The sequence below is a fragment of the Paenibacillus sp. BC26 genome (genome assembly GCF_900116125.1).
Lineage (GTDB): Bacteria > Bacillota > Bacilli > Paenibacillales > Paenibacillaceae > Paenibacillus_Z > Paenibacillus_Z lignilyticus.
Genome location: NZ_FPAD01000004.1, coordinates 173,015 through 230,685, shown reverse-complemented (window position 1 = coordinate 230,685; position 57,671 = coordinate 173,015). Strand labels below are relative to the sequence as shown.

The 57,671-nt window shown below is 54.5% G+C and carries 52 protein-coding genes, 1 tRNA gene and 1 pseudogene (2 of these 54 running past the window's edge); 34 read left to right on the top strand and 20 right to left on the bottom strand.

Annotation, left to right across the window (positions count from 1 at the left end; all coding sequences use genetic code 11):
• The 3 genes from BM412_RS24625 to BM412_RS24615 form a co-directional block, all read left to right on the top strand.
• Positions 1 to 702, top strand: partial view of a sensor histidine kinase gene (locus BM412_RS24625; RefSeq protein WP_091224186.1) — the 3' portion only. Its footprint begins 816 nt before the window's first position; 702 of the gene's 1,518 nt are visible here — the last part of the coding sequence; the start codon falls outside the window, past its left edge; it ends in the stop codon at positions 700 to 702.
• A 418-nt stretch (positions 703 to 1,120) separates the two neighbouring features.
• Positions 1,121 to 1,195 (top strand) — tRNA-Thr (locus BM412_RS24620).
• Between the two features lie 282 nt (positions 1,196 to 1,477).
• Positions 1,478 to 1,891, top strand: a complete 414-nt coding sequence (locus BM412_RS24615) for a hypothetical protein (protein WP_091224184.1) — start codon at positions 1,478 to 1,480, stop codon at positions 1,889 to 1,891.
• Positions 1,892 to 2,641: 750 nt separating this feature from the next.
• Here BM412_RS24615 and BM412_RS24610 read toward each other — a convergent pair.
• Positions 2,642 to 3,295 (bottom strand): NUDIX hydrolase, encoded by a 654-nt coding sequence (locus BM412_RS24610; RefSeq protein ID WP_091224182.1) that lies wholly within the window; start codon positions 3,293 to 3,295, stop codon positions 2,642 to 2,644.
• A 4-nt stretch (positions 3,296 to 3,299) separates the two neighbouring features.
• A complete protein-coding gene (gene mscL / locus BM412_RS24605; protein WP_091224180.1) occupies positions 3,300 to 3,758 on the bottom strand; it encodes a large conductance mechanosensitive channel protein MscL in 459 nt (152 codons plus the stop codon).
• Positions 3,759 to 3,935: 177 nt separating this feature from the next.
• Between mscL and BM412_RS24600 the strand changes: the two genes are divergently transcribed.
• Complete coding sequence (locus tag BM412_RS24600) at positions 3,936 to 5,741, top strand: ATP-binding protein (protein WP_091224178.1); 1,806 nt, start codon at positions 3,936 to 3,938, stop codon at positions 5,739 to 5,741.
• A gap of 46 nt (positions 5,742 to 5,787) precedes the next feature.
• On the opposite strand, the gene BM412_RS24595 is transcribed toward BM412_RS24600, so the two are convergent.
• Positions 5,788 to 6,798, bottom strand: a complete 1,011-nt coding sequence (locus tag BM412_RS24595) for a diacylglycerol/lipid kinase family protein (RefSeq protein ID WP_091224176.1) — start codon at positions 6,796 to 6,798, stop codon at positions 5,788 to 5,790.
• Positions 6,799 to 6,948: 150 nt separating this feature from the next.
• Between BM412_RS24595 and BM412_RS24590 the strand changes: the two genes are divergently transcribed.
• Positions 6,949 to 8,088 (top strand): DNA alkylation repair protein, encoded by a 1,140-nt coding sequence (locus tag BM412_RS24590; protein ID WP_091224174.1) that lies wholly within the window; start codon positions 6,949 to 6,951, stop codon positions 8,086 to 8,088.
• Positions 8,085 to 9,104 (top strand): FUSC family protein, encoded by a 1,020-nt coding sequence (locus BM412_RS24585; RefSeq protein ID WP_091224172.1) that lies wholly within the window; start codon positions 8,085 to 8,087, stop codon positions 9,102 to 9,104. Before BM412_RS24590 ends, BM412_RS24585 begins: the two co-directional genes overlap by 4 nt.
• Positions 9,105 to 9,166: 62 nt before the next feature.
• On the opposite strand, the gene BM412_RS24580 is transcribed toward BM412_RS24585, so the two are convergent.
• The 7 genes from BM412_RS24580 to BM412_RS32240 all read right to left on the bottom strand — a co-directional run bounded on the left by BM412_RS24580 (position 9,167) and on the right by BM412_RS32240 (position 13,703).
• The gene (locus BM412_RS24580) at positions 9,167 to 9,460 is read right to left on the bottom strand and encodes a transposase (protein ID WP_091224170.1); all 294 of its coding nucleotides are present in this window, start codon (positions 9,458 to 9,460) and stop codon (positions 9,167 to 9,169) included.
• A 24-nt stretch (positions 9,461 to 9,484) separates the two neighbouring features.
• A complete protein-coding gene (locus BM412_RS32245) occupies positions 9,485 to 9,628 on the bottom strand; it encodes a hypothetical protein (protein WP_177246070.1) in 144 nt (47 codons plus the stop codon).
• A gap of 111 nt (positions 9,629 to 9,739) precedes the next feature.
• Positions 9,740 to 10,051, bottom strand: coding sequence for a hypothetical protein (locus tag BM412_RS24575; RefSeq protein ID WP_091224168.1), 312 nt, complete (start codon positions 10,049 to 10,051; stop codon positions 9,740 to 9,742).
• 21 nt (positions 10,052 to 10,072) lie between these two features.
• Positions 10,073 to 10,678, bottom strand: coding sequence for a TVP38/TMEM64 family protein (locus BM412_RS24570; RefSeq protein WP_091224166.1), 606 nt, complete (start codon positions 10,676 to 10,678; stop codon positions 10,073 to 10,075).
• Positions 10,679 to 10,701: 23 nt separating this feature from the next.
• Positions 10,702 to 11,856, bottom strand: a complete 1,155-nt coding sequence (locus BM412_RS24565; RefSeq protein WP_371264857.1) for an MFS transporter — start codon at positions 11,854 to 11,856, stop codon at positions 10,702 to 10,704.
• 249 nt (positions 11,857 to 12,105) lie between these two features.
• Positions 12,106 to 13,380: a threonine ammonia-lyase IlvA gene (gene ilvA, locus BM412_RS24560; protein ID WP_091224165.1), complete on the bottom strand. Its 1,275-nt coding sequence runs from the start codon at positions 13,378 to 13,380 to the stop codon at positions 12,106 to 12,108.
• A 137-nt stretch (positions 13,381 to 13,517) separates the two neighbouring features.
• Complete coding sequence (locus BM412_RS32240; protein ID WP_218163181.1) at positions 13,518 to 13,703, bottom strand: hypothetical protein; 186 nt, start codon at positions 13,701 to 13,703, stop codon at positions 13,518 to 13,520.
• 131 nt (positions 13,704 to 13,834) lie between these two features.
• On the opposite strand from BM412_RS32240, the gene BM412_RS24555 reads away from it, so the two are divergent.
• The 6 genes from BM412_RS24555 (at position 13,835) to BM412_RS24530 (ending at position 16,891) form a co-directional block, all read left to right on the top strand.
• On the top strand, positions 13,835 to 14,443 hold the full coding sequence (locus tag BM412_RS24555) for a DUF2238 domain-containing protein (RefSeq protein ID WP_177246068.1): 609 nt from the start codon (positions 13,835 to 13,837) through the stop codon (positions 14,441 to 14,443).
• 200 nt (positions 14,444 to 14,643) lie between these two features.
• Entirely contained in the window at positions 14,644 to 15,213 is a 570-nt protein-coding gene (locus BM412_RS24550; RefSeq protein ID WP_091224163.1) for a histidine phosphatase family protein, read from the top strand.
• A complete protein-coding gene (locus BM412_RS24545; RefSeq protein ID WP_091224162.1) occupies positions 15,204 to 15,626 on the top strand; it encodes a GNAT family N-acetyltransferase in 423 nt (140 codons plus the stop codon). Before BM412_RS24550 ends, BM412_RS24545 begins: the two co-directional genes overlap by 10 nt.
• 117 nt (positions 15,627 to 15,743) lie before the next feature.
• The gene (locus BM412_RS24540) at positions 15,744 to 16,049 is read left to right on the top strand and encodes a Dabb family protein (RefSeq protein ID WP_091224161.1); all 306 of its coding nucleotides are present in this window, start codon (positions 15,744 to 15,746) and stop codon (positions 16,047 to 16,049) included.
• A 58-nt stretch (positions 16,050 to 16,107) separates the two neighbouring features.
• Positions 16,108 to 16,356, top strand: coding sequence for a hypothetical protein (locus BM412_RS24535; protein WP_091224160.1), 249 nt, complete (start codon positions 16,108 to 16,110; stop codon positions 16,354 to 16,356).
• Positions 16,357 to 16,393: 37 nt separating this feature from the next.
• Entirely contained in the window at positions 16,394 to 16,891 is a 498-nt protein-coding gene (locus BM412_RS24530; RefSeq protein ID WP_091224159.1) for a GNAT family N-acetyltransferase, read from the top strand.
• A 546-nt stretch (positions 16,892 to 17,437) separates the two neighbouring features.
• On the opposite strand, the gene BM412_RS24525 is transcribed toward BM412_RS24530, so the two are convergent.
• Both BM412_RS24525 and BM412_RS24520 read right to left on the bottom strand, forming a co-directional pair.
• Entirely contained in the window at positions 17,438 to 18,451 is a 1,014-nt protein-coding gene (locus BM412_RS24525; RefSeq protein WP_091224629.1) for an electron transfer flavoprotein subunit alpha/FixB family protein, read from the bottom strand.
• A 135-nt stretch (positions 18,452 to 18,586) separates the two neighbouring features.
• Complete coding sequence (locus BM412_RS24520; protein WP_091224158.1) at positions 18,587 to 19,405, bottom strand: electron transfer flavoprotein subunit beta/FixA family protein; 819 nt, start codon at positions 19,403 to 19,405, stop codon at positions 18,587 to 18,589.
• A 284-nt stretch (positions 19,406 to 19,689) separates the two neighbouring features.
• Here BM412_RS24520 and BM412_RS24515 point away from each other — a divergent pair, with 284 nt between their 5' ends.
• The 9 genes from BM412_RS24515 (at position 19,690) to map (ending at position 31,814) form a co-directional block, all read left to right on the top strand.
• Positions 19,690 to 22,038, top strand: coding sequence for a (Fe-S)-binding protein (locus tag BM412_RS24515; protein WP_371264860.1), 2,349 nt, complete (start codon positions 19,690 to 19,692; stop codon positions 22,036 to 22,038).
• Between the two features lie 14 nt (positions 22,039 to 22,052).
• Positions 22,053 to 24,476 (top strand): 3-hydroxyacyl-CoA dehydrogenase/enoyl-CoA hydratase family protein, encoded by a 2,424-nt coding sequence (locus tag BM412_RS24510; protein WP_256256571.1) that lies wholly within the window; start codon positions 22,053 to 22,055, stop codon positions 24,474 to 24,476.
• 38 nt (positions 24,477 to 24,514) lie between these two features.
• The gene (locus BM412_RS24505; protein ID WP_091224157.1) at positions 24,515 to 25,717 is read left to right on the top strand and encodes an acetyl-CoA C-acyltransferase; all 1,203 of its coding nucleotides are present in this window, start codon (positions 24,515 to 24,517) and stop codon (positions 25,715 to 25,717) included.
• A 472-nt stretch (positions 25,718 to 26,189) separates the two neighbouring features.
• Entirely contained in the window at positions 26,190 to 27,989 is a 1,800-nt protein-coding gene (locus tag BM412_RS24500) for an acyl-CoA dehydrogenase family protein (protein WP_091224156.1), read from the top strand.
• A 16-nt stretch (positions 27,990 to 28,005) separates the two neighbouring features.
• Positions 28,006 to 29,742, top strand: coding sequence for a long-chain-fatty-acid--CoA ligase (locus BM412_RS24495; RefSeq protein ID WP_091224155.1), 1,737 nt, complete (start codon positions 28,006 to 28,008; stop codon positions 29,740 to 29,742).
• A complete protein-coding gene (locus BM412_RS24490) occupies positions 29,699 to 30,142 on the top strand; it encodes a PaaI family thioesterase (RefSeq protein ID WP_091224154.1) in 444 nt (147 codons plus the stop codon). The genes BM412_RS24495 and BM412_RS24490 overlap by 44 nt, the downstream gene beginning before the upstream one ends.
• A gap of 126 nt (positions 30,143 to 30,268) precedes the next feature.
• Entirely contained in the window at positions 30,269 to 30,472 is a 204-nt protein-coding gene (locus BM412_RS24485; RefSeq protein WP_143111692.1) for a hypothetical protein, read from the top strand.
• Positions 30,473 to 30,764: 292 nt separating this feature from the next.
• Positions 30,765 to 30,953, top strand: a complete 189-nt coding sequence (locus tag BM412_RS24480; protein WP_090978737.1) for a hypothetical protein — start codon at positions 30,765 to 30,767, stop codon at positions 30,951 to 30,953.
• Between the two features lie 117 nt (positions 30,954 to 31,070).
• Complete coding sequence (map, locus tag BM412_RS24475; RefSeq protein WP_091224152.1) at positions 31,071 to 31,814, top strand: type I methionyl aminopeptidase; 744 nt, start codon at positions 31,071 to 31,073, stop codon at positions 31,812 to 31,814.
• 84 nt (positions 31,815 to 31,898) lie between these two features.
• On the opposite strand, the gene BM412_RS24470 is transcribed toward map, so the two are convergent.
• Positions 31,899 to 32,858, bottom strand: coding sequence for a helix-turn-helix domain-containing protein (locus BM412_RS24470; protein WP_177246066.1), 960 nt, complete (start codon positions 32,856 to 32,858; stop codon positions 31,899 to 31,901).
• Positions 32,859 to 32,947: 89 nt separating this feature from the next.
• Between BM412_RS24470 and BM412_RS24465 the strand changes: the two genes are divergently transcribed.
• Complete coding sequence (locus BM412_RS24465; RefSeq protein WP_177246065.1) at positions 32,948 to 33,604, top strand: SOS response-associated peptidase; 657 nt, start codon at positions 32,948 to 32,950, stop codon at positions 33,602 to 33,604.
• A 486-nt stretch (positions 33,605 to 34,090) separates the two neighbouring features.
• Here the strand turns inward: BM412_RS24465 and BM412_RS24460 are convergent, their stop codons facing one another.
• A complete protein-coding gene (locus tag BM412_RS24460; protein ID WP_091224149.1) occupies positions 34,091 to 34,879 on the bottom strand; it encodes an AraC family transcriptional regulator in 789 nt (262 codons plus the stop codon).
• 129 nt (positions 34,880 to 35,008) lie between these two features.
• On the opposite strand from BM412_RS24460, the pseudogene pyk reads away from it, so the two are divergent.
• Both pyk and BM412_RS24450 read left to right on the top strand, forming a co-directional pair.
• Positions 35,009 to 36,013 (top strand): annotated as a pseudogene (gene pyk, locus BM412_RS24455) (pyruvate kinase); the annotation flags it as partial.
• Between the two features lie 150 nt (positions 36,014 to 36,163).
• On the top strand, positions 36,164 to 38,113 hold the full coding sequence (locus BM412_RS24450; RefSeq protein ID WP_091224147.1) for an ABC-F family ATP-binding cassette domain-containing protein: 1,950 nt from the start codon (positions 36,164 to 36,166) through the stop codon (positions 38,111 to 38,113).
• Between the two features lie 178 nt (positions 38,114 to 38,291).
• On the opposite strand, the gene BM412_RS24445 is transcribed toward BM412_RS24450, so the two are convergent.
• Positions 38,292 to 38,750: a Dps family protein gene (locus BM412_RS24445; protein ID WP_091224146.1), complete on the bottom strand. Its 459-nt coding sequence runs from the start codon at positions 38,748 to 38,750 to the stop codon at positions 38,292 to 38,294.
• A gap of 40 nt (positions 38,751 to 38,790) precedes the next feature.
• Positions 38,791 to 39,753, bottom strand: a complete 963-nt coding sequence (trxB, locus tag BM412_RS24440; protein WP_091224145.1) for a thioredoxin-disulfide reductase — start codon at positions 39,751 to 39,753, stop codon at positions 38,791 to 38,793.
• 138 nt (positions 39,754 to 39,891) lie between these two features.
• Between trxB and BM412_RS24435 the strand changes: the two genes are divergently transcribed.
• The 4 genes from BM412_RS24435 to BM412_RS24420 all read left to right on the top strand — a co-directional run bounded on the left by BM412_RS24435 (position 39,892) and on the right by BM412_RS24420 (position 45,947).
• On the top strand, positions 39,892 to 40,521 hold the full coding sequence (locus BM412_RS24435; RefSeq protein ID WP_177246064.1) for an NAD(P)-dependent oxidoreductase: 630 nt from the start codon (positions 39,892 to 39,894) through the stop codon (positions 40,519 to 40,521).
• Between the two features lie 81 nt (positions 40,522 to 40,602).
• The gene (locus tag BM412_RS24430; RefSeq protein ID WP_143111691.1) at positions 40,603 to 41,430 is read left to right on the top strand and encodes a hypothetical protein; all 828 of its coding nucleotides are present in this window, start codon (positions 40,603 to 40,605) and stop codon (positions 41,428 to 41,430) included.
• Between the two features lie 212 nt (positions 41,431 to 41,642).
• Positions 41,643 to 44,486: a response regulator gene (locus BM412_RS24425; protein ID WP_371264856.1), complete on the top strand. Its 2,844-nt coding sequence runs from the start codon at positions 41,643 to 41,645 to the stop codon at positions 44,484 to 44,486.
• A gap of 279 nt (positions 44,487 to 44,765) precedes the next feature.
• Positions 44,766 to 45,947 (top strand): GAF domain-containing sensor histidine kinase, encoded by a 1,182-nt coding sequence (locus BM412_RS24420; protein WP_177246063.1) that lies wholly within the window; start codon positions 44,766 to 44,768, stop codon positions 45,945 to 45,947.
• A 51-nt stretch (positions 45,948 to 45,998) separates the two neighbouring features.
• On the opposite strand, the gene BM412_RS24415 is transcribed toward BM412_RS24420, so the two are convergent.
• Positions 45,999 to 46,385, bottom strand: coding sequence for a DUF6220 domain-containing protein (locus BM412_RS24415; RefSeq protein ID WP_091224140.1), 387 nt, complete (start codon positions 46,383 to 46,385; stop codon positions 45,999 to 46,001).
• Positions 46,386 to 46,589: 204 nt separating this feature from the next.
• On the opposite strand from BM412_RS24415, the gene BM412_RS24410 reads away from it, so the two are divergent.
• The 3 genes from BM412_RS24410 to BM412_RS24400 all read left to right on the top strand — a co-directional run bounded on the left by BM412_RS24410 (position 46,590) and on the right by BM412_RS24400 (position 50,236).
• A complete protein-coding gene (locus tag BM412_RS24410) occupies positions 46,590 to 47,714 on the top strand; it encodes a GntR family transcriptional regulator (RefSeq protein WP_091224139.1) in 1,125 nt (374 codons plus the stop codon).
• A gap of 76 nt (positions 47,715 to 47,790) precedes the next feature.
• Entirely contained in the window at positions 47,791 to 48,486 is a 696-nt protein-coding gene (gene araD, locus BM412_RS24405) for an L-ribulose-5-phosphate 4-epimerase (protein ID WP_091224138.1), read from the top strand.
• Positions 48,487 to 48,556: 70 nt separating this feature from the next.
• Entirely contained in the window at positions 48,557 to 50,236 is a 1,680-nt protein-coding gene (locus BM412_RS24400; RefSeq protein WP_091224137.1) for a ribulokinase, read from the top strand.
• Between the two features lie 696 nt (positions 50,237 to 50,932).
• Here the strand turns inward: BM412_RS24400 and BM412_RS32235 are convergent.
• A complete protein-coding gene (locus tag BM412_RS32235; RefSeq protein ID WP_177246062.1) occupies positions 50,933 to 51,937 on the bottom strand; it encodes a hypothetical protein in 1,005 nt (334 codons plus the stop codon).
• A 155-nt stretch (positions 51,938 to 52,092) separates the two neighbouring features.
• Here BM412_RS32235 and BM412_RS24390 point away from each other — a divergent pair, with 155 nt between their 5' ends.
• The gene (locus BM412_RS24390) at positions 52,093 to 52,929 is read left to right on the top strand and encodes an alpha/beta fold hydrolase (protein ID WP_091224136.1); all 837 of its coding nucleotides are present in this window, start codon (positions 52,093 to 52,095) and stop codon (positions 52,927 to 52,929) included.
• Between the two features lie 78 nt (positions 52,930 to 53,007).
• Here BM412_RS24390 and BM412_RS24385 read toward each other — a convergent pair whose 3' ends face one another.
• Both BM412_RS24385 and BM412_RS24380 read right to left on the bottom strand, forming a co-directional pair.
• A complete protein-coding gene (locus BM412_RS24385) occupies positions 53,008 to 55,230 on the bottom strand; it encodes a methyl-accepting chemotaxis protein (RefSeq protein WP_091224135.1) in 2,223 nt (740 codons plus the stop codon).
• A 191-nt stretch (positions 55,231 to 55,421) separates the two neighbouring features.
• The gene (locus tag BM412_RS24380) at positions 55,422 to 56,033 is read right to left on the bottom strand and encodes a superoxide dismutase (RefSeq protein WP_091224134.1); all 612 of its coding nucleotides are present in this window, start codon (positions 56,031 to 56,033) and stop codon (positions 55,422 to 55,424) included.
• Positions 56,034 to 56,326: 293 nt separating this feature from the next.
• Between BM412_RS24380 and rfbC the strand changes: the two genes are divergently transcribed.
• Both rfbC and rfbB read left to right on the top strand, forming a co-directional pair.
• Positions 56,327 to 56,884 (top strand): dTDP-4-dehydrorhamnose 3,5-epimerase, encoded by a 558-nt coding sequence (gene rfbC / locus BM412_RS24375; protein WP_091224133.1) that lies wholly within the window; start codon positions 56,327 to 56,329, stop codon positions 56,882 to 56,884.
• An 8-nt stretch (positions 56,885 to 56,892) separates the two neighbouring features.
• Positions 56,893 to 57,671, top strand: partial view of a dTDP-glucose 4,6-dehydratase gene (gene rfbB / locus BM412_RS24370; RefSeq protein WP_091224132.1) — the 5' portion only. Its footprint extends 211 nt past the window's final position; only the first 779 of its 990 coding nucleotides appear in the window; it begins with the start codon at positions 56,893 to 56,895; its stop codon lies beyond the right edge, outside the window.

Sequence of the window (57,671 nt, the reverse complement as noted above, 5' to 3'; positions counted from 1 at the left end):
GCCGAGGATGTTCGGTACGCGGAGCTGATCAATGGGGCAGGGAACGATCTGCTGCAGCTGATCAATGACATTCTTGATCTCTCCAAGGTGGAAGCCGGGAAGATGGATATTAACTTCGAGCCGTTATCGATCGAAGAGCTTGTCCAAACGCTGCATCAGCAGTTTCTCCCGGTTGCGGGACAGAAGAAGCTTCTCTTCGAAACCGAAATTTCTCCGGCTGTGCCGGAGGCTATGCAATCCGATGCGCTGCGGGTCAATCAGATCTTGCGGAACCTGTTGGTGAATGCCTTCAAATTTACGGAATCGGGCTCTGTTAAGCTCGTTGTCAAAGTAGAGGGAGGCGTGCCGATCGAGCCGTCTGCGCTGAAGAAACGAACGCTCCGGAATTGGAATCCGGTGTCGTGGGGCCGCCCGGCGGTGCGAGTGGTGCCTCCGCAACGCATTTTGTTCTCCATTATCGATTCCGGCATCGGGATCGAAGCGGAGAAGCAGCAGCTGATCTTCGAGGCGTTCCAGCAGGAAGACGGCTCCATCAACCGCAACTATGGCGGGACGGGGCTTGGCCTGTCGATCAGCTTGCAATTGGCCCGGCTGCTTGGCGGAACATTGTCGCTCGAGAGCCGTAAGGGCGAAGGCAGCAAGTTCACGCTGCGGCTTCCGGTTACGCCGTATGGCGGCGTGCCGATGGTAACGCAGGAGTAGGAGCGGAGGCCGTGCCGCTGTGCGCGCAGTTTGCGCCGGTAGACTGCGGCATATGATGCATCTAAAATGAAGTGTTGCATATTGTGTGCAGCTTAGATGCCACATTCGCTCCGTTTTCCCCGAAATAAGGCTCTCACGATTCGTTAGAATCGAGAAGGGGCTGTTTGCAGACAAGGCTCCTACAATTCGTTAGCGCATAACAGCGCTGGCTGCAAAAGGTCAGATTTTCAAATCCAAAAGTTCCGCTTGAAAAAGGGCTCACCGCTGTACGTTAACCCCGTGTTTGATCACGGGGGATTCTTGCTCCATAGGGGGCTCGCAGCGGTGCGGGATGAATGCCGGAAAGAGGATTGACGGTGAGAAATGGTTGCAGTATATTGAAAAAAGCAGCAGTTCTATGGAGCAATTGCAGTCACATGCTGGTGTAGCTCAGGGGCAGAGCAACGCACTCGTAATGCGTAGGCCGGGGGTTCAATTCCCTTCACCAGCACCATATCCGGCTATCAATGGCGCGGCTTCCGAAGTTTCGGAGGTCGTGCCTTTTTGCGATTCCCATATGGCTGAAATCGTGACCCGCGAGTGCAGATGAAACAGCGGCTATTATACCGTCATGACACGAAATCGGCTATAAGAGGTAGGCTGATGGAGGGGAAGGCGATCGACTACGCGGAAACAGCGGCTTTCAGGTTATGCGATAGCCACGGGAGTCTTGTCTTATACTAGAACACCTCTCCTTTCATAGTGTATTGTAGTTCGTTTGAAAGGAGGAAATCAGGTGTCAATTAAATTGAAAGTGAAGAGTGTTCAGAAGGTTTCTGCAAAATCGAAATCTCGGAAATCCAGCAGCGCGCGTGTTTCCAACGAGCAAGTGATGGGAAGCAGAAGCGGCAGCCATTGTTGTAACCAACGTGATGGCGCTGTAGAAGGTATCCAAGAGGCAGGTGCAGATCTTTCCGATTTGTTCTGTCAGCTTCGTTCGCCGGTTGTAGCTGCTAAGCTTGTTCGTGCGATCCGCTGCAGAAACCGTAAAGTAGTTGAAGAATTGATCGGCTCCAACTGTAATGTTGTCTGTTTCTTCCACCAAGGCCGGATGGCTTGTGTACGCATTTCATGTGTGTTTGGTAACTGCTGCGACGTCCGCATTACATTCGACATTTGCGTATCGATGGGAAATTGTAACAACTTCTAAATTTGATTGGCGAACCGTCTTCCTCTGTAAGGGCTGTCATCACTTCGGTGAGGCAGCCCTTATTTTATGATGAACCTCTCCCATGACACAGGCATAGACTAACTGGAAATGGACGTTTGGCATAGGAGGGGACAGGTATGCCGTTTATTCCGAATTTTCCGTCAGCGCTTCTGCAGGAGCATGTGCAATGGCACCATGCCAATCATCACGATGATCCGTCGCAGCTGCCGGCGGGCTATGGCGCGAAGTTCATGCAATTCCATCGTTATTTTATCAATAAAGCGCTGCAGTGGTACTCTCAACAAGGGTATGATCCGCAGCTGGTCGCGCCGTGGCAAAGCGTGCCGGAGGCGATCCGCAACACCCGCTGTTATAACAAATCGGCCGAAGCGCGCCTTTTGAATAACTTACAGTCTTTCAGCTCGCTCGATCAGCTCGGACTGTTTATCGAGGGCTCGAATTTACATGGATGCATTCATCAAGAGGCGTCTAGAATTTTTGGCGAAGACTTTCTGAATGATTTCGATTTAGCGCCTCAGAGCACGTATTTCTATCAAATCCATGGCATGCTTGATCAGTTTTATAAGAGGTGGGAGCAGTTGGCGGGGCAGAACGGCTTCGTAGGAGGCGGCAGAGGGGCAAGCTTGACCCGGAAGTCAGCATCCACGGGAAACCGGGGGCGAGTCAGTTTAAATTCAGCTGGGAGTCAGACCGGTAGAGGCCCAAAAAGGCGGAGTTCCGGCCTGCTGCTCACAAATGGAGCAGCAAAGCACGGAATACGCCTGAATAATAGCTTGAAGGCCGCGTTACGAAGTCAGAGGCCTTCACTTGCACCGTCGAAGGGAGCTGCTGACGATCGGGGCCAAGCCGGAAACCGGCCGCCGCTGCAAGATCCAGCTCTCCATCAAACAGGGCAATCATCTCTTCGAGGTCGGCTTCGTACACCCCGGCCACTTCTTCGGCTTGCAGGGTCAGCGACCCGAGCGGCGCGTCATAAACGAAACCGTACACCTCGCTGACCTCGCGGTCAACAAACGCTGTACCCTTGGCGAAGCCCGCAGCTTCTTTGCGCGCTTCGCCAAGCGGAATAAGCGCTTCGAACGGAACGGAAGCGCCGAGCTCCTCTTCAATTTCGCGCGCAGCATCGCGCATCGACTCGCCGGCCGTCAGATGACCGGCCGCCGTAATGTCGTAGAAGCCCGGGTACGTATCCTTGTCCGAGCTTCGCTGTTGAAACAGCACCAGCTTGCGATCGCCGTCGCGCCGCGCCAGCCAGCAGTGAATGGAACGATGCCATAGTCCTCGCGCATGTACTTCACTGCGAGGAGCCGTTCCGAGCCATGCGCCGGCTTCGTCGTAAATGTCGAAGTGCTCCTCTTCGGAAGCGTGCCCAAGCGCTGCCATCGGACTAGGACAAGCCTTCTTGAAGCTCGGCCGGCTCATCATTCAGATGAGAGGTACAATGGCCGCAGCGAGTAGCTTTGATAGGGATCTTGGACAAGCAGTAAGGGCATGTCTTATCCGTTGGCTCGGCCGGCTTCTCTTCCGTCTCTTTGGCATTGAGGCGGCGAAGGGTATTGGCCCCCTTAACAATCAGGAAGATACAGAAGGCGACAATCGTAAAATCAAGAATGACGTTAAGAAAATTACCGTAAGCGATTTTCACGGAATCATCATCGGACAGAGGGATAAATTTATCAGTCAGGTTGACGTTGCCAAGCAGCTTGCTGATCGGCGGCATAATGATGTCGTTGACCATGGAGGTTACAATTTTGCCGAAGGCGCCGCCGATGATTACGCCGACTGCCAAATCCAGCACGTTGCCGCGGACGGCAAATTCGCGAAACTCTTTTAAAATTTTAACCATAAGTTCACTCCTTTACTTGCAATATTATAGCGCACCTCCCACCTCAGGAACAGTCCGGATGTCATAGGAAGGGTATTCCTGCACTTTCCTGGCGAAGAAAAAAGGATAATTTGGGAAAATGTCGAATTCCACAGCAAGCAGACTTCCACAAAAATCTATCGTTATCGGAGAATCATAATGAGTGAACTAATGATTGGCGATAAGTGGATGCCGTTGATGCTGGCACTCACCATCAATTTATTTGCCTCCATCACGATGTACAGCATGATCGGTCACCTCCAAATACTCCGTGTCATGCGGCAATATTGGCTGCTTAGCGGTGCGCTTGTTTATGGACTCGGTTTGTGGGTAAGCCATTTCATCATTTTACTGACATCAGACACCATGATTCTTATAGACTGGACCATCATTGTTAAACTGTTCACCATAATGGCGAGCGCTTACGGTTCCTTCCGGCTGCTGGGCTCAGGGTTACCGCATACGATTCGTTTGCTGGGCTGCAGTTTACTGATGGCACTCGGAACGAGCTCTTTGATTTATTCCACGCTGCTAAGCGTGCAGGTGGAAGGCTACAGCATCCATTACCAATTAGCATCTTTTTCGTTTCTGTTTAGCTTCCTAGGGACAGCGTGCTCTTTCTATATCTTCGAGCGGAAGAACGGTTCCATGCTGCTCGCAGGCTTACTGCTCGGTTTCACGGGCATTATTATGCAGCTGTTAGGGCTGGAAACGGTCACCGTAATCTATTCGGTCGTGCTTACCGCAGATCGACTGAACGATTACATGCAGCTGCTCTCCATTGTGCTTGGTCTGGCTACGTTGGTCATCTTCGTATTCAGCCTGGTAGCCCGTTATGTAGATCGTCGTTATACCTCTATGAATGAGCGCTATAAGCTGCTGGTGGAAACCTCCATCGATATGATCGCGATCATTCATGATGAGAAATGGGAATATATTAACCGGTCCGGACTCCAAATGTTTGCGGCGGACAGCGAGGCTGATATGCTCGGCAAGCCGGTCTACCAGTTTCTGCAGCCCAAATTTCATACGGTTCTCAAAAGAATGCTTCAAGTGACGAAACAGCGGGTTCGGCAGAGCCCGATCGAGCTGGATTGGTTCACGGTGCAAGGGAAGCCGCTGCATACGGAGGTCATTGAGACCAGCACGAAGCTGTCGGGCAAGCAGGTGTTTCAAATCATTATCCGAGACATCTCGGAGCGCAAGAAGAACGAGGAGCTGCTCATTAATTCCGAGAAGCTCTACGTGGCCGGCCAGCTGGCGGCAGGGATCGCGCATGAAATCCGCAACCCGCTCACTTCCTTGAAGGGTTTCCTGCAGCTTATCGCATCCGGGCGCAATAACAGCAAGAACTATTACGACATTATGAAGTCGGAATTGAATCGGATCGAATCGATCGTGAGCGAGCTGCTGATGCTCTCCAAGCCGCAAATTTACGAGCTGGCTTACAAGGACATCCGGTCCATTATGGCGGATACGATTACGCTGCTGGAAGCACAGGCGATTCTGCACAATATTGAGATAGAATCGAATTTGGGCGAGGAAGCGCTGTGGGTGCGGGGCGTCGAGAATCAGCTCAAGCAAGTGTTTATCAATGTGCTCAAGAACGCGATTGAGGTCATGATGGACGGCGGGAAAATTACCGTTACTTGCTTGCGTGAAGGCAATCGCATTATCGCGCGCATCGCGGATCGGGGACCCGGTATTCCGCAGAACCAGCTTGCGAAGATCGGTCAGCCGTTCTATACGACGAAGGAGAAGGGCACGGGCCTGGGGCTGATGGTGACTTACAAAATCGTAGACAATCACCAAGGCAGCATCGAAGTGAAAAGCCTTGTAGGGGATGGAACGACATTTGATATCATCTTGCCCTTTCAGATTCCGGCAGAGGTTACGGATGTTGAGGTTTGGAATAAGGTGACGCCGATTCATCGGCTGCGCCAAGAAGACGAAAGCGCATCATGAGCGTATCATGATGCGCTTTCGTCTTAAGCTGCATAGAGGCAGCCGGTTACCGCAGCAAGCTAATGCGGTTGCCGGCTGCTTCTGCGTATAAGGGAGTGGCGCCGGCTGGCTCGCCGTCACCGTAGATTCCTATCGGCTCTGCACCCGACCTCTGCTGAGCCTCGACAGAAACGACCTTGCCGCGGAGCATCTTTACATAGGGAAGGTGAACATGCGCGCCGCTAAGCAGCGTAGGGAACACGCGCAGCATTTGCAGCGGAGTGCAGGTGTGGATCACGCACACGTCCAGCAAGCCGTCGGTTGGCGAAGCATCGGGGCAGATCCGCAAGCCGCCGCCATAAGCCGGAACGCTGCATACGGCCGCCATCCAGCCGCGCTCGAAGTCGTGTGAGGTCCCGTCTACCGTCACCGTAATCGGACGGGGGCGATAGGACATCAGCATCTGGAAGAGGCCGATGACATAGGCAAAGGAGCCAGCCCCGAACAGGTTGCAAATTTTCTTATAGGCGGAGCGATTGACGGCTGCGGCAATTGCGGCGTCGAAGCCGACGGCGAGTGCGGTAAGTACGGGACGCATCGTCGGCTGTCCGTCTGCTGAAGCGCTGCGCAGCCGGATGAGATCTATGGGTAAAGCGCTTTCGCAACTGAGGATGCGATTGAGTGCCTCGATCGGCTCCGCAGGAATATGAAAGGCGCGCGCAGTGTCGTTGCCTGATCCGGAAGGGATGATGCCAAGCGGCACGCCGCTCTCATATAAGGCAGGCAATATGCTGTGGATCGTACCGTCTCCGCCGATAACAACGACAGCGCGAACTGCCGAACGCGCTGCAAGGTTGCCGGGCGATCCGCCGCCGGCAGGCATATCAGCTGCACCGTCCGTGCTGCCCCCTGAGTATAACGCGAGCTGCTTGCGAATTTCTGCGCATGCTTCCTCAGGCGATTGAGCCAAGATCGCTCGGTACGGGAGCTTGCGGCGCTGCAGCTCAGCTTCTGCGAGCTTCCATACTTTCTTGCCTCGGCCCCCGCCGGACTTGTCATTTACGGCAAAAATCCACATATGTTTGACGCCTCCTCTGATGTGCTCATTATAAAGGGGGAGAAGCAGGTTGAAAACTTCTTTTTGTTGAAGAATCGGCTATAATACTTGAGTGTTGCAAAAAATTCGGAGGACTCAAGTATAATAGCGAAAGGAGGCGAGAACAGAGAGATGGCAGAACCTTTGAAATTGATGTATGACATGCCGTTTCTGCGGCGATTTGCGGAGCTAACCGCATCCGAATGGCCGGCCTTCGAACGTGAACGCTTCGCGCTGCTTGTCACCGGCGAAGGCTGGGAGGAGCTCGAGCTCAAGGGTCGAATCCGCCGAATTACGGAATCATTAGGGGCGGTATTGCCCGCATCTTATCCGGAGGCTCTGGATGTGCTGCTTGCGATTCATGAGCGGTGCGCCGGATTTCCTTATTTATTCTTTCCCGATTTCGTAGAACGCTATGGACTCTCCGATTGGGAGCGTTCCATGCATGCGCTGGAGAAGTTCACGATTCAATCGACGGCAGAGTTTGCGATCAGGCCGTTTCTGCTGCAAGAGCCGGAGCGGACGATGGGGCGAATGATGGAATGGGCTCGAAATGATAATGAGCATTTGCGCCGACTGGCCAGCGAAGGCTGCCGACCGCGATTGCCGTGGGCCCAGGCGCTCACCATGTTCAAACGTGATCCATCCCCAATCATTCCGCTGCTGGAGCTGCTCAAGTGCGATCCATCGCTTTATGTGCGCAAGAGCGTCGCGAACAACCTGAACGATATCGCCAAAGATCATCCTGACGTCGTAAAAGCAATTGCTGCGCGCTGGAAGGGCCAACATACGCTCACAGACTGGATCGTACGGCACGGATGCAGGACCTTGATTAAAGCAGCCGATCCTGAGATTATGGCGCTGTTCGGCTATGAGGAAGGGGCAGCGCAAAGCTGCGTGGATGCCGCTGAAATCGAGGTCATGCAAGAGAGCGTCAAGATCGGCGGAATCGTCGAGGTCTGGTACGCTCTGCGGCTGAGCGATTCAACAAGCGAACCGATTAAGCTTCGCATTGAGCTTGGCGTCCACTATGTGAAGGCAGGGGGCAAGGTGTCGCAGAAGCGGTTCCTGCTAAGCGACAAGCGCGCAGCGCCGGGAACAAGATTGGCCGGCGGGAAGAAGCTGGACTTCACGGACTTAACGACCCGTAAGCATTATCCGGGACTGCACCGGCTTGAGCTGGTGGTGAACGGGGCTCCCGTAGCTGAATCAGCAGTAATGGTCTACGCTTCGGCCGATGATCATAACGAGAATGGGAGCGAAGCAGAATGACCATTGGCGCACGCGTGTTGAAAACAGGCCTCGCGGTAGCGCTGGCGGTATATCTGAGCAATCTGCTGGAGTTTCCTTCCCCGATCATCGCGGCCGTAGCTTCCATATTTACGATCCAGCCTTCCATCTCACGCTCTTGGCAGCAGATTGTGGATCAGCTGCAAACGAATGTGCTTGGAGCCATCGTGGCCCTTGCAGCCGTTCGATTATTCGGACAAACCCCGATTGCGGTTGGTTTGGTCTGCATTATCGTCATCCTGATCAGTATTCGGCTCCGGATGGAGAATACGATCGGGCTGACGCTCGTGACTGTAGTAGCCGTGATGGAAGCCAATCAAAAAGGCTGGCTGTTTGCGGTGGAACGTTTCCTCATGGTACTGACGGGAATGGGGGCCGCCTTCGCGGTTAACATTCTCGTCATTCCGCCGCGTCCGCGCAAGCTGTTCACCGTTCAAGTGCAGGAAGCGTACACGCAATTATCGTTGCTGCTGCGCATGGCGATTTCCAATGAGATGCGCGAGGATGTGCACCGCAAGGAGAAAGAGAAGCTGCAAGGAACGCTGCGCAAGCTCGACGAGGCTTATCTGTTGTTTGAGGAAGAGCGCTCGCTGTTGCCGCAGCGCAGGCAGGCGCGTGCACGGCAATTGATTCTTTCAAAGCATCTCATCAAAGCGCTTCATCAAGGCGTCGATTTGCTTGAGGTTGTGGAGGAGCATTATTTTTCGGCCGCGGGGGCAGAAGCTTGGGCGCAGCGATTCGATCGTCAGATCGAAGAACTTACGAAGTACCATGAGCAGATCCTGCTGAAGATTGAGGGAAAAATGAAGCCGAGTGCTGCGATCGAACCCGAGGAAGAACGTGAAGCGAGGCTCATTAATCAGCTGACCGATTATATGCGCGACGACCCGGACGAGCATAAACGGCTTGTCTTCGTCGCATCTGCCATGCTGGAGTACGCGTACCACTTGCGCCGTTTGGAACGTGTGTCGGACCAGGTACAGCAGCGAGCAGACTAGTTCATAACGAGAAAACGCCCTTGTACCGGTGCTTGGCGCCGGATACAGGGGCGTTTTAAGGTTTACTCCAATTTATTCGGTTTGGCCGGATGACGCTTAGGATGCTGAAGATGAGCATCGTGGGCAGTGGCATCCTTCTTCGGATAGAGCCGAGGATCGGTCTCTCCGTTTGAATGGTTTTCCATATCGAGCTGAGTGAGCTCCCACTCGGTTGTGCCTAGCATCGGATCTGCCGGGAACACTTCACCGCGCGCGAGCTTCTCCTCGCGGCCCCACTCATTCTTATATACACCGTCTACTTCAACCGGTTCACCGGACATGGGATCCATCTGAAAATGGCCTTTTTCTTCGCTCATAACGTTCTCCTCCTGATGAAAAGACTACAGCCCGTGCTTCGTTACAGCGGCACTGTCAGCTTCGGATTGCGCCCTGCTTGCTTGCGCTTTGCCTGCTCCTGTTCGATCCGCCTTAGACTGTGCCTTACTCGCTTTATTCTGCAAGTGGGACGGTTGTTCACCTGACAATCGTGATCGCCTCCTGATTGCTGTTAGTCGTGAGAATCCATTAACAGTTTGCCACAGGGGGAACGAAACTATGTGCGAATGGAACCATTGGAGACCGTTTGCGAAAAGCGATTAGATCAGTCGCAGCCCGCAAGAAGGGCACTCCTGATGCAGATGAGTGACGGGATCGCCGCAAGCCGGGCAAGGCTCGCTGAAGGGCTCGTCCGACGAAGCAGCGCGAGCTGCCGCGCTCTCTTGTTGTCCGCTGTTGGCGGGATCAGCTTGAACGGGGGAAGCGGTGCCGCCGAACAGCGCTTCCACGAATTGTTTGATTTCGGGATGTTTGCCTGAATCATCTGTCGATAAGCGAATCATAAAAACCATGGCTGCGACAAGTCCGCCGGCAATAAGCAAGACGATGCCGGTTGCTACTACATTCATCATATACGCGGACCCTCCCCCGGGTTATTTCAGATGATAGCGCGACTCCAGCTTCTTGCCGCCAAACCACATGACGACGAGCAGCACGAGCGTAATCACGATGCGCCACGGTTCTTCGAGCAGATCGCCAATATTAAAGCTGAGCAGCGATACGCTGAAAATCATGACCGCTTTACCCAGAAGAATAGCAAGCGCAAAGGAACCGAAGGAAATCCCGCTAAGACCGGATACGATATTTATGATGGCTGAAGGCGAGAAAGGAAAGCAGGCAAACAGAAAGATCGGCGTAAAGCCGCGGCGCTCAATAAAAGTGAGCAGCTTCGAGGCTCTCGGGAAGCGGCGGCGAAGCCATCCGCTGAAATGGCCGCCCAGCTTGCGCGCGAGCCAGAACACAAGAATCGATCCGACGGATACGCCAAGCCAGGAGTAGAATGAGCCGAGCCACAGCCCATAGATATTAGCATTGGCCGCAACGAATACAAGCAGCGGCAGAATCGGCAGGAACGATTCTGCCAGCGGCAGCAGAATACCGGGCAGCGGTCCGTAAGCTTTGTAGCTTTCCAGCGTTCGCTGCAGGTGTTCAAGGTCCATTTTCTTAAAGGAGTCAATCAATTCTTGCAAGACATTCATTCCGTGTTCTCTCCTTGCTATCATCACGTTTTGCCGTGGCTGCTGTCTTTAAACGCACGGAATGGGAACCAAATGTAGAAAAAACCGATCAATGCGTACATAATTCCGCTGTACCAAAGCACGGCAGATTGCCCCTGCCATGTAGCCAGCGTGCCGCCGACAACAGGACCGATCATCCCGCCAATGCCCTCCACGGTCGAGAAAATGCCCCAACCGAGTCCCTGCTGCTTAGGAGGCACATAATTGGCCAGCAGCGCATTCCAAGCAGGGAGCAGCGTGGCGTAAGATAAGCCGAGGACGGCCGTAAGCACGATGCATTGCCACATAGGCGGAGCAAGCGACAGGAGGTAAAGGGCAACGCCGATCATAACGAAACCGAAGACGAGGAACCACTTCTTCCCGCCAAGGATGTCCGATAAGCGTCCCAGAGGGATAAGACCGACTACGGTGCAGGCGCCGCCTGCGAGTAAGAGCAGCGAGTATTGCGCGCCGTTCATCCCAAGCTTGTTCTCGGCGAAGCTCGGCAGAATCGGAACAAGCATGCCCGCACCCATCGTTTGAAGCACCATTCCGGGCAGCAGCAGACGCATATGCCGCAGACGTTCCTTTAGTATTACGAGCTGTTCGCGCAATGGTAGCGAAGAAGTTGCGCCATCCGATTTTTGGTTACTGATGAACAGGGAAAGCAGCCAGCAGAGAAGGGCCATGCCAAGCAGCAAATAATAGGTCCAAGCGGTGCTGTGATCAAGCAAAATATTCGTCACAATCGGTCCGGCACCGATGCCGACGAACCAGATCGTGTAGAGAAAACCCATCTGCATGGCCCGGCGATCTTCGGAAACCTTCGTTAGGCAGACGATCCATATCGGCGATATGCCAACGCCATATAAAGCGGCAGCGGTAATGAACAGCCAAGGCTGCTCAGCGAATTGAAGGAGGAATATGCCGACGAGTGAAGCAAATAGGCCGGTATGCACGACAAACCGGATGGAGAAACGATCAAGCAAGTAACCGATGGCCATCTTGAGCGCGGTGTCGGTTAAGTAGTGGGCGGTAATTGCGATGCCAATGATGTCGAGGGATAGACCCAGCGTCTTCTCTCCGAAGATCGGAAGGAAGCTGATCAATGCGGCGCCGCGGACAAATTCAACCAGAAATAAAATGACCGAGAACAACACGATTTCGCGGCCGAATAGACGAGTAGTAATGATGTCACATCCCCTTTGGGCAGGTTAGTCGAGCACTTATCACCAGCGGGCAGACGTCTTCTTCATTATATGCAAGCTGGAACAAAAATCCAAGTTACGCCTCCGCAACTGGTAAAGCATAGAGTTCCCCAAAAAGCAGCGGATCATTGCTTATAGTAGGAAGAGATAGCAAAAAAGCCTGACCGCTCCAAGGAGGAGCGGCCAGGCTTTACAAAAACATCAAATGAGGAGATTGAACAAAACCGGATCCTTGTTCAGCTCCAGGAAGTTAAGTCCCTTCTTGTGCATGCGCGCAACGAGCGGTTCGTAATCGTTGCGGTTCTTGAGCTCGATGCCGACGAGCGCAGGCCCGTTGTCTTTGTTGTGCTTCTTCGTATATTCGAAGCGGGTGATATCATCATCGGGTCCGAGCACCTCATCGAGAAATTCGCGCAAAGCGCCTGCCCGCTGCGGGAAGTTGACCATGAAGTAATGCTTCAGCCCTTCGAATACGAGCGAGCGCTCCTTGATCTCCTGCATGCGATCGACATCGTTGTTGCCGCCGCTGACGACGCAAACGACCGTTTTACCGGCGATTTGTTCCCGGTACAGATCCAGCGCCGCGATTGGCAGGGAACCTGCCGGCTCGACGACGATCGCATTCTCGTTGTACAGATCCAGCATTGCGGTGCAAGCTTTGCCTTCCGGAACGAGAATAATGTCATCGATCATATCCCGGCACATGCGGAAGGTGAGTTCGCCGACTCGTTTAACGGCAGCGCCGTCCACGAACTTATCGATCGTATCCATCGTCTGCACTTCGCCCGCATCAAGCGAGGCACGCATGGAAGCGGCGCCTTCCGGCTCAATGCCGATCAGCCTCGTGCTTGGCGAGACGGCTTTGACATAAGCGCCTACGCCTGCAGCAAGACCGCCGCCGCCAATGGTGACGAACACGAAGTCCGGCGCAGATTCGATTGCTTCCATGATCTCTTTGCCGATCGTTCCGTTGCCCGCGATGATCTTCGGATCGTCGAAGGGATGTATGAAGGCAAGATCATCTTTGCGGCTAGCTGCAATGGCTTCGTTGAACGCATCGTCGAACGTATCGCCGGTTAGAATAATTTCCACATCGGCACCGCCGAAGAAAGCGACTTGATTGACCTTCTGCCGAGGCGTGGTGCTGGGCATATAGATTTTGCCGGGGATACCGAGCGTATGGCAGGAATAGGCGACGCCTTGGGCGTGGTTGCCGGCACTGGCGCAGACGACGCCGCGCATCACACGTTCTTCGGGAAGCGATTTGATTAAGTGATACGCACCCCGCAGCTTGAACGAACGGACGACCTGCAAATCCTCCCGTTTCAGATAAACGTTGCAGCCGTAGCGCTCGGACAGCACTCGGTTATGCTGCAGAGGTGTACGTGCCGCCACTTCCTTTACGTGCATTTGCGCTTGTGCAATTTCGGTCAAACCAACAGAGATCGTCGAACTCACATTCCATTCATTTCCCATGACAGCCCATTCCTCCCCGGATACTTATAAACAACAAAAAAATCCCGTCCCTCAAGGGACGAGATTGATCTCGCGTTACCACCCTACTTCCGTTAAACCCTTCGTCATCGAAGGCTGAAACGGCTCTTTGTCACGTACTAACATACGCGCTCCGTATAACGGCGGATACCGTCCATGCTTACTGACCAGGCTCCAAGCGTGCTTGAAGCGGGCGGGTTCTGCAAGGCTTCTTCGGGAGGATGCGGCATAGCTCGGCAAACGTCGGCTTTCAGCGGGTGCGCCGACTCTCTGGGGATTGTCCATAGCGATGTGCGTGTTCCCATCAACGAATTTCAACATTCAATTAACCTTGTTATACTCCCAAGCCAGCCAATTGTCAACGGGCATTTGCCTAGGATATTTAGCCAACGGCCCGGTAATGATGAGGGGACATGAACATAAGGAGTGTATGAGCATGCCTTTTCGAAGCAATCGCTGGCTCCAAGTAGACATAATCGTTTTTGTCATTCTGTGGGGGCTGCTGGCGCTTTATCCCGTCCATGTGTTTGATTGGTGGATGGAAAATATATTGAACCTCCTGGCGATTATCGGATTTGTAATCGGATACCGCTATTTCAAATTCAACAACCTCGCATATACGCTGATCATGATCTTCGTCTTGCTGCATACAGTTGGCGCGCACTACGCATACGGATTAACGCCTCTGGATCGATTCATGCACCATGTGTTTGATTTTAAGCGGAATCAGTATGACCGCGTGGTTCATTTTGCTTTCGGCTTATTGCTTGGTTATCCGGCAGTCGAGGTGCTGACCGGCGTCACGGGTTTGCGCAAAGGCTGGTCCTACTTACTCGTACCTTGGCTGCTTCTGGGCTTCGCTGCAATTTATGAAATCGGAGAGATGTATGTGGTGTTTGTTGCCCCTGCGGAGAAGGGGGACATGTTTCTTGGTGCGCAGGGGGACAAATGGGATGCCCAGCACGATATGGAGGTTACACTCTACGGCGCGATTATTACGATGCTATGGCTGTGGTTGTATAGACGAAATAGCAAAAAAGTCTAGGTTTATATAGGCGAGATCGGGAAAATGTCTAGAAATATTCAGGCGAGGTATTGACTCTGTCTAAATAAGTGCCGAGAGAGGTTGTCCGACTAACGAGGGGCGGGCGACTTTTTGGCATGCAAAAGAGGGTGTTGCTGTAAGACGGATAGGATTATAATGGATGGCATGGGAATGAGGAACAGGATGGGAAGTGGTGCGAGTTGAATACAACGCTTTATATGGTCAGGCATGCGGAATCCTCCTATTCGCCTAAAGAGGACCGTACGCGGGGCTTGTCTGCAAGAGGACAAGAGGATGTTCTCCGAGTAACGGCACTTTTGCGAGATATACCTGTCGACGCAGTCGTTTCCAGTCCGTATGCCAGAGCAATGCTGACCGTGCAGGGAATTGCCGAGCAGCGCGAATTACCGATTATTCCGTTTGAAGAGCTGCGAGAGCGGCAGCTTCACGGCATTGACTATCCGCTGGCAGAAGGCGAGTTTCAGGCTGCGATTAAGCGATCCTTCACAGATCACGATGCGGTGCTTCCCGGCGGGGAATCGTTCAGGCAGGCGCAGCAACGATCTGTGCCGGTTATCAAAGAGTTGCTCCGTGATTATCGGGGCAGGTCCATCGTTGTGGGGACGCACGGCAATGTGATGAGTATGATTATGCATGCGTTCGATGCTCGTTACGGCTGGGAGTTCTGGAAGAGCACCTCGATGCCGGACGTGTACCGACTGGAATTTCAACAGGAAGAGCTGATTGGGGTGGAACGTTTATGGAGCTGACCTACCGGGAGATGTTAGCGGCAGACTATGATGAATCCTACGCGTTATGGCTGAAGACAGAGGGAATGGTGCTGAGCGAAGCTGATTCCCGCGAGGAAATCGAAGGCTACTTAGCGCGCAACCCGGGCTGCAGCTTTGTCTGTGAGGATAGCGCCCGGCAAGTGGCAGGTACGATACTAGGCGGACATGATGGAAGGCGCGGCTTTATCTACCATGTAGCTGTATCGCCGGATCAGCGGGGCAAGGGGATAGGCGGGCAGCTCGTGAAGCTGAGTTTGGACAAGCTGCGCGAGGCGGGTATTCAGAAATGCCATCTGTTCGTCTTAGAGAACAACGAGATTGGCAATCGCTTCTGGTCGCGGTCGGGCTGGATAAAACGATCGGGTATTGCGATTTTTTCGACGGATACGTAGTGTGAGTATTGTCAGCTGGGCAGCAGGTACAGCCAGCTCAGCGGCAGCGAAATGTTTTGAAAGAGGCGTTAGATGCAAGGCCAATAGATATCATTAAAAACTAGGAGGCATAACCAAATGAACCAAACTAGCATTCAGCACATGGTTATTTTCAATTTGAAGCATGAGCAAGGATCGGCTGCGGCCGAGCAGTTCTTGAACGACGGCGAGCGTCTGTTGACCTCGATTCCGGTCGTGAAGGCGTTTAGTGTGTTCAAGCAAGTCAGCGTGAAGAACGATTACGACTACGGTTTCTCCATGGTGTTCAGCAGCCAAGAAGATTATGAGACCTATAACGCGCATCCGGTGCATGTTGATTTTGTCGAGAACAGATGGATTCCTGAGGTTGACCGGTTCCTAGAGATTGATTTTAAGAAACGATAAAAGATAGATTTAGGGCTTGTTGCCGCATACGCAAAACACAGGCTGGGAGGAATGCAGAATGACAAGGCGGCAAGCTGCTGCAGGTGCGGTGCTCTCGCTTGCTTTTCCGGGAATTGTGTATGCCATTCTTTACGCCATTGTGGAACTGAAGAATAGGCAACCGCAGGATTATGCGTACCATGACAGTTACTTTCTGGTGATGCATGTCGGATGGATCGGTTACATGACCTGCGCGGCGATAGTGATGGTGTTTTATGCGATTGCAGTTACCGGCTATCGGTTCGTAAAGCGGCTCGGAAGAGGCTGAACTGCCTCGGGAGAAGGACAAAAGGAAGCTGTTGGCTGTGAAACCGAAGTGGGCGGTGGTCTTGATGTCGCGTCTAATTAAACATGCAGAGCTTCATGAAGCGGGAATCGTGTTGTTAACGATTCGGGAAGCTTTTCAAGAGTTTGAGGGCAAGTTGATTCCGCAATCGGGGGCGCTGAGGGAAACAGAGGCTAGCATTCGCGGCGAAATCGCGGAAGGCGGCGGCGCCGTGATTGTCTGGGATGGTGCCGAGCCAATCGGGGCGGCGGTTTACTCGTTCAAGGACTCCTACTTGTACATCGGCAGAGTTTCCGTGAAGCCGGCATGGCGCGGCAAAGGCATAGGGCGCGAGATTATGGCGTACTTGGAGGGTTTCGCAGTCGACAGCGGCTGCTCGGAAACCGAAGTTGGCGTGAGGCTGTCGATTCCGGGCAACGTAAACTTCTACGCGGGGATGCAGTATGAAGTAAGGGAGCATCTATTCTACCCCGAGGGCACGGACAGCTGGTATGTGATGAGAAAGAGAATTGTTTAGTGAAAAAGGAGCTGCCTTATCATCCGGGTCGGATGGTAGAAGGCAGCTCCTTTTTGGATTTGTAGGAGCGGAGAATGGAAGAGAGGTATGTGTTACCGCTCTTTAGTCGAAAATGCCGCGTTTGGCTGAATGTGCGGTATGAGTTACCGCTCATTGCGCTGAAAGGGTCTGTTTTGATTAATGTGGGGGAACTGGTACCTTACTATTCTGCTGGAGAGTTGCTCTGAGGGCAACACATTGGCTTGAATAGTTGGTTGTTGGTGGATGTGTTGCTCTGGGAGCAACTCATTGGCTGGAATAGTTGGTTGTTTGCTGATGTGTTGCCCTGGGAGCGATACATTGGCCGATTGGTTGGTTGATTGCGGAAGAGTTGCTCTGGGAGCAACTCATTGGTTGGAATCGTTGGTTATTTGCTGATGTGTGGCTCTGTGAGCGACACATCGGCTCGAGTGGTTGGTTGTTTGCGAGAATGTTGCTCTGATGGCATTACATTGGCTAGATTGGTTGGTGCAGATGTGTTGCCTAGAGGGCATCACATTGGCTCGATTAGTTGCTTGGATTCGATAATATTCGCTCGAACTCAGTGGTGAGGAGCGGCACGACCTCGAATAGGTCGCCGACGATGCCGTAATCAGCGACGCCGAAGATGGGGGCGTCCGGGTCTTTGTTGATCGCGACGATGACGCGGGATTGGCTCATGCCGGCGAGATGCTGGATAGCGCCGCTGATGCCGCAGGCGATGTAGAGCTTTGGCGTGACCGTTTTGCCGGTCTGGCCGATCTGCAGCGCGTAGTCGCAGTAGCCGGCATCGCAGGCACCGCGCGAGGCGCCGACTGCGCCGCCGAGCACCTGTGCCAGCGCTTCGAGAGGCGCGAAGCCATCTGCGCTGCGCACGCCCCTGCCGCCGGCGATGATGATATCCGCCTCGGCGAGATCGACCCGTCCGCTTGCTTTGCGAACGACATCGCGGACGATGGTCCATAAAGGCGGCGCGGCGTAGGGGAGCGCCGCAATTGTGCCCTCGCTGCCGGCATCGACCGGCTCCGCGACGGGCAGATTGTTCGGGCGCACCGTTATGACGCACGGTGCGCCTCGCTCGATGCGCCGCTGCTCGAACGCCTTGCCGGCGTAGAGCGGGCGAGTGAAGATCGCGCCTTCGACATCGCCGTCCTCCGGCACGGAGACGGCAGTCACATCCGCGATGTGGCCGCCCTGCACGGCGGCGGCCACGCGGGGCGCGAGCTCGCGCCCCGCCGCGGTGTGGCCGAGCAGAATGATGCTCGGCTGCACCGCAGCAATGGCTGCGCCGATGGCGGCGGCGTACGCCTCAGGCGCAAAGCCCGCCAGGGCGGGGTCGTCGACGACATGGACGACCCCCGCCCCACGGGCGGCCAGCTCGGCGGCAGCCTCAGCGAGCGCCGCCGAACCGCTGCCCGCCAAGACGGCATGCACGCTGCCGCCGTCACCGGCCAGCAGCCTGGCGACGCCGAGCGCTTCCAGCGCCACGCGCCGCAGCTTGCCCTCCGCGCACTCGGCATACACGAGTGCCGTTCGTTTCAATGAATCGCTCATCGCTCGTATACCTCCATAGCATAAATGGTGGTGCTCTCAGAACAGCTTCGCTTCGCGCTGCAGCAAATACGCTAACGCGGCGGCCAGCTTGCTTAATACAGCTTCACCGCAGCTTCACTGCTCTCAGAACAGCTTCGCTTCGCGCTGCAGCAAATCCGCCAACGCGGCAGCCTGCTCGCCCGGCGTGCCGGCGAGCTTGCGACCCGCTGCGCGCACCGGCGGCGCAAGCAGCGCGACCCGCTCCGTGCGGGGCGCAAGGTCATCCGCGCCTAGCCCGAGCTCCGCTGCGGTCACTTGCTTAAGCGGCTTGCGCTTCGCTTTCATAATGCCCGGCAGCGAAGGGTAGCGCGGCTCGTTCAGCCCTTGCTGCGCGGTAATCAGCGCGGGGAGGGGGACCTCCACCGTCTCCAAGCCCCACTCAGTATCCCGTTCCACGACAGCGGTTAACCCACCGCTGCCTGCCCAAGCCGCACCGCTTTTTGCATTTCCCGCACCGCCATCCCGCACCTCAACCTTCAGCGCCGCAGACGCATGCGGCAAACCGAGCAGCTCCGCCGCCTGCAGGGCGACGCTTCCCGCTCCGCGGTCAACGGCAAAAAGCCCGGCCAGCAGCAGGTCCGGCTGCAGCGACTTCACGACTGCGGCCAGCGCCGCTGCGATGGCGCGGTCGTTCCCTTGCAGCCCCTCATCGCTGATATGCACCGCTTCGTCGGCTCCCATTGCAAGGCCGGTGCGAAGCGCCTCGACGGCGCGCTCCGGTCCGCAGCTGACGACGGTGACGCTGCCGCCATGGGTGTCGCGAAGCCGAAGCGCTTCTTCAAGCGCGTACTCGTCGTAAGGGTTAATGATGTATTTCACGCTATGCTCGGATACAGCCCCGCCAACGAGCTCGATTTTTTCCTCCGTATCAAAGGTTTGCTTCATCAGAACCACTACTTGCATCGGTACCAAACACCTCCCGATCGTTCGTATCAGTCATACGGCCGCTCTGCGTCCGAATACGATAAACTAAGCCCTCTATACATGCTTCGCCCAGTGTTACCTTATGAACTTGGCCCTTAAAATAGACCGCAGCGGGGCGCCTTCGATGGAGCCCTTTCCGCATGTTACCGCTCGGGAGGACATATACTGAATCACTCCGCGATTCCAGAAAAGGAGGGATCCTTGTGGGGTTTTTAAGTGCGCATCTGCTTGCGGCGTTGTTGCGATGGCTGCTTTTTGCAGGGATGACGGGAATTGCGCTCTGGTGCTTCTACACCGTTGTGATACGGCGGGTGGGTTACATTCGGATGGGCCGCAGCGGGGGGCCTAATCGGCCGTCATCAACCGTTCACGATACGTCCGATCCCGAAAATGATAACCGCGAGGAGATGCTGCATACCTCTTCCTTCGCGGCAAACGCAGCGCTCGCATCGGCGGCAACGGGAAACGAGAGTACGCGCAGAGGCTGGGACTGGGTGCTTCAGGTGTTTGGCCATCGGAAGCTGCTGAAGGATATTCGCAGCGGGCTTATGCATGTCGTCATCTTCTACGGCTTTATCGTGCTGCAATTCGGCGCGATCGATATCATCTGGAAAGGAATTAGCGGGAAGCCGCTGCCGCTGCCGGCTTATGATGCTTTTGTCCAATCTCAGGAAATAACCGTGCTGCTCGTTCTTCTGGCTATTTTGTACGGCGGTTTTAGGCGTTACGTCGAGCAGCTTAGACGGCTCAAGAGGGGATGGAAGCCCTCCCTCGTGCTTTGGTTTATTGGCGGGCTGATGGTGACGGTCCTCCTCACCCAAACGTTTGACAGACTGCATGCGGCGGGGCAACTGCAGCTCCAATCGAACTCCCTTTACACGAGCCATGCTCCCGTTTCTTCCGCAATAGCGGAAGCGCTGCGAGACATCGGCATGACGGCTGCCGTGGGAAGGGTTTTCTATGAGCTGTTCTGGTGGCTGCACTATGCGGTGCTCCTGGCGTTCCTGGTGTATGTGCCGCAGTCGAAACATTTTCACATCATGACAGCGCCTATTAATCTGTGGCTTCGCCGCAAAACGCCCCCAGGCAAGCTGGTGCCGCTCGATCTGGAGGATGAGGAAGCGGAGTCCTTCGGCGTCGGCGCGGTGGAGCAATTCACGTCCAAACAGCTTCTGGATCTCTACGCATGCGTCGAATGCGGGCGCTGTACCAATGTTTGTCCCGCTTCAAACACCGGCAAGCTGCTGTCGCCCATGCATCTCATCGTGAAGCTGCGCGACCACCTGACCGAGAAAGGAGCGGCGATTACTTCCAAATCGCCGTGGGTCCCATCGTTTGGCGGGCAAGTCGAAAAGCTGCAAACGAGTGCGCATGTGATGACGAGCGCAACGCCGATATGGGTGCACCGCAGCAACGCTCACCATTCGGCGGCAACGACGACGACGATCGAGCCTACGATGACCGTGCAGCAGCAAGCATGGAACGTGCACGAGGATACAGCGGTTTCGGAAGTGGCGCTGATCGGCGAGGTGATGACGGAGTCGGAGCTGTGGGCCTGCACCACCTGCCGCAGCTGCGAGGAGCAATGCCCTGTCGGCAACGAGCATGTGGACAAAATCATCGACATGCGCCGTTATCTCGTCCTCATGGAAGGTCGCATTCCGGCAGAAGGCCAGCGCGCGATGAACAATATCGAGCGGCAAGGCAATCCGTGGGGGCTGCCGCGCGCCGAACGTGCCGCATGGCTGAAGGCGTATGAGGCTGAAGCGGCCGCTCTGAGCGGCGGCGATGGCGTTCAACAACCGGCAAAGCCCGTGCGGACGATGCAGGAAGCCGTTCGGCAAGGCGAGCAGCCGGAGCTGCTGCTGTGGGCCGGTACGATGGGGGCGTATGATCAGCGAAGCCGCAAGGTCCTTTTTGCTTTCGTTCGTTTGCTTCAGGAAGCGGGAATACCGTTTGCCGTGCTGGGCGGCGAGGAGAAAAATTCCGGGGATACGGCGCGGCGGATGGGCAACGAGCTGCTGTTCCAAACGCTTTGCCGCGACAATGTCGAGACCCTGCAGCGTTATGGCATTCGAAGGATTGTCACGATTTGCCCGCATACGTTCAATTCTCTCAAGAATGAGTACTCTGACTTCGGCTTAAGCGCTTCGGTCGTTGTCGAGCATCATACGACAATGCTTGCCCGCCTTGTGGCACAAGGGAAGCTGCGTCCCGTTCATCAGGTGAAGGAGCGGATCGTGTATCACGATTCCTGCTACCTAGGCAGGTATAACGGCATCTACGATGCGCCGCGTCAGGTGCTCCGTGCGATACCCGGCGTCAACCTGGTGGAGATGGAACGAAGCCGGCAAAACGGGATGTGCTGCGGAGCCGGCGGCGGCCTCATGTGGATGGAAGAACGCACCGGACTGCGGGTTAATGAGGCCAGAACTTCACAGGCGCTGGAAACCTCTCCGACGGTTATCGGTTCGGCTTGCCCGTATTGTCTCACGATGATGGAGGATGGCATCAAGCAGCTTGGCGCGGAGGAGAAGGTCAGAGCAAGGGATGTTGCGGAACTGCTCGCCGAAAGTGTTTTCGGAAAATCGCAAGCAAGCACTGTTACTTAAAAGGGGGGAGCTATGTGGGAGTACGAGCTTCACGGTCGACGCCAATTCGCCGCGCGGCTGTTATTGGGTCGGGCGTTATGGGAGCCGGCATCGCCGCTCATCTTGCCAATGCAGGCATCAGCGTGCTGCTGCTCGACGTACCGCCTGCCGCGTTGACCGAGCAGGAAAGCCGTGCCGGCTTGACGCTGGAGGATAAGCGTGTCCGCAACAGGCTTGCGGCGGCAAGCATCGCCAAGCTGGCGGGTCAGCAGCCGCCTGCTCTGTATGATTTGGCTTTTGCCCAGCGGATTACGGCAGGCAATCTGGAGGATGATCTCGCCAAGCTGGCAGGCGTTGAATGGATTGTTGAAGCCGTGGTGGAGCGGCTCGATGTGAAACGCAATGTGTTTGCGCGCGTGGAAACGGTGCTGAAGCCGGGGACGCTTATTACGACGAACACCTCCGGGCTGTCGGTTGCGGCGATGTCGGAGGGGCGGAGCGAGGCGTTTCGGACCCATTTTGCAGCGGCGCATTTCTTTAATCCACCTCGGCATATGAAGCTGGTTGAGCTAGTGGCAGGCCCGGATACGGATGCTGCTGTTATGAGTCGGCTGACCCGGATCTGCGAGCTTCAGCTTGGCAAAGGCGTCGTCATTGCGAAGGATACGCCGAATTTCATCGCCAATCGGATCGGAACGTACGGCATGCTGACTACGATTTCCGCTATGAAGCAATTTGGACTAAGCGTCGATGAGGTGGATGCCCTGACGGGTCCTGCCATGGGAAGACCGAAGACGGCGACGTTCCGCATGCTCGATTTGGTCGGGCTCGATACGCTGCTTCATGTTGTGGATAACGTGCGGGAGCGCAGCGAGGATGCGATTGATCAAGAAGCGTTCACAAGGCCTCCGGAGCTTGAAGCGCTTGTGGCGCGAGGGTGGATTGGGGAGAAGGCGGGGGCCGGATTCTATCGCAAAATCAAGCGGCCCGGCGGCGGCAGCGATATTGAGACCTTGCAGCTGGATACGATGACTTATGCACCGAAGAAAAACGTGAATTCGCCGATTATCGAAGCGTCGAAGTCGGCAAAAGGGGCAGCCGGCAAGGTGAAAGCGCTGCTCTTCACCGATACGAATGATCGCTATGCGCAATTTGCTTGGCAGTCGATCAAGACGGTGCTCCTCTATGTCGCTCGTCAGATCGGCATTGTGGCGGACACGGTCCATGATGTGGATCGCGCGCTCGTCTGGGGCTTTAATTGGGAGCTCGGGCCGTTTGAGCTGTGGGATGCCATTGGCCTTGAACGGTCAGTTCAGCGGATGCGTGCCGAGGGAGAAGACATTCCGACGTGGCTCTCCGAGTGGTTGGCCTCGGGAAACACGAGCTTCTACAAGGAAGAGGGACAGCGCAGGTTCTATGTGAACCGCGAAGAGTTTCGACTGGTGCAGGAAGAGCCGGATGTCATATCGCTGGCGGGCCTCAAGCGGTCCGGCAAAGTGATTCTGGGCAATTCCGGCGCATCGCTGCTCGATCTGGGCGATGAAGTCGCATGCTTGGCTTTCCACTCTCCGAACAATGCGATTGGCGGAGATATTCTGACCGCGATTCGCCAAAGCGCGGATGAGGTCAGCCGCAATTGGCGCGGACTTGTCGTCGCGAATGAGGGCCGTCACTTCTGCGTCGGCGCTAACCTGATGATGCTGCTGATGGAAGCGCAAAATGGCGACTTCGATGAGGTGGACGACATCATTCGCCTGTTCCAGGACAGCATGCTGCTGCTCAAACGGCTGGATCGTCCGGTCGTCGCTGCCCCTCATCGGATGACGCTTGGCGGCGGCGTGGAAGCTTGCCTGCCTGCCGATGAAATTATCTACTCCGCGGAGACGTATTTCGGTCTCGTGGAGACCGGTGTTGGGCTCATTCCTGCCGGAGGCGGCTGCAAGGAAGCGGCGGCTTTGGCAGCTTCGCGCGCCGGAGCGGGGGGCGATCTGCAGCCGCATGTGAATGCGCTGTTCGAGACGATCGCGATGGCGAAGACTTCGGGTAGCGGCTATGACGTGCAGCGCATCGGCCTGATGCGGCCGCAGGATCGCGTCATTATCCGCGGCGAGAGCCGCGTGGCGGAGGCGAAACGGCGCGTGCTTGAACTTGATCAAGCGGACTACGCGCCGCAGCCTGCGGGAGTGCGTATCCGCGTAGCGGGGCGCGAAGGCCGTGCCGTGCTGCAGCTGGCCGTCGACGCGATGCGCCTTGGCGGGCAAGTGAGCGAGCATGACGTGCGCATCGGCCGCAAGCTCGCGCATGTACTTGCCGGAGGCGATGCCGCTCCGGGAGCGGAAGTGAGCGAGCAATATTTGCTCGATTTGGAACGCGAAGCGTTCCTCAGCTTGTGCGGCGAGCCGCTGACGCAAGCGAGGATGCGGCATATGCTTGCCACGGGTAAGCCGCTGCGGAATTAGCATGAAATAGGAAGTTAAGCTCAAGGAGGTGACCGCCAATGTTGAAAGCAAACCATCCGCTCGACGCTGTCATTGTGTCGGCGGTACGGACGGCTGTAGGCAAAGCGAAGAAAGGCAGTCTGGCGGATACGAGAGCCGAGGATCTGGGCCGAGCGGTGCTGCGAGCAGCGGTGGATCGTGTCCCCGGACTGACGTACGGCGACGTGCAGGACGTGATTATCGGGTGCGCGATGCCCGAAGGCGAGCAGGGACTGAACTTCGCCCGCATCATGACGCTGTATGCGGGTTATCCGGTCACGACGCCGGCTGTTACCGTGAATCGCTTCTGCGCCTCCGGCTTGCAGGCGATTGCTTACGCGGCCGAGCGAATCCGTCTTGGCGAGGCCGAGGTCGTGCTCGCCGGAGGGGTTGAAAGCATGAGCCATGTCCCGATGACCGGCTTCAAGCTTTCGCCGCATCCCGGCATTGCCGATGCGATGCCGGAGGTGTACATGGGCATGGGCCACACCGCCGAGGAAGTGGCCCGCCGCTATGGCGTCAGCCGCGAGGCGCAGGATGCTTTCGCTGCGGAGAGCCATCGCAAGGCGGCGCAGGCGCAAGCGGAAGGCCGGTTTCACGACGAGATCGTCCCCCTTCAAGTGCAGCGGGAAGGGGTAGACGATAACGGCCGGCCGTGGGCGCGCAGCTTGCTCTTCGACCGCGACGAAGGGGTCCGGGCAGATACGACCCCGGAGGTGCTGGCGAAGCTGAAGCCGTCGTTCGCGCGTGAAGGTACGGTCACGGCGGGCAACACGTCTCAGATGAGCGACGGCGCCGCAGCTGTAATCGTGATGAGCCGCGCGCGTGCGGAGAAGCTGGGGATTACGAAGCCACTTGCCGTCTTCCGCGCCTACAGTGTAGCGGGCGTTGCTCCCGAGGTTATGGGAATCGGTCCGATTGAAGCGATTCCGAAGGCGCTGGAACGCGCCGGCATTACGAAAGAACAGGTGGATGTGTTCGAGCTGAACGAAGCTTTCGCCGCGCAGTGCTTGCCAATTATTGAGCAGCTCGGCCTGGATCCGAAACGCGTCAATGTGAATGGCGGCGCCATCGCGCTGGGTCATCCGCTTGGCTGTACGGGAACGAAGCTGACCGTCTCCCTTATCCATGAACTGCGGCGCCGCGGCGGCGGAATCGGCGTCGTCTCGATGTGCATCGGCGGCGGCATGGGCGCAGCAGGGGTGCTTGAGGTGTCTCCTTGAGCCAACCACGCCAACCACATTAACCATTCAAACTCATTACTCACTCACTCACTCACTCACTCACTCACCACCCGCCGAACTGGATTTTTCCCCTGCTTTCGGTCTAACGAATCATGAAGCTCTTATTTGCTCGATATTAGCCGAAAAACCTGCATCCCGCGTTCTACTAATCCCAAATAGCGGCCAATTAGCAGTTTGAGGCTGAAAATGTTGCACAAAATGCAACATTTACGCTGGCTTCCAGCGAAAAACGGAGAAATGTTGCGCGAAATGCATCATTTCTCTATTGGATCGAGCCATTTAGCCCATAGGGAGCGAAAATGTTGCAGAATGAGCATCATTTGCCTGTAGTCATCATGAGAAACGAAGAAATGTTGCACAAAGTGAAACATTTCTTCTCAAAGCAGGCCATTAGCCGTTCGAGGCTAGCGGGCTGCATCTTGGGAAGCAGATAGAAAGGAGTGAACGTCAGATGGCGCAAAACAATCGATGGGGCGGCCGATTTGTCGTAGAGGATATGTCGCCGAGCGCAATCGTGACCCCGGAGGATTTTACCGAGGAGCAGCGGATGATCGCCGATGCGGCGCGCGCTTTTCTGGTGGGCGAAATTCGCCCCCGCGATGCCGAAATCGAGGCGCTCGATTACAAGCTGACGGTGGAGCTAATGCAGAAGGCCGGCGAGCTCGGCTTGCTCGGTGCTGATGTGCCCGAGGCTTATGGCGGGCTGGGGCTCGATAAAGTAAGCTCGACATTGCTCGCGGAGACGCTGGCGGAAGCCTCGTCCTTCGCGCTCTCCGTCGGAGCACATGTAGGTATCGGCACATTGCCGATTGTTTTCTTTGGTTCGCAGGCGCAGAAGGAGAAGTATCTGCCTGACCTTGCCGTGGGCAAGAAGATCGCCGCTTACTGCCTGACGGAGCCCGCTTCCGGCTCCGATGCGCTCGGCGCGCGCACGACGGCGAGGCTGACGCCGGACGGGAAGCACTATATTTTGAATGGCTCGAAATTGTATATTACGAACTCCGGCTTTGCGGATTTATTTATCGTGTACGCGAAGGTGAATGGGGACCACTTCACTGCTTTCATCGTAGAGCGCGGCTTGCCGGGCTTCAGCATTGGACCGGAGGAGCACAAGATGGGCATTAAAGGCTCCTCGACCTGCCCGATCTTCTTCGACGATACGCCGGTTCCGGTCGGAAATGTGCTGGGCGAAGTGGGAAAAGGCCATCTGATCGCCTTTAATATCCTGAACATCGGGCGTTTCAAGCTGGCGGCAGCATGCGTCGGAGGTGCGAAGGAAACGATCGGGCTCGCCGTCAAATATGCCAACACGCGCAAGCAATTCGGCCGGGCAATCGCGTCGTTTCCGCTGATCGGCGCGAAGCTCGCGGATATGAACATCGCTACGTATGTGCTGGAGAGCATGGTTTACCGAACGGCAGGCTGGATCGACGAAATGCTCAAGGAGAGCGAAGTTGAAGGTTCGGCAAGTGAAGGAGCAGACGCCGGGATGATCGCGGCAAAAGCCATTTCCGAGTATGCGCTGGAATGCTCCATTAATAAGGTGTTTGCGACGGAAGTGCTCGATTATGTGGCGGACGAAGGCGTCCAAATCCACGGGGGCTACGGCTATATCAAAGATTACAAGGTGGAGCGCATCTACCGCGATTCTCGGATTAACCGCATCTTCGAGGGCACAAACGAGATCAATCGGATGCTCATTCCCGGCACCTTGATGAAGAAAGCGCTCAAAGGCGAGCTGCCTCTCCTGCGTAAAGCACGCGCCTTGCAGGCGGAGCTGCTGCAGCCCATGCCGCTTCCTCTGTTCGACGAGCCGCTTAGCAAGGAAACCTTCCGCATCCAGCAGGGCAAGAAAATCTTCCTCGCCGTCGGCGGCATGGCTGTGCAGAAGTATGGGCTTGCGCTGGAGCAGCAGCAGGAAGTGCTCTGTCTCTTGGCCGACATGATGATTCAAGTGTTCGCGATGGAAAGCGCCAATCTGCGTACGCGCAAAATGCTGCTGCGCGGCGATTCCGCATCAGCTGCAGCCACGCAAAATGCAATCGACATGACAGTCGTCTTCGTTCAAGAGGCGATGGAACGGATCGAGCGCTATGCCAAAACAACGCTCGCCGCGCTGGAAGAAGGGGATGCGCTCCAAACCCAACTGGCCGTCATGAAGAAACTGACACGCTCCCCGCTTGTCGATACGATCTCGCTTAAACGCGGCATTGCCGCGCGCGTCATCCGCAGCCAGCAATACACGTTGTAGGGGGAGGCGTTTGGAGATGGAAGAACCGCGAGAGAGGCCTTGGCTTCGCTGTTACCCCGGTGAAATTGCGCCTGATGTGGAAATTCCGAATATGAGCATAAGCGATATGCTGCTTCAAACAACCGCCAAGTACCCTAACCATGAAGCGCTGCATTTCTACGGCAAGAAAACAACCTACCGCGAGCTGCTGTCCGCTTCCCAGCGGATGGCCGCGGGGCTGCAGGCAGCCGGCATCAGCAGAGGCGACCGCGTCGCGATCATGCTGCCGAACTGTCCGCAGACGATGATCGCATACTTCGGCGTGATGCTCGCCGGCGCTGTTGTCGTCATGACGAACCCGCTCTATGTGGAGCGGGAGCTGGAGCATCAGCTCAAGGATAGCGGCGCGGTAGCGATTGTAACCCTGGATTTGTTGTACCCCCGTTTAGAACGGGTGCGAGGCAAGACGCCTGAGGAGGGCCCCGTACCCCAGCTGCGTACCGTAATCGTTACCTCTATCCAAGACGCGCTCCCTTTTCCCAAAAACCTGCTCTTCCCGATCAAACAAAGACGCTCCGGAAATAATCCGCAAGTTGCTTACGGCAAGCACGGCGTAACGCGTTATACCTCATTTATGTCCAAAGCGCCTAAGCTGCCGTCCGAGGTGGCTGTCGATCCTGCCGCCGATGTCGCACTGATTCAATACACCGGGGGTACCACGGGCATTGCCAAGGGCGTCATGCTTACGAACCGAAATTTAATCGCGAATGCTAGGCAGTCTGTGGCGTGGTTTTACCGCATGGAAGAAGGGAAAGAGCGATTCCTTGCCGCTTTGCCGCTCTTCCATGTTTTTGGATTGACGGTCATTATGAATTTGTCCGTGATGATCGGCGGTACGATCATATTGCTTCCTCGCTTCGAGGTCGGCGTGGTGCTGGAGACGATCAAGAAGCTGAAACCGACGCTTTTTCCTGGCGCACCGACGATGTACATTGCGTTGTTGAACCATCCCGACGTAAAAAAATACGATCTGTCTTCTGTTCGGGTATGCGTCAGCGGGTCGTCGCCATTGCCGCTTGAAGTGCAGACGCAGTTCGAAGCGTTAACCGGCGGTAAAATTATTGAAGGCTACGGACTTACGGAAGCATCACCGGTGACGCATGTCAATCCGATCTGGACCAAGCGCAAAATCGGTACCGTCGGCCTGCCATTGCCGAACACCGATGCGAAGATCGTCGATATGACGACGGGCGAAGAGCTTCCGCAGGGAGAAGTCGGCGAGCTGCTCGTGCGCGGACCGCAGGTGATGCTCGGCTATTGGGGGAGGCCGGAGGCTACTGCTGCGACCTTTAAGGACGGCTGGCTGCGCACCGGAGACTTGGCGCAAATGGACAGCGACGGCTTCTTCGCCATTGTGGATCGGATCAAAGATATCATTATCGCCGGCGGCTTCAATATCTACCCCCGCGAGGTGGAAGAGGTGCTCTACGAGCATCCCGGCGTGCGTGATGCTGCCGTTATTGGCGTAAAGGACCCCTATCGGGGAGAGACGGTAAAAGCGTTTATCGTGCTGCGCAAAGATGTGAGCCTGTCATCCATGCAGCTTGATCGGTGGTGCAGAGATCGGTTAGCTGTATTTAAGGTGCCGCATCTGTATGAATTTCGAACCGAGCTTCCCATGACGATGATTGGGAAGGTGCTGCGGCGCAAGTTGCAGGAGGAGGAAGCGAATGAGCGAGAAGGAAACGGGATCGGACCAAGCACGCCCCCATAATGCAAGAGCTGCGCTTGATGCGCTAGCCGAGGCGGCCAAACCGACATTCTGGGGACACCTTGGCTGCGAGCTGGATCATGCAGAACCGGGGAAGGCGGTCGTGTCGCTGAATGTGCGTCCGGAGCATCTGAATCTGGCCCGCATCGTTCATGGCGGCGTGCTGGCCTCTTTGCTCGACAACGCAATGGGGCTTGTCGTGATCTTGGAGTGCCCGGGCGAGAAGACGGTGACGACGCAGCTGAATGTCCACTATTTGCAAAGCACGGGCATCGGGACGATACGCTGTGAAGCACTGCTTATTCATAAATCGCGCCGAACACTCACAATGCAGGGGCGTATTGTCGATAATACTGGAGAGCTGCTTGCATGGGGGAGCGGAACGTTTCGCAGAGTAACTTAATTGTAACATGTTACATTTTCGCAGAGGGTTGTTCGTGACATTGAAAGCGTTATCCCTTTCCCCTATAATTAGCATATCTGGAAAACAAATTGGGGGAAAGGGGAGATTGACGTGGTTAGTCCATGGATGACGAACGTGGTTATCTTGTTTGGCATCATTGTCGCAATCGTAGGTGTAGTGGCCTATTTGCGCGTCTATAAGAATAGTGCCTGGTCAGCCGCATCACCATCAAACTCTCACCGAACCGATCAACCGAACGAAGAGCTCATTCAGTCCGCTGAAGAGTCTGCTGCGACCAGACACGAAACCTTGGAAGACGACAAAATCTGAATGAATTGTAAAATTAAATCTGTTCGCTTTTATATCTAAGTTTAAAATGTTATAATTGATTGATAAATGAAACAATTTCATCATGCACATGAAACGGTTTCAATGAAACAATTTCGATTGTTTCAAAAAAAGGCATTTGATTTCATTGTCGTTCCCTAAACTCCTAACCCACCTTCATACAAGCCGATCGTTCGACATCAATGAGGAGTACCAGCCGCGGTTCAAGTTCCGCCGTGCGCGTTCTCGTGCAGTAATTGTTAGGACCACTAAGCCGATGCTAGGAGGGGATTTCATGGCGAAACGCAGCCATAATGAAGTCAAAGAAAGCCTCAAGGAACTAACAAGGATTTTTCAGCCGAAGGATTCACGAAAGTTTGTCCGAGACTATATCCGCAAGTATCGTATTATGGGCGGGTATGAGGAGGAACTGACCATGCTCGTTGAGCATGAGATGGGACGACTTCGATCATCCGTAAGCTAAATAAGTTGAACCATTAACCTTGCCCGGCACGATAGGGACAAGGTTTTTTTGTTTTTATTCCGTGTTCTGTGTGTTCTGCTTCCTGCACCTCAGCTAACGCTTATGGAGGGATGCCGTATGATTCAGTTCAAAACCGATGAACAGCTGCTCCTGATTCGCAAAGCGGGCCGGATCGTTTCGGGCTGCCATGCCGAGATTGCGAAGCGGCTTCGGCCCGGCGTCACCACGCTTGAAATCGACCGGTTCGTCGAAGCCTATATGCGCCAAAATGGGGCGCGCCCCGCTCAGAAGGGCTACAAAGGCTACCCGTACGCGACCTGCGCCTCTACGGGCGAGGTTGTTTGCCATGGTTTTCCGAAGGATGTGCCGCTTCGCGAAGGGGAGATCGTGACCATTGATATGGTCGCGGAGCTTGATGGCTGGATGGCCGATTCGGCTTGGACCTACGCGGTTGGCCAGGTGAGTCCTGAGCTGGAGCGGCTGATGAATGCGACGAAGCATGCTCTCTATCAAGGGATTGCGCAGGCGACTGCGGGCAAACGGATCGGCGATATCGGGAATGCGGTGCAGCGTGTGGCGGAGTCGGAGGGGTATTCCGTCGTCGATGCGTTCATCGGACATGGAATCGGACGCAGTATGCACGAGGAACCGCAGGTTCTTCACAAGGGGAAGGCCGGAACCGGCAAGAAGCTTGCTGCAGGCATGGTCATCACCATCGAGCCGATCTTCGTTGTGGGGAAGCCGTACATCAACATTGATCAGGACGGCTGGACGGCCCGGACTTTGGACGGATCGATCGGTGCGCAATACGAGCACACGTTGGCGATCACGGATGGGGAAGCTTTTATCCTGACGAGTTAGCGGAGAGTTCGAGGATAGATAGGAGAGTAGGGAGTCCGTCGAGCCGGCGGGCTTCCCGGTTTCGTGTGGTACCGCACTTCGCGGTTACTTGGGCGAGAGTCGGTATTGGCGCGGTGTTACGCCGGTTTTCTTCTTGAACAGCTCGTTAAAAAACTTCATATCCTGGTAGCCGGCTTGGGCGGCGATTTCGCTAATCCTGGCATCTGTGCGCAGCAGCAGCTTGCAGCTGAGATCGATTCGCGCACTCTGTACATAGTCCAGAAACGTCATGCCTGTTGCTTTCTTGAAGCCGCGTTGAAAATGCCGCTCGCTGATTCCGAGCTGCGCCGCCATATCGGCGACATGCAGCTCCGTCGTGCAGTTGGCGTCAATCTGCTCCACGATTTGCTGCATAGACGCGGATGCGGTAGGGGTTGGTTGTTGCTGCTGCATAGTCTGTGGCTGGGATTTCTCGAGCCATCTGCGGTAGACCATGATGAGCAGCTCAATGGTTGTGGCGCACAGATTAGCGGTAAACCCGGGCTTGCGAGACGTAAATTCGTCGTGCAGTTTATGGAAGAGCTGCTGCCCTTCCTCGTTGCGATCCCGAACATGAAGCCATTGTCCCGCTTTATGGAGCTCGTTTAGCAAATCGGATATTTGCGGGTCTGCGTAGACGGCTTGCAACAGCTTGTCCAGCTGCTCCGTCGTGAAGATGCAGTTGTACATGATGAGCGAACGGCCTTTTGCCGTGGAGCTGGGACGAAAGACATGCGAGATGCCCACCGGAATGAAGAACAAGTCGCCGCGGGAAACAGGCATTTGGTCGTCGCCGATATAGTGGAAGCCGGTCCCTTCAGTTACCATGCAGATTTCGATAAAATCATGCGCGTGCATGACGAGGTCGAACGATTCGTGGACCCGGTTGACGAAGATCGGCAGCTGCTGCGATTCGTGATCGGTTTGGAATAGGGAGGCATACGGCAGCAGCCGTTCTCCTTTGGAAAAGTTTTGAATGGAGTTATCCGTCATTGTCCGCGTATTCCCTCCTCTTGCTTGAGTCATGTTGAGTAATATTATATAGGATCTGTCCATGGCGCACATGATTTTGGCTAAACCGGAAATAATAGCCGAAATAGATGGAGGTGTTTACCATGTGTCAGTCAATATCGATAACGGCTCAAGCATCTGAACTGACGGAGCGGTTCGAGCTCGACAATGTACTGTTCTATATTTCTAACCGATATGAAGTTAACCCGACGGATTCGGTTTCCGCGATTATTGAGACGAAGAATGGAAGGGTTTTGGATGAGTTCAGGTGGGGGATGGTGCCTTACTGGGCACGCGATTCCGTGCGGATGGACAGCTCGGAGTTGTTTGATAAACCTATTTATGAGCGCATTGCGAATAAGCAGCGCTGCATTATTCCGTGCACAGGGTTCTATGTAACGCGCACCATTGGCAAGGAAGTGCATCGCATGAAGCTTACGATGCGAAGCGGGACGTTTGCCATTGCGGGACTCTACGATGTGTTTCGTCCGGCTTCCGGCGAAGAAATGCGCACCTGCACGATGCTGATGACCGAGGCCAACTCGCATGTGTCTCCGTATCAGTCGCTGATGCCGGCGATCCTGGAGCAAGAGGATATCAACGATTGGTTGAAGCGCGGGCTGCGGACGCCATACGAATTGCGTTCCATGCTTCGCCCGATGGATGCGCTGCGAATGGTTGCCATACCGCTGTCGCCGAGCATCGACGACATGGTCGACTTCGAGTCGCCGCGCACGGAGTGGGGCAGAGGAATGGGTTGACGTTTGTGGAAGGCCGCCAAGGTTGTGTTGGCGGCTTTTTTTGGGAAAAAACATATAATTCTTATAAGGAATCAGATGTTTTTTCTTTCTGTTTACTATTAGGATAGCGTTTTTCAATAAATGTCTACTTATTTATTGCAGTTCGCAGTCGCCTTCATTGACCGATCCTTCCCCGAACAAACACATTTGCGTGCCATAAGCGGCATATCAGCCTACAGCCTACTCAACCGCCGAAAATGAACTGCGTAAGCAGCTGCTCCGCTTATAGAGCCAACCAACCAGCTAATCTCGCGGCATATCCGCTTACACAGCGCACCACCAACCAATCACGCCCCGTGTGCGTTGGTGAGAGTTCTTAAACCGAACTCTCACCAACGAAATCCCTCCGAAATGAAGCTGAGAGTCCTGAAATCGAACTCTCAGTGTTCAAGCTAACCAATCATGCCCCTACTATTGAAATGAGAGTGCACGCACCACCCTGCCAACTCACTCCCTCGCCGTGCGCTCTGCGATTAAATCGGAGGGCAGCTTGCCGATGATGCGTTTGAAAATGCGATTGAAATACGAGGGATCGCTGTAGCCAAGATGCTCGGAGATATCCTGTGCGGTTAGTTGGGAGTGGCGCAGCATGTAGTGGGCCGTCTTCATTCGTCTGCGATGCACGTATTCGCTGATGGTGAGGCCGGTTACTTTGCGAAATAGCGAGGCGGCGTAGTTCGGGCTGACGTTGATGCAGGTGCCGAGCTCGAGCTTCGTTATTTTGCCGCGGTAATTGTCTTCGACGTAGCGCTTCATTCGCTCGATGTGCTGGATGGAGGACGGCGCCTTCTCGCCCTCGTCATACTCCCGGCTGATCGTGACGATCAGCTCGGTCAGCAGCGCCGAACACATGACGGAGAAGTAACGGTCGCGGGCGCTCCATTGCTCCACGATATAGAGCAGCTTCTCCAGCAGCAGCTCCGGCATATGCGTCATCCATCGCAGCGGTGTCCTTCTCGCCAGAATAGGCAGCAGCTGCATGGCCGAAATATCAGCTGGGCTGAAGCGCACCGTTACGCTCTCGCGGATGCTCCCGGCGCCATGCAGCTCCGCAGCGGGAACGCCGGCGGGAATGAGCAGCAGCTCGTTTTTGCGGCAGCTGATCGTTTGACCGGAGTAGGTGTAGCTCGTTTGGCCGAAACGAACCCAGACCAATGTATAGCTGTCCATGCCGAGGACGCGGCGCTCCCCTTGCAAAATGCCGCGTTCTTGCCGGATGTCGAAGATATGAAACATGGGGCAACGCTCACTTTCAGACAATGATCGTACTATTTTACAACCACTGTACTATAGTCCTATGTAATCGTGCAATTGTTCTTTTAAAATGAAAGTAACGGAACGAAATTAGACTTGGGAGTGATCGACATGAAAAAGACGGCGATTGTATGCACGATGGGACCTGCTTGTATGTCGGCTGACATGTTGGAAGAAATGCTGAAAGCGGGCATGAATATAGCAAGATTGAATTTGGCGCATGGCGAGCTGGATGACCACCGCGGACGGATTTTATCGGTTCGGGCAGCAGCGAGCAAGTTGAACGTACCTGTTTCCATTATGCTTGATATTAAAGGACCGGAAATTCGGACGGGGGTCCTTCAAGAATCGTCTTATATGCTTAGAAGCGGCGAGTTCCTGACCTTGACGACAGAGCAGATCGCCGGTACGGCTACGCGGATTTCGGTTTCGTATGACTTGGCGAAAGATGTTAAAGTCGGCTCGCGCATCATGATTGACGACGGCTTGATCGAACTGCAAGTGGTTCGTATTGAGGGCAGCGAAGTGGTGTGCGTGATTTTGAACGGCGGCATCATCAAGTCTCGTAAAGGCGTTAACCTGCCGGGCATTCAAACAAGCCTGCCGGGCGTAACGGAGAAAGACAAGCTGCATATCGCCTTCGGTATCGAAACGGGCGTTGATATGATCGCGATGTCGTTCGTCCGCCGCGCGGAGGATGTCCTTGAAGTGAAGCGTCTGCTGGCCGAGAAGGGCGCAAGCCATATCCAAATTATCTCGAAAATCGAAAACCAAGAAGGTTTGGATGAGCTTGCCGCAATCGTGGAAGCGTCTGAAGGCATCATGGTTGCTCGCGGCGACCTTGGCGTAGAGATTCCGATTGAAGAGGTGCCGATGGCGCAGAAACGGATGATTGCTGCATGTAACCGCGCAGGCAAATTCGTTATTACCGCTACGCAAATGCTGGATTCGATGCAAAGCAACCCGCGTCCGACGCGCGCAGAAGCATGTGACGTAGCCAACGCCGTATGGGACGGCACGGATGCTGTGATGCTCTCCGGCGAGACGGCTTCAGGGAATTATCCGGTTGAAGCAGTCCGTACGATGGCGGCAATCGCGATCAAGGCCGAGCAAGCGGCAAGCGATTTTGCAAAGAAAGATTTGATTGAAGCTTAGCAGATCGTTTAAAGTGGGTAGATACGGATTAACGGCTGTCGCTATGTTCGAACCATTCACGCGTAGCGCGGTGCGTTTTACGATTTACTAACGTTAGGCGGGAATAATAAGATGCACGTATTAACGGTTGATCATATTTCAAAGACCTACGGTGAAAAAATATTGTTTCAAGACGTGTCGTTCGGCGTGGAAACGGGCGACAAAATCGGAATTATCGGCGTCAACGGCACCGGTAAATCGACGTTTCTTCAAGTTGTTGCAGGAATAGAGCCCCCTGATTCGGGCTCTATTCTTGTTGCCGGGGGCGTAACGGTGCGGATGCTCTCGCAGGACCCGCAGTTTGATCCCGAGCAGACCGTGCTCGAGCATGTGCTCGGCGGCGACTCGCCGCAAATGGTTGCGGTGCGCGCCTATGAAGAGGCGCTGCAAGCGCTGGAGCTGCTGCCAAGCGACGCCGGGCTGCAGGAGCGACTCGTTCACGCCAATCAGCGGATGGCGGAGCTGGATGCTTGGGGCATCGAGAGCGAAGCGAAGATCGCGCTCTCGAAGCTCGGCATCGCTAGCTATGGCGCCAAGCTGGGCACGCTCTCCGGCGGCCAGCGCAAGCGTGTCGCGATGGCTGCGGCATTGATTCAGCCGGCCGATGTGCTGCTGCTCGATGAGCCTACCAACCATATCGACAACGAGTCCGTCGCTTGGCTGGAGGGGATGCTGCAGAAACGCAAAGGCGCGCTGCTGATGATTACGCATGATCGCTACTTCCTGGACCGTGTCAGCAACCGGACGCTGGAGCTGGACAAAGGGAAAGCCTATTTCTATACGGCGAACTACAGCAAGTTTATTGAATTGAAGCTAGACCGCGAGGAGCGGGAAGCAGCGTCGGAAGCGAAGCGCAAGAACCTGCTTCGCAACGAGCTCGCTTGGATGCGAAGAGGCGCGCAGGCGCGGACAACCAAGCAGCAGGCGCGTATTCAGCGTTTCGAAGCGCTGAGTGCAGCAGCTCCGGAGAAAGCGAACGGCAAGCTTGAAGTTTCCGTAGCTTCCACGCGGCTGGGTAAGAAAATTATTGAACTGGAAGGGCTGACCAAAGCTTTCGAGGGACGGACAGTTATCCGCGATTTCAGCTACATTGCGGTTCCGGAGGATCGCGTAGGTATCGTTGGCCGTAACGGCCTTGGCAAGTCGACGCTGCTGAAGCTGATCTCCGGCAAGCTGGAGCCGGATGCAGGCGAGGTTCGGCTTGGCCCTACGGTGAAGCTCGGGGTCTTCTCGCAGGAACGCGAAGAGATGGACGAGTCGCTGCGCGTCATCGATTATATCCGCGAGAGCGCGGAGCGCGTTACGACCGGCGACGGAACGAATATTACCGCGGCGCAAATGCTGGAGCGGTTCTTGTTCCCGCCGGCGCAGCAATGGACGCCGATCGCGAAGCTCTCGGGCGGAGAGAAGCGCAGATTGCAGCTGCTGCGCGTGCTGATGGAAGCGCCGAACGTGCTGCTGCTCGATGAGCCGACGAATGACTTGGACATTACAACGCTAACGGTGCTGGAGGATTACCTGGACGACTTCCCCGGCGTCGTGTTCACCGTATCCCATGACCGTTATTTCCTGGATCGGACATCCGAGCGCATCTTCGCCTTCGAGGGCGATGGCGTGATCGAGCAGCATGTGGGCAACTTCTCGGATTACCAACAGTATGCGGCGCAGTACGGCAATCGTTCCGGAACTAACGCCGGCACAGGCGGCGCGGCAGCTGCGGAGCGCAAGTCGGAAGTTGTTTCGGCTCCACCGGTCGCAACCGGCAACGACCCTGCTCTTCCGACCAAGATGACCTATAAAGAGCAGAAGGAATTTGAATCCATCGATTCGGATATCGAGAAAGCCGAAGCTGCGCTTGCGGCCGTTCAAACGAAGATGGAAGTATCGAGCAGCGACTCGGCTACGCTGCAAGATCTGCTGAAGGAACAGCAAGAGCTCGAAACGAAGCTTGAGCAACTAATGGATCGCTGGGCATACTTGAACGAGTTGGCCGAGCAAATTGCGGCGAATAAGAAGAAATAGATGAGATGCGAAAAAGACACCTTCTGCAGCGGGAAGCTCCCGGCTGCAAAAGGTGTCTTTTGTATAGTTGCCCCACATGATGGGGGAGCGTAGACGAAATGTTGCATAACATGCGGCATTTCGTTCAGGTGAGCCGCGAGCTCCCGCCAATGGTAGAGGTTCTTGTGGTTTCTCCGATTTAAACTTGTTTCCCGTTAAACGCTTTAAGCATCCAAATATGCTTCTCAAGTCCGCTGTGGATCGCAAGCAGCATGTCTCCGGTCGTCTCGTCGCCGGCGGACTGCGCTTCTTCCATGCCTTCCTTAAGCTCGGAAGCGACCAAGGTGAAATCGGCTACGATGGAGTCAACCATTTCTACGGCGGACTCGCTTCCCGTTGCTTCTTGCACGCTGGATTGCTTGAGGTATTCAGCCATAGTCGCAATCGGTTCGCCGCCGATCGCGAGCAAGCGTTCCGCGATTTCATCCACATGCAGCGTGGCTTCTTCGTACAGCTCCTGGAACTTCACGTGCAGGGTGAAGAACTGGTTGCCCTTCACATACCAGTGGTAGTTATGAAGCTTGATGTACAATACGCTCCACGTTGCGATTTGTTTGTTTAGAGTACCTTGAAGTTTAGTTTGTAGTTTAGTCGTCATCTTGAACAGCTCCTTCATAATAGGATATAGGAATTACACTTTACACACTGACTGCTGTGTCTGTCGCAAGCCCTGCCGCCCTGTTCCATGCTTCCAGATCATGCTCGCAATCCAGTGCAGCCATACAGCCGCTTCCTGCCGCAGTAATCGCTTGACGGTAACGATGATCTTGCACGTCGCCGCAGGCATAGACGCCTTCAATATTCGTCTTCGAAGTGCCCGGTGTGACAATGACGTAACCTAGCTCATCTGTCGTCACTTGACCGCCTAGGAAAGCGGTATTCGGCGTATGGCCGATGGCTACGAATACACCATCTGCTTCAAGGAGCATTTCTTCGCCGGTGGCGTTATCGCGGACGCGAAGTCCCTTCACGCCGTGCTCACCTGCTTCGACTTCGATCGGAGTGACGCCGAGGCTCCATTTGATTTTGTCATTGGCGCGTGCCCGGTCCTGCATAATCTTGGATGCGCGAAGCTCTTCCCGGCGATGCACGAGACGAACCTCAGTGCCAAACCTAGTCAGGAAGCCGGCTTCCTCCATTGCGGAGTCGCCGCCGCCAACGACAATGATCTTCTTGCCTCGGAAGAAGAAGCCGTCACAAGTTGCACAGGTACTCACACCTCGCCCAATATTGTCACGTTCACCAGGGATACCCATATATTTTGCCGAAGCACCTGTCGAAATAATCATGGCATTTGCAATCAATTCACGGCCGCCATCCAGAGACAGCTTAAAAGGACGCTCAGACAGGTCAGCATGCTGCACCCAGCCTGTCTCAAAACGTGCGCCGAAGCGCTCCGCTTGACTGCGCATATTCGACATGAGTTCGGAGCCCAGTATGCCATCGGGAAATCCCGGGAAGTTCTCCACCTCGGTAGTAGTGGTCAATTGGCCGCCCGGCTGCGGTCCCTCGAGTACAAGCGGACTGTAACCGGCACGAGCGAGATAAATGGCTGCCGTTAAGCCGGCCGGCCCTGTACCTACGATAACGATATCTTCCATGGAATGATTGCTCCTTTCCCCTCTATAACCCAATGGGATTGAAAATGAATCTAGATGATAATAAGTACTAAATTAAAATTATTATAAATAAGGATGAAAGTCAATAGAAAAATGCAGCAGGCGGGAGGTCGAAGTACGATGAAGATCATCGTCTTTGGAGCAAGCGGGAGGACGGGGCTAGAGGTAGTCAGGCAGGCACTGGAGCAGGGGCAATCCGTAACCGCATTCGTTCGTTCGCCGGAGAAGCTGCAAATCGACTTGCCAAGCAAAGGCAATGGGGAGCTTCTTATTGTGCAAGGCAATGCGCTGGACCCTGCTGCTGTAAGCCATGCCATTGAAGGCCAGAATAGCGTTGTTTCTTGTCTCGGTACAAGAGGGTTCCGTCGTGGGAGAAAGATATCCGAAATGACCGCCAATCTCATTGCGGGCATGCAGCAGCATCACGTGGAGCGGATCGGTTACGTTGCTTCCGCAGGCATATACCGCGAGATTCCGGGGCTGACCGGATTCTTGGCGCAGCTGCTGCTGAGGCAGGTGCTGGCCGATCATCGCCGAGCGGCTGATGCGCTCGAAGCCAGCGGATTGCAATGGACAATTGCTCGACCGCTGCAGCTTGGGAATGGACGGCTGCGAGGCGAGTACCTGGAGGCCAGACATGGGGTGCCGAGTGGAAAAGGGCGTATTTCCCGCGCCGACGTGGCACATTTTCTGCTGAGGACGCTCAAGGATACGACTTACGTGAACCAGTCTGTAGCGTTATCCTACTGAGCATGCGTTGCTGGGGTATGGATGATGCCATTTTGTGGAATATAGAGGGGGATAGGATGATTTCTTGAAGAGGTGGAAAGCTTGAAACGAAACGCGGCTATAGTTGGCTTGGCATTACTCGTACTTAGTTTAAGCGCTTGCTCCAGAGCGGCGAGCATAAAGGGAGACTCCGCCCCTGTAAGCGGACATCACGAGCATGGGCACCATGAGATGGGGGGCTCGGAGATTCAAGGCATGTGGCGACTAAATCCAGCGCTGCCGACTCCGAAGTCGAACACGCGGATTCAATTTATGGCTCATGGCCCGGATGGGAAGCTCGTTACGGAGTTCGCGGTTATGCACGAGAAACTGCTTCATCTCATTGTGGTGAGCAAAGATTTATCGTATTTCAACCATATCCATCCGGACTATGACGGAGAGGGCATGTTCACGATCGATACCACATTTCCTTTCGGGGGCGAGTACCGTTTATTCGCGGAGTTTCAGCCGGAGGGAGGCGGCTCTGTCGTATCGAGACACGCCATCCTGTTAAGCGGTAAAGCGGATTTGAAGCCGCTTATACCGGACACAACACTCACGAAATCTACCGGGCAAGAGATCGTTACGTTAAGCTATGACCGCTTGGCGGCTGGTGAAGAAACTAACTTGACGTTCCATATTGCGGATGCCAAGACGAAGAAGCCGGCTAACAATCTCGAACCTTATTTGGGAGCTGCCGGACATGTCGTCATTATCAGCGGCGATTCGGAGCAGTACATTCATGTGCACCCTGTCGATGCGAAAGGCGGGGACTCGGCGCCTGTATTTCATGCGACCTTCCCTGCTCCCGGAATCTATAAAGTGTGGGGGCAATTCGCCAGAGAAGGCAGGCCGATTACGGTAAGCTATACCCTGCAGGTGCGAATGTGAGAATATCAACGCTCACCGCGCGAAACCGCCCCATTACTGTGTAATATTGCCAACCGAACAAGATTAAACTTCCCAATCCATGTCAGATTTATCGCTTGCGAATCAAGGAGAAAATACCTACTTCAATATTCACATTTATTTATGTCCAAGGGCTATTGCAATGTCGATTAATGTTGTAAATTAGTATAAAAAGCCCCTTGGACGGTGACGGCGTGCCTAAAGATTTAATCCTGAATTTTGCGATACTCAGCGTGTATCTTTTTTTTGTTTCCCCGTTCTTTATCCGAGAGGAGAATCAGGCTAAACCGACTTTTGTTAAACGTGTGTACATAGGTGGCATATTCGGTTTATTGGGTGTCATTCTGATGTTCTTCGGCATACAGATCCAAGGTACGGAAGTGCCTTTGAACTTGCGGGGAATCGCCCTTATGATGGCCGCTTTCTTCGGAGGTCCGGCAGGGGCGCTTGCCGAACTGATCGTCGTATACATAGGGAGATTTATTAAAGATGGTTCTATTAATTGGGTACAAGCAGCTATTGGGATAACGGCAGCTTGTGCTACAGGTTATCTGTTCTTCCGAATCCGGTCGTACTGGGTCAAGTGGCCTGTCGGAGCTCTGTTTCTATTAATTTATTACTATGGAGCCTTATGTTTGGCAGGTCAGATGAATTTCGACACCATCGTGCTCTACATCCTCATTCAACTTATTTACTCCCAGTTGATCGCCTGCTTCCTTTATTATCTCATCCGCAATCATCGTTACAAAACCAAGATGATCCAAACCGAACGTGATATGAGTTACTTACTTCGCATGCAGCCGGGTTTTACGTTTCGTTTTCGAAAGAAAAACGGTCTGTTTGTTTACAGCTTGATAGACGGCCAGCTCTTGAAACGAGTAGGAGGGAAGCCGAATGACTTTATTGGGAAATCCATCGACGACGTACGGATATTCCCGAAAGAATTTGCGGCGTTTCTTAAAGTTAAATATGAGAAGGCTTGGCAAGGAGAGAAGATAACTTACGAAACCACGATGATGGATATCAATATTCTCGTTACGCTGCATCCCATTAAGAATCAAGGTGCTGTTGTTGACGTAATTGGCAGCGCCGTGGATACGAGCGATATCATGAAACGCAAAGCCGCGGATGAATCGAATAAAGCGAAGAGTCAGTTTCTGGCTCATATGAGTCACGAGATCCGCACGCCGATTAATGCGATTATCGGTCTCAATTATATTCTTCAGCAATCGAATTTGAATCCGAAGCAGCTGGAATACGTGGATAAGTCCATTACGGCAGCCAAGAGTCTGCTGAATCTGGTCAATGATGTGCTTGATCTGTCCAAAATCGAGGCCAATAAGATCGTCCTGGAATCGACGCGGTTTGACCTCTATGAGGTGCTCCGCAATATTTCGAACCTCATCAGCTACAAAGCGAACGAAACCGGCCTGAGGTTCCATTTCGACATCCATCACGATGTTCCTCAGATGCTGACGGGGGATCCGTTCCGCTTGCAGCAGGTACTGTTGAATATTACGAATAATGCGGTCAAATTTACGCCTAAAGGCGAGCTGTCCATTGCCGTAAACCTGGTTGCCCGAGAGGAGCAGACGACTACGCTGTCCTTTGGCATTCGCGATACCGGCATTGGCATGAGCGAGGAGCAAGTCAGCAATTTGTTTCTGGAATTTACACAGGCGGATATGACGACAACGCGTAAATTCGGGGGCACAGGCCTTGGCTTAGTCATTAGCAAAAAGCTGACCGAAACGATGGGCGGAAGTATCGCGGTTGAAAGTAAACTCGGTGCAGGCAGCCTATTCACCGTCACGCTGCCATTCCAATCGGCCTTGCCATCAGACAAACCAAGCGCAGTCGGAAAGGTGTACGGTAAGAAGAAACCTCGTTTATTGTTTGTATGTGAGGATAACGAGATGCGTTCCGTGCTTGAGAATCAGCTGGAGCAGCTGGAATTCAAGGTCCAGACGAGCTCGGATGCCGATGAGACAAGGAAGCTGCTGCTGGCCGGCAACGCCTATGATCTTATTCTGATTGATTGGAAGCTGAGAGGGTTATGCACGACTAAGCTTGCTGAGGAAATTATCCGCGATTTCGATGGGAAAAGCCCATCTGTGCTGTTCATTAGCGCGTATCATGAAGCGGAATATGAAGCAGCGGGGCAGCTGCCTTACATCTCGAAGGCGCTGCTCTATCCGATCAGCCAATCTCAATTGTTTAACGAGCTGGGTGAGCTGCTTCACCGCGATGGCGTCTATAATCTGCCGGATGGCGGGATGAAGCCGATCCAGCCTACAGACCTGAAGGATGCTGTAATCTTGCTGGTGGAGGATAACGAAATTAACCAATTGGTTGCCAAAGAGCTGCTGCGTGAGGTGGTCCGCCATGTGGACGTGGCAAGTAACGGGGAAGAGGCTGTGAAACTCGCGGGGCAGAAGGTTTATGACGCCATTCTGATGGATTTGCAGATGCCGGTCATGGACGGTTATGAGGCGACCAAAGCAATCAGAGCACAAGAAAGAGCGCAGGAATTCGGAGAAGAGGTTCCGATTATTGCGATGACCGCCGATGTGATGAAGGGCGTAGAGGAGCAGGTGCTGTCGATTGGCATGAACGGGTATCTCACGAAGCCGTTTGATCCCGTGGATCTCTATAATGTGCTGCTGCGTTTCTGTCAGAACAAGGAGAAGGAAGTTGGTGACAAGCTGGACTCGGAAGGTGTCATCACGAGGCTTGGCGGAAATACGGCACTCTATAATCGGATCCTCGCATTATTTGTAACCAATCACTCGGATGCGATTGAGCAGATTCTTCAAGCCGTTCGCGAAGGTGATCTGAACAAAACGAAGCGGCTTGTCCATACGCTCAAGGGGGTAGCGTTTGATATCGGGGCCAACTCGTTAGCGGTCATTATGGAGAAAAGCCAGAGGGCGCTGCTGCGAGGAGACCGGGAGGAATTTAATCTCCTCATGCAGCAAGCCGATGAGAAACATCAAGCGATTATTAGCACCTATGGCCGCAAAGCAGCTAACGAGTAAACATTACGAAGGCGGATGATCCAATCGTGATCGTCTTGAACTGATCTTTCCAAGGGGAGCTGAGCGGCAGATTGCCGAACAGCTCCTCTGTTTGTTGAAGGCTCTATATAGCCATCCGCAATGCGGCATGCAAGTTTTGCACAATAATGTAAAAAAAAATTACGCAATCGGCATGACACGGAATATGCAATGCTTAGTTAATTTGGTAAAATAATGGCTAATACCCATGCTAAATTAATGAAAAAAATGGGAAAATCACAACTTGAAAGGCAGGCATCTATGCCCAATTCATCCGAGAACGAATATGTAGGAATAAAAGCTTTACGAACCTATCCGATCCAGGGCAGCACGCCAGTAGATGCTTTTGATAGAATTACGAGTCTGGCGGCGCAACTGCTTGGCATTCCGCTATGCATGATTAAATTCGTTGACGAAAATCGGATTTGGGTGAAATCAAGTTACGGCACCGATCTGCGTGAGATAGAGATGAATTCCGGTCTATGCAGTGAAGCTGTCTATTACAATAAGCCATATTTCGCGGTGGATGTAGGTCTGGATTCTTGTGAGAGCAAGGAGACTTTTCTCAGAGGACAGAGCGGCATACGTTTCTATGCGGGAGTTCCGTTAACGAGCCGCGACAGGCAGCATCTAGGCGTTCTTTGCGTGCTGGATTACAAGCCGCGACATATCACGGACGAGGAAATCGGTATACTTGAAACACTGGCCCAAGTCGTTATGGACGAGCTGGAGCTTAAGCGAATTGCCGATCAGCTGCGCATGGAGGAACTCAGTCACCACTATAGCAAACTGCACGTCTCCCGGCAGCTGGCGGCAGGTTTGGCGCATGAAATTCGAAATCCGCTTACCGCGGTGAAAGGGTTTCTGCAGTTGATGGGCACAAGCTCCGAGTTTCGGTCCTATATCGAGATTATGACGGAAGAGCTGAACCAGATCGAGGCGCTCACCAAAGAATTTATTTTGCTGTCGAAGCCTTATCCTTCCGTGCAGTTTGTGAAACGCGATCCGCTTGGTATCATCGAGCAGGTTCAATTCATGCTGGCGGCAGAAGCGTTGCAGAACGGAGTTTCCATCGAAGTGGCAAGCGAGGGCCCGATAGGCGCCTGCCTATATTGCGATGAGCAGTTGCTCAAACGGGCGATTATGAACGTAGTGAAAAATGGGATCGATGCCATGCCGGATGGCGGCGTGGTGAAAGTGATTTGCATGGATACCGGCGACCGTGTCATCATTCGGGTAGAGGATGCGGGACGCGGCATTGCCCCTGAACGAATCCGGTATTTGGGACAGCCTTTCTATGGAACGAAAGAACAAGGCATCGGACTCGGGCTAATGACCAGCTACAAAATCATTCATGAGCATCACGGCGAGATTGATATAGAGAGTGAGCTGAAGCGCGGAACCGTCGTCAGGATCAGCTTGCCTGCTATTCGCGACGCCTAATAAAGAAACCCGCATGTACCGCTGGTTAGCGGCATATGCGGGTTTTGTTATTTATATCGTACGGCGCCAAATCAGATAAGCGCGCTTAACCGTATAAACGGCCAACCATAGCAGAATTAAGGCGATGACGGGATGCGCAGCAGAGAAGTACGGGAGCTTGTCACTCAAATGAGCGGTCGCATACTGGGCCATAACAAGTACGAGCATGGCCAATCCAATCCAGCGAACGGCTCCGCGCACGCGGCCGAAGAAGGATAAGACGAATATCGCGAGCGGCACCGGTTCAATAATATGGACGAAATTTTTGTGGTCGGACCAATGCGTGCCGTCGATAAACGTAGCCATTCCGGCTATGTACACTTGAATGACAATACAAGCTGCAAATAATACCGCAAGCAAAAAGATCGTCAGGCGCAAATAACGATTGCCTTCGGGCATGCAAACCCTCCTCTCAAAATGGCCGTGCTGCTATCATCTTACTGCTGTCTGAGCGTGTTTGTAAATTGCACGGAGGTCTAGTTTTTTATGCGAATGGAGCCGTTAGCACCCCTAATCCTTCTTGTATGTACGTACAAGTTGAGTGCATGCTATACTACATCCATACAAGTTGGCGGAAACAACGGAAAATAGAGGTGCTTGGCCATGAAGGAACAGCTTCCACCCAAATACATACAGCTCAAAGAGGAAATTGTCTCATGGATCGCGATGGCTCAGTTTAAGCCCCATGATAAGCTTCCATCAGAAAATGAAATCGCATCGCGGTTCGGCTTCAGCCGGCAGACCGTTCGGCAAGCGCTTGGCGACTTGGAAGCCGAGGGCTGGCTGTACCGGGCTCAAGGCAAAGGAACCTTTGTGTCGGACGGGGAGAGGGGGCAATCTCGTGCGGAGCCTCAGCAGAAGCTGACGATTGGGATGATGACGACGCATATTTCGGATTATATATTCCCGACGATCGTGCGCGGCGTGGAATCCGAGCTGCGGAAGCATGGAGCTCGATTGCTGCTCTCCAGCACAGAGAACGAGAAGTCGCGGGAGCGGGAGAACCTGGAGTCCATGCTGCTCCAGCAGCAGCTTGGCGGACTGATCATTGAGCCGACCAAGAGTGCGGAGGGCAATCCGAATTTGGATTATTTTCTCGCGCTGGAGGCGCGGAACATCCCTTACATCATGCTGAATGAACGATACAGCGATCTGGACGCAGTCTGCTTGAAGGTGGACGATGAGCTCGGGGGCTTCCGCGCCGTGGAGCATCTTGTGAAGCTCGGGCATCAGCGGATCGCGGGATTTTTTAAGACGGATGACTTTCAAGGCGTGCACCGGATGCGGGGCTTTATGCGCGGGTTGAGGGAGCGAAAGCTTACTCTGCAGCCTGAATCTATTATCCGTTATACGACCGAAGAGAAGTTAGTTAAGCCTGCTGCTATGCTTGCTGAGCTGCTGCTTCGTGACCCGGCGGAACGTCCCACGGCAATTGTGTGCTATAACGACGAGCTGGCCGTACGGCTGCTGGATGTCATTCGCAGAAGCGGGCTAAGTGTACCCGGTGATCTATCCATGGTCGGTTTCGATGATGCGACGCTTGCGACGGCAACGGAAGTGAAGCTTACCACGTTCGAGCATCCCAAGACGAGGATGGGCGAGGATGCCGTAGCTCTGCTGATGGCTATGATCGAGCGTCGCAGCGGAGAGGAACGTACCGCCGACGTCATCTATGAACCGAAGCTGATCGTCCGTGAATCTACCGGTCCTGCTCCGGTGCAGTCCTAAATTAAGTCGTGACACACTTGTACGTACAAGTTATAATGGGCTTACAATTGACCTGGCGAGGGGAGTTAGCGGGCGTATGTTGGAAGCATTGAAACAAGCGGTATGGGAAGCGAATATGGAGCTGCCTCGTTATGGGCTTGTGACGTTCACATGGGGAAATGTAAGCGGCATTGACCGCGAAAGCGGTTTGGTTGCCATTAAACCTAGCGGAGTGCCTTATGAGGAACTGCGTGCTGAGCAAATTGTTCTGGTGGATTTAGAAGGCAATGTTGTGGAAGGCAGCCTTCGTCCGTCTTCGGATACGCCGACGCATGTGGCGCTGTACAAGGCGTTTGAAGGGGTTGGCGGCATCGTGCATACCCATTCGCCGTGGGCTACCAGCTGGGCACAAGCGGGACGCGCGATTCCGGCATTGGGCACGACGCATGCGGATTATTTTTACGGAGAAATCCCTTGCACGCGTCCGATGACGGAAGCTGAAATTAGCGGTGCGTACGAGCTGGAGACGGGCAATGTCATCATAGAGACCTTCGTGAAAGGCGGCATCGATCCGCTGCAAGTACCGGCTGCGCTCGTGTACAGCCATGCGCCATTCTGCTGGGGAAAGGACGCTCATAATGCGGTTCATAACGCCGTTGTCGTCGAAGAAGCGGCCAAGATGGCGCTGCATACCTTCCAGCTGAACCCGCAGGTGCAGCCGATGGATCAGCACCTGCTTGATCGGCATTACTTGAGGAAGCATGGCAAGAATGCGTATTACGGGCAGAAGTAGAAGTCGGGGAGTATCGCGTAGTTAGTCGGCGTTGCAATCAGAAGTGTACATTATTTTAGGAGGCCTAATGATGAATCTTAAATATGCAATTGGCGTTGACTATGGTACGGAGTCCGGTCGCGCGGTGCTTGTTCGTTTGTCCGATGGAGCCGAGATTGCCGAGCATGTCACCCCTTATCGCCATAATGTCATTGATGAGCGTTTGCCTGAAACCGGCTTGAAATTGGAGCATGATTGGGCGCTTCAGCACCCGGCCGACTATATTGAGGTACTGGAGCAATCCGTGCCCGCGGTCGTGCGTGCATCGGGCATTGATCCTGCCGCTATTATCGGGCTTGGCATTGATTTCACGGCTTGCACGATGCTGCCGATTAATGAAGCAGGTCAGCCGCTGTGCTTCGATCCGGCTTACAAGGAGAATCCGCATAGCTGGGTGAAGCTGTGGAAGCACCATGCGGCGCAGGATGAGGCGAACCGCATTAATGAAATCGCAGCGGCACGCGGAGAAGCGTTCCTGGCTCGCTACGGCGGCAAAATCTCCTCGGAGTGGATGCTCGCGAAAGTATGGCAGATCTTGAATGAAGCGCCGGATATTTATGAAACCGCGGATAAATTCGTTGAGGCGACCGACTGGGTCGTTGGTCAAATGACGGGCAACATTGTACGCAACAGCTGCACGGCCGGCTACAAGGCGGTTTGGCATAAGCAAGACGGTTATCCGAATCGCCCTTTCTTGAAAGCGCTTGACGAGCGGCTCGAGGATTTGGCGGAAACGAAGCTGCGCGGCGATGTTCTTCCGCTCGGCACGAAGGCCGGCGAGCTTACGGCTGAGATGGCTGCTCGAATAGGGCTTGCTGCAGGCACGGCCATTGCAGTCGGCAACGTCGATGCCCATGCGGCCGTTCCGGCGGTTGGCGTGGTAACGCCGGGCAAGCTGGTTATGGCGATGGGTACTTCGATCTGCCACATGCTGCTTGGATCGGAAGAGAAGCAAGTGGAAGGTATGTGCGGCGTGGTCGAAGACGGCATCATCCCGGGCTATTATGGCTATGAGGCGGGGCAATCGGCGGTTGGCGATATTTTTGCGTGGTATGTGGATGAGGCAGTTCCTGCCTATGTCGTTGAGGCGGCCAAAGTCGAAGGAATCAGCGTCCACGAATGGTTGGAGAAGGCTGCAGCTGGGCTGAACGTCGGCGAATCCGGCGTGCTCGCACTCGATTGGTGGAACGGCAACCGTTCTGTGCTCGTCGACACGAACTTGACCGGCACGCTGGTGGGGCTGACGCTGCTTACGAAGCCGCAGGAAATTTACCGCGCCTTGCTGGAAGCAACCGCATTCGGCACGCGCAAAATCATCGATGCTTTCCACAGCAACGGCGTGGAAGTGCACGAGCTTTACGCCTGCGGCGGGTTGCCTCAGAAGAACCATTTGCTGATGCAGATCTACGCAGACGTCACCAACCGCGAGATCAAAATCGCGGCCTCGAAGCAAACGCCTGCGCTCGGCGCAGCCATGTTCGGCGCAGTCGCAGCCGGAGCGGACAAGGGCGGCTACGACAGCGTCGTCGACGCAGCGGCAGCTATGGCCCGCGTTCGTGAAGAAACGTTCAAGCCAATCCCGGCGAACGTCGCGGTCTACGAGAAGCTGTACGCCGAGTACAACCTGCTTCACGATTACTACGGCCGTGGCGCAAACGACGTCATGAAGCGCTTGAAAGCGATCAAGGAAGAAGCGAGCAGCACGCATTAATACATTTATTGAAGCGTGGTGAGGCAGCAGTTTGGCTGCTTCACCACGTTTTTTGTTTGTCGGCGACGCTGATCGCGGAAAGAAGCTGAGAGTGGGGAAACAGCGCTCTCTGCGTTCCAGCTAACCCATTTGGCGCCGTTGTGGAAGTGAGAGTTGGAAAACCCTACTCTCACGGCCGAAACTGTGCCGAAATGAAGCTGAGAGTCGGAAAAACCGTCTCTCAGCAGTCAAACTAACTAATCTGGCCTGGCGTATTGAAATGAGAGACGGAAAATCCGACTCTCACGGCCGAAACTGTGCTGAAATGAAGCTGAGAGTCGGAAAAACCGTCTCTCAGCAGTCAAACGAACTAATCTTGCCCGGCGTGTTGAAGTGAGAGACGGAAAATCCGACTCTCACGGCCGAATCAGCGCTGAAATGAAGCTAAGAGTCGGAGAAACCGACTCTCAGCAGTTAAACTAACTAATTTGGCCCGGCGTGTTGAAGTGAGAGACGGAAAATCCGACGCTCACGGCCGAAACTGCGCTGAAATGAAGCTGAGAGTCGGGAAATCCGCCTCTCAGCAGTCAAACTAACTAATCTACCTCAGCTCCGGAGCCAGAGAGTCGGGAAAACTGCTATCAGGCCGAAGCAGCCAATGCCTAAAACAAAAACCCGCCCGCAGTAAATAACTGCGGGCGGGTTTTGCTATCCAAGTTAGCCTTGGTTGTTTTCTTCCAAGAGCTGAAGCTGTGCGTAGTTGTTTTCGATTTGGTCGGGGTGAAGTCCGAAATGCTCATCATCCCCGCGCGGGCCACCGAATGGGGATACCGTGAGTTCAAGACCAACGGTGTCGTTGAATTGAACCGGCAGGTACAGCAGCGACTCCGGAATGCGGCGACCGTTGAGGCGCAAAATGGTGTCAACACTGCCGACAGTAGCAACGCCATTGACGGATATGATACGGCCGTTATTGCCGAATCGTACAACACCTGTGCCTGCGAGTGCTTGCGCTAAGGTCATGTTCGGGAAGTGTCTTACGTTATACACCTGTGTTACCCAAGGGAAGAACGTTCCACCGTTGATGACGACCCTCACAAACCGCTGACCCGGTCCTGGGAACGGTCCTGGTCCCGGAATCGGAATAGGGATCGGAATCGGAAATGGGAACGGTGGAGGTGGGAATGGTCCTGGTCCAGGTGGGAATGGTGGAGGAGGGAAAGGTCCTGGCCCTGGTGGGAAAGGACCCGGTCCTGGAGGGAATGGCCCCGGTCCAGGACCTGGCCCTGGCCCCGGCCCAGGCGGAAATCCGCCGCCGCCCCCGCCAGGGAAGCCGCCGCCTCCGCCGGGGAAGCCTCCGCCTCCGCCGGGGAAGCCGCCGCCCCCGCCAGGGAAGCCGCCGCCCCCGCCGGGGAAGCCGCCGCCCCCGCCAGGGAAGCCGCCGCCTCCGCCAGGGAAGCCGCCGCCTCCGCCAGGGAAACCGCCGCCCCCGCCAGGGAAGCCGCCGCCGCCCCCGCCAGGGAAGCCTCCGCCGCCGCCGGGGAAGCCGCCGCCCCCGCCAGGGAAGCCGCCACCACCGCCGCCGCCGCCGGGGAATACTCCGCCGCCGGGAAGCATGCCGCCTGCGCCTCCGGGAAACGCGCGTGGTCCGCCGCAGCCACAATCCGAATATTTACTGGAGTAGCCGGCAGGCGCACCAGGAATATACGTGTAGTAACTCATGTATCAAACTCCTTTTCCAAAAACGTGGATAGGTAATTGTCTCGGTTCAGTGTATGCGGCTATCGCCTATCTGGTGTTTGACTTTGGCAGGTTTCGATACTATGTAAACCCGCCTCGCGGTATACATATAGAGATGGGAGAAAGGTGGCTGATCGATGGGGTTCTATGTGGAAGCAGAGCGCGGTGTAAAGGTGTACGTCGAAGATGTCGGGTACGGCAGACCGGTCGTATTCGTGCACGGTTGGCCGGTCAATCGCCAAATGTGGGAGTACCAGTTGAATGCGGTGCCGAAATATGGTTTTCGCTGCATCAGCATCGATTTGCGGGGCTTTGGCAAGTCGGATGCTCCTTGGCATGGGTACAATTACAATCGGATGTCCGATGACATTCGAATGGTGGTGGAGTCGCTCGGCATCCAGAACGCAACGCTGGTCGGCTTCTCCATGGGCGGTGCCATCGCCATCCGCTACATTACACGACATGCTGCCCGCGGAATGTGCGGACTGGTCCTCGCGGCCGCCGCTGCACCGCTGATGACCCAGCGTCCCGGCTATCCCTACGGCAAACCAGCCTCCGAATCCGAAGCTACGCTCCTTGGGCTCATGACCGACAGACCGCAAACAATCGACAGCTTCGGCCGACTGTTCTTCCACAAACCAATCAGCGACCCTTTCCGCACATGGTTCAACGGTCTAGGATTCGAGTCATCCCCCTACGGTGCCATCGGAGGGACGAAAGCGCTGCGGGACGAGGATCTTCGCGCAGACTTGGCCCATGTTCATGTACCGACAACGATTCTGCACGGCAAGCAAGACCGCATCGTTCCGTTCGCGCTTGGCGAGCTGCAGCATCAAGGCATTCGGAACTCCAGATTCATTCCTTTCGAGGATAGCGGTCATGGCCTGTTCTACGATGAAAGGGAGAAGTTCAACCTGGAGCTGCTGAGCGTACTCACAGGCAAATTAGGCCCACACACGCCTATCTACGAATAAAGCCGACAAAAGCCCCTCCAATCGCGGCATCCGCAATCGAAGAGGCAAGACTTATCCATTATCGCGTGCAAACCTCACTCAGCGCTTGCGAGCCTCGCTCAGTTGGAACTGTCCGACCAGCTGCTGCAAGAACGCCGTGATGGCTTCGACATGATTGGAAGTATGGCGGACGTTGACGAAGTCGCCGAGCAGCTCCTGCACATTGCCCTCGACCTCGGTCGAAATGCGACGGTTCTGCTTGCTGACCGCCGCGATTTTCTCCATGATCACAACGACCTCGTCGATAATTTGCGATTTGAGCGAATCATCTTCCTGGGTGCTGCTGAGCAGCTCCGAAGCCGCCGCGACAAGCGCCGTCCCTTCAGACACGACAAGCGTGCCTTGAGCCATCGTAGTAGTAGCGTCCTTCGCATGGACATAGATATCTTGGACGATGCTGTGCACTTCTTCCGTCGATTTCTTGGTGAGGGCGGCCAGCTTCCTGATTTCACCGGCAACTACGGCAAAACCTCTGCCTTGCTCGCCGACACGCGCCGCTTCGATGGAAGCATTCAGGGCAAGCAGATGCGTTTGCGCCGAGATTTCCTCGATAACACCGAGGACATTGCGAATTTCATCCGTTGTTTTCATGAACGATTCGATCGATCGGTTCGTTTCCGTAACGCGGCCGGCGATCTGCTCCATTTTATCGCCGATACGGAGCAATTCCCCTTGCGCCACGCCGATGTTTGCGGATGCCTTATCTTCAAGCTGTCGCAGCGTCTCGCGCATCTCGCCGGCAACATCCTTGGCGATGTCGATATCCTTCAGCTGATTTCGAATACTGAGAATCATATCCCCGATCCGGCCGCTGACACGCTCGGTTGTGCTGGCAGTCGCACCGGTAGTTTCGAGCAGTGCGCGTTGATTCGTCAACACATCGCCGGAAGCGAGCTTCACCTGCAGCATGACGCCTTCGAGGGAGTCGATCATGTTGTTAATCCATTTGGCCAGCTCACGGGTTTCGTTAGCCGGAAACAAACTCGTATCAAGCCGCTGGGTGAGGTCGCCTTTTCCTTCGGCATTAATACGGATAAACCGGTTCAGCCTGCGCATTTGGAGAGAAGTCACCTGGTTGCCTTTGCGATCCAACGACCATACCATGGCCAGTCCAAAAATTAAATTGAAGACGCCGACAATAACAGCGCCTGCAACCGGCATGGCGTTCGTGAACAGATAGTACGCGAGAATAGTTCCAAGCGCGCCTAACGCTGCCAGCCAGCCTAACGCAAGTCTGAATTGGGTGAATCGAATGCTCCGAATGCGGTACACTTCTTCCAAATCACCCTCGCACATCATCCCCCACATATCCGGACAATGGGGAAGCCGGAACGTCACACCTTTGCCGATAACGGGGATATGGCGATAATCCGAATAACCCGGAAACTCTACGAACAGGTTGCTGCCGTTCCGAATGGTGTTCGCTACGCCGGGATGAAGCTGGCCTGTAGCAGGATCCGTGAATACGAGCTCCAGCTCCGTGTGTTCCTTAACGGAAACGACGCCCCAGTCCGTGGTTACGCCGTCCATCAAATTCTCGCCATGAGTAAACGTGCGGTCCTCGAACCTGCTACGAGATAAAGCAGTTCCCGGTGCGATATGCGTATTCAGCACGGGACGCGCCATGAACAGATAGTTATCCCCGGAGTCGGGATACACGTGACCGGATTCCCGCTGGATAAGATCGCCGATGACATCGTTTGGCACTCGGCCGCAGAGCGCGCCTTTCCACTTGCCGCCAAGCAGGATTGGAGAGATGAAGAGAAGCGTCATTTTATCGTGAAAAGAAGACGAGCTCGGCCCGATCTTCAGCGTCCAAGGATCGGCATAGGGACCAAATAAGCAGTTGCGGCCGCTTGGCGCGCCGCCCTTCGAATAGGCTAGGCCCGGCTCTAGCAGACTGCCCGTTCCATAAAGCTCGCCGGTATGGCTTGTCTCTGTTGAGAAAGCAACGCGGCCGTTCTCGTCAAGCATGAAGATCTCTGAGAAATCCGAGGCGCGTGCCCGAGTTCCTGCGAATAAACGCTCCAAGGCGGAAGGATCCCAAGCCTCGTCACCTGCCGCCCCGGGCTGACGGAAGGACAGCTGATGGTGCAGCCGGTCCAGATGATCCCAATATTCCGTCGTCCATGCCGTTAGAATATTCATCCGCGTATCTGCGATACCTTCAAAAATATCCGCTACATCCTCTTTCATTCCCGCATTGAGCTTGTACGACCACCATAAGGGCAATCCTTTGCGAAATCCCAACCAATCAAACATTAGGTATCCCCATCTCTCTACTTAGGTATATGGGAGGAATTATAACATGGAAATAGTTCCAATTGTCTAAAAATAATGAATTTCTTTAAAAATTGCAAATTCATGTTAGGTAGTTAGACACAGAATCGTAATGCAAACGCAAAAAGACCTCCGTGCATATAGCACGAAGGTCTCCGGATGCGAGCGAAAACTTATTTCGCTGCGTCGTAACGTTTGCCAACTTCGGACCAGTTTACAACGTTCCAGAACGCTGCAATGTAGTCAGGGCGTTTGTTTTGGTAGTTCAGGTAGTAAGCGTGCTCCCAAACGTCCAGACCAAGAAGAGGCGTGTCGCCTTCCATGATCGGGCTGTCTTGGTTCGGAAGGCTGTAAACTTTCAGCTTGCCGTCTTGGCTAAGTGCAAGCCAAGCCCAGCCGCTGCCGAAACGAGTTGCTGCCGCTTTCGCGAAGTCAGCTTTGAATTGGTCGAAGCCGCCCAGTTCGTTTGCGATAGCATCAGCGATCGCGCCTGTTGGTGCGCCGCCTGCGTTTGGTCCGATTGTTTCCCAGAACAGGGAGTGGTTAGCGTGGCCGCCGCCGTTGTTGCGAACAGCAGTGCGGATTGGTTCCGGTACGCTGTTCAGATCAGCGATCAAATCCTCGATGGATTTGCTTGCAAGCTCAGGAGCGGACTCCAGTGCTGCGTTAAGGTTAGTTACATAAGCGTTATGATGACGGTCGTGGTGAATCATCATCGTTGTTTCATCGATATGCGGCTCAAGCGCATTGTTTGCATAAGGCAAAGCGGGCAATTGGTGTGCCATTGATTAAATACCTCCTATAATATGTATCGTTTTTCATTTCCATTATGCTCGTTCTCGGGCAATAAATCAACATAAATGTTTGTAAAGTACGACCTGCTGACAACACCCTCGGAACACCTTCTAGCATGATCAAATTAACACTTTGCAATTCATGGAAAATGAAATAAAGCTGTCTATTTTCATGAAAAACCACGGACGCCTAAAGGCAATGCCGTCTTATTTTGTATATATCTATAGATAGTAGAACTTCTTGATATAGTCCGAGGGCAATGTCGTTCAAACGAGGGGTAACGATGAAAATAGTCGAAACAAGGTTAAAAGACGTCAAATTGATCGAGGCAGCGGTACATGGCGATCATCGTGGTTTTTTTATCGAGAGCTACAATCAGGAGTTGTTCGTGCAACAGGGCATCCCCCATCTTTTCGTGCAAGATAATCATTCGTTGTCAGCCGAAGCGGGCGTGCTCCGCGGGCTTCATTATCAATTGAATCCGAAAGCACAAACGAAGCTCGTCCGCGTCACGGCGGGAGCGATTTATGATGTTGTCGTGGATATTCGCGCAGGGTCGCCGACTTACGGCCACTGGCAGGGATTCATTCTAAGCGCCTCGAACAAGAGACAGCTGCTCGTACCGCGAGGCTTCGCCCATGGGTTCTGTACGCTGGTTCCAAACTGCGAGGTGCAATATAAAGTCGACGAGCTGTATTCGCCGGAGCATGACCGCGGCATCGCATGGAACGATCCGCTGCTTGCGATCGATTGGCCTGCGACAAATCCGATCTTGTCGGATAAGGATCGGGGTCATCCCCCGTTGTCCGCCGCGGAGAAAAATTTCTATTATGGAGGGTGAGTGAGCCCGTGAAAATGATCGTAACCGGCGGGGCCGGATTTATCGGCAGCAATTATCTGCAGTATATGATCGCGAAATATCCCGGCTACACCTTCATTAATGTCGACGCGTTAACCTACGCAGGCAATCCGGCTAACTTAATGTCGATTGCGAATCTCCCGAACTATCGGTTTGTGCAGGCCGACATCGCGGATCGAGCTGCGATGGAACCGATTTTCGCGGAGGGCATTGACGCCGTCGTTCATTTTGCCGCTGAATCCCATGTGGACCGGAGCATCTCGCAGCCGGATATCTTCATCCGTACAAATGTGCTCGGCACGCAGACACTGCTTGATTTGGCCAAACAATACGATGTGGCGAAGTTCGTTCACATATCCACCGACGAGGTCTATGGGACGCTTGGCGACACGGGGCTTTTCACGGAGTCGACGCCGCTTGCGCCGAACAGTCCGTATTCGGCCAGCAAAGCGGGAAGCGACCTGCTTGTCCGAGCCTATCATGAAACGTACGGCATGAACGTGAACATTACGCGCTGCTCGAACAATTACGGACCCTATCAGTTTCCGGAAAAGCTTATCCCGCTCATGATTCAACGAGCGCTCGCCGGTCAGCCGTTGCCTGTCTATGGAGATGGCCTCAACGTGCGCGATTGGCTGCATGTCGAGGATCATTGCAGCGCCATTGACCGCGTGCTGCACGCGGGACGTCCCGGCGAAGTGTACAATGTGGGCGGAAACAATGAACGCAGCAATATCCAAGTGGTTTCGACCATCCTATCGGAGCTTGG

Excerpts from the sequence above, each read along its gene's own strand:
- BM412_RS24610 (WP_091224182.1), bottom strand. The coding sequence starts at position 3,295 with ATGGCAGCGCTTGGGCACGCTTCCGAAGAGGAGCACTTCGACATTTAC.
- mscL (WP_091224180.1), bottom strand. The coding sequence starts at position 3,758 with ATGGTTAAAATTTTAAAAGAGTTTCGCGAATTTGCCGTCCGCGGCAAC.
- BM412_RS24600 (WP_091224178.1), top strand. The coding sequence starts at position 3,936 with ATGAGTGAACTAATGATTGGCGATAAGTGGATGCCGTTGATGCTGGCA.
- BM412_RS24595 (WP_091224176.1), bottom strand. The coding sequence starts at position 6,798 with ATGTGGATTTTTGCCGTAAATGACAAGTCCGGCGGGGGCCGAGGCAAG.
- BM412_RS24590 (WP_091224174.1), top strand. The coding sequence starts at position 6,949 with ATGGCAGAACCTTTGAAATTGATGTATGACATGCCGTTTCTGCGGCGA.
- BM412_RS24585 (WP_091224172.1), top strand. The coding sequence starts at position 8,085 with ATGACCATTGGCGCACGCGTGTTGAAAACAGGCCTCGCGGTAGCGCTG.
- BM412_RS24580 (WP_091224170.1), bottom strand. The coding sequence starts at position 9,460 with ATGAGCGAAGAAAAAGGCCATTTTCAGATGGATCCCATGTCCGGTGAA.
- BM412_RS24575 (WP_091224168.1), bottom strand. The coding sequence starts at position 10,051 with ATGATGAATGTAGTAGCAACCGGCATCGTCTTGCTTATTGCCGGCGGA.
- BM412_RS24570 (WP_091224166.1), bottom strand. The coding sequence starts at position 10,678 with ATGAATGTCTTGCAAGAATTGATTGACTCCTTTAAGAAAATGGACCTT.
- ilvA (WP_091224165.1), bottom strand. The coding sequence starts at position 13,380 with ATGGGAAATGAATGGAATGTGAGTTCGACGATCTCTGTTGGTTTGACC.
- BM412_RS32240 (WP_218163181.1), bottom strand. The coding sequence starts at position 13,703 with ATGGGAACACGCACATCGCTATGGACAATCCCCAGAGAGTCGGCGCAC.
- BM412_RS24555 (WP_177246068.1), top strand. The coding sequence starts at position 13,835 with ATGCCTTTTCGAAGCAATCGCTGGCTCCAAGTAGACATAATCGTTTTT.
- BM412_RS24545 (WP_091224162.1), top strand. The coding sequence starts at position 15,204 with ATGGAGCTGACCTACCGGGAGATGTTAGCGGCAGACTATGATGAATCC.
- BM412_RS24540 (WP_091224161.1), top strand. The coding sequence starts at position 15,744 with ATGAACCAAACTAGCATTCAGCACATGGTTATTTTCAATTTGAAGCAT.
- BM412_RS24535 (WP_091224160.1), top strand. The coding sequence starts at position 16,108 with ATGACAAGGCGGCAAGCTGCTGCAGGTGCGGTGCTCTCGCTTGCTTTT.
- BM412_RS24520 (WP_091224158.1), bottom strand. The coding sequence starts at position 19,405 with ATGCAAGTAGTGGTTCTGATGAAGCAAACCTTTGATACGGAGGAAAAA.
- BM412_RS24515 (WP_371264860.1), top strand. The coding sequence starts at position 19,690 with ATGACGGGAATTGCGCTCTGGTGCTTCTACACCGTTGTGATACGGCGG.
- BM412_RS24505 (WP_091224157.1), top strand. The coding sequence starts at position 24,515 with ATGTTGAAAGCAAACCATCCGCTCGACGCTGTCATTGTGTCGGCGGTA.
- BM412_RS24500 (WP_091224156.1), top strand. The coding sequence starts at position 26,190 with ATGGCGCAAAACAATCGATGGGGCGGCCGATTTGTCGTAGAGGATATG.
- BM412_RS24495 (WP_091224155.1), top strand. The coding sequence starts at position 28,006 with ATGGAAGAACCGCGAGAGAGGCCTTGGCTTCGCTGTTACCCCGGTGAA.
- BM412_RS24490 (WP_091224154.1), top strand. The coding sequence starts at position 29,699 with ATGAGCGAGAAGGAAACGGGATCGGACCAAGCACGCCCCCATAATGCA.
- BM412_RS24485 (WP_143111692.1), top strand. The coding sequence starts at position 30,269 with ATGACGAACGTGGTTATCTTGTTTGGCATCATTGTCGCAATCGTAGGT.
- BM412_RS24480 (WP_090978737.1), top strand. The coding sequence starts at position 30,765 with ATGGCGAAACGCAGCCATAATGAAGTCAAAGAAAGCCTCAAGGAACTA.
- map (WP_091224152.1), top strand. The coding sequence starts at position 31,071 with ATGATTCAGTTCAAAACCGATGAACAGCTGCTCCTGATTCGCAAAGCG.
- BM412_RS24470 (WP_177246066.1), bottom strand. The coding sequence starts at position 32,858 with ATGACTCAAGCAAGAGGAGGGAATACGCGGACAATGACGGATAACTCC.
- BM412_RS24465 (WP_177246065.1), top strand. The coding sequence starts at position 32,948 with ATGTGTCAGTCAATATCGATAACGGCTCAAGCATCTGAACTGACGGAG.
- BM412_RS24460 (WP_091224149.1), bottom strand. The coding sequence starts at position 34,879 with ATGTTTCATATCTTCGACATCCGGCAAGAACGCGGCATTTTGCAAGGG.
- BM412_RS24450 (WP_091224147.1), top strand. The coding sequence starts at position 36,164 with ATGCACGTATTAACGGTTGATCATATTTCAAAGACCTACGGTGAAAAA.
- BM412_RS24445 (WP_091224146.1), bottom strand. The coding sequence starts at position 38,750 with ATGACGACTAAACTACAAACTAAACTTCAAGGTACTCTAAACAAACAA.
- trxB (WP_091224145.1), bottom strand. The coding sequence starts at position 39,753 with ATGGAAGATATCGTTATCGTAGGTACAGGGCCGGCCGGCTTAACGGCA.
- BM412_RS24435 (WP_177246064.1), top strand. The coding sequence starts at position 39,892 with ATGAAGATCATCGTCTTTGGAGCAAGCGGGAGGACGGGGCTAGAGGTA.
- BM412_RS24420 (WP_177246063.1), top strand. The coding sequence starts at position 44,766 with ATGCCCAATTCATCCGAGAACGAATATGTAGGAATAAAAGCTTTACGA.
- BM412_RS24415 (WP_091224140.1), bottom strand. The coding sequence starts at position 46,385 with ATGCCCGAAGGCAATCGTTATTTGCGCCTGACGATCTTTTTGCTTGCG.
- BM412_RS24410 (WP_091224139.1), top strand. The coding sequence starts at position 46,590 with ATGAAGGAACAGCTTCCACCCAAATACATACAGCTCAAAGAGGAAATT.
- araD (WP_091224138.1), top strand. The coding sequence starts at position 47,791 with ATGTTGGAAGCATTGAAACAAGCGGTATGGGAAGCGAATATGGAGCTG.
- BM412_RS24400 (WP_091224137.1), top strand. The coding sequence starts at position 48,557 with ATGAATCTTAAATATGCAATTGGCGTTGACTATGGTACGGAGTCCGGT.
- BM412_RS32235 (WP_177246062.1), bottom strand. The coding sequence starts at position 51,937 with ATGAGTTACTACACGTATATTCCTGGTGCGCCTGCCGGCTACTCCAGT.
- BM412_RS24390 (WP_091224136.1), top strand. The coding sequence starts at position 52,093 with ATGGGGTTCTATGTGGAAGCAGAGCGCGGTGTAAAGGTGTACGTCGAA.
- BM412_RS24385 (WP_091224135.1), bottom strand. The coding sequence starts at position 55,230 with ATGTTTGATTGGTTGGGATTTCGCAAAGGATTGCCCTTATGGTGGTCG.
- BM412_RS24380 (WP_091224134.1), bottom strand. The coding sequence starts at position 56,033 with ATGGCACACCAATTGCCCGCTTTGCCTTATGCAAACAATGCGCTTGAG.
- rfbC (WP_091224133.1), top strand. The coding sequence starts at position 56,327 with ATGAAAATAGTCGAAACAAGGTTAAAAGACGTCAAATTGATCGAGGCA.